The sequence below is a fragment of the Oceanobacillus luteolus genome, from assembly GCF_023715655.1.
GTDB lineage: Bacteria > Bacillota > Bacilli > Bacillales > Amphibacillaceae > Oceanobacillus > Oceanobacillus luteolus.
Window position 1 is genome coordinate 1 of record NZ_JAMBON010000025.1, and the last position, 51,393, is coordinate 51,393.

Sequence of the window (51,393 nt, forward strand, 5' to 3'; positions counted from 1 at the left end):
CTTATCCATGAGATTTGTCCTTTATTTTTGGATTTGGATGGGTTACCACCTGAATAAATCCATTATAAAGGACTTTTTATTTGCATTAAAGTAAATTAGCGAAAATTCGGGGTCTTGTTAATATTTAGTCTTAATTAATGCAACGCTAGTGATTTTGTTTCTATCTATAATCTTAAGAATGTACAATTGTTTCTTTTTTATGAAGTACATTCGAATGACCTGTTGCAAACTTAACCTTATAATTCTCTTCCACCGGTTTTACCAGTTACATCTGTGGAGTAACCAATCTTATCCCAATTCATGATATTCTCCATAATAATGGAAATCGTAGTTCCCATTAGAAGACCATTTGAGAGTAATGGTTGAAGATAATCCGGCAAGCTTCCAAAGGATTCAGGAGGCAATGCCATTAATACTAAACCAATAAATGCCGGCATTGCAGCACGATAAATGTTTGTGTTGTTGAATTTCGTCTGTTTAAACCAATCCATTGCTGAACCGAACAGCGCAACATAGGACACAAAGAGCACCGCACTACCAATACTTAATGGTAGAAGCGTAAAGAAATAACCAACTTGCGGAATGATTCCCAGGATAAAGAACATGACAGAACCAAAGATGAATGGCATTCTTTCATATATTTTCGTTTGTTGGATAAATCCAATGGATGATACAAACGGCGAGTAAGGAACTAATCCAAGTACCCCTGAAAGAATGGTCATCACTCCTGTAATACTGAAGGAGTTTCTGTAATGCTTGGCTGTCGAAGGAGTATCAGTATAAATGATATCCGTCCCTTTGATAGAACCGTATTGCTTCGACAGATTTAGGATTCCTGTAACGATAACAGTAGCGATAATTCCGATGTTCCATGCAATTTCCCCAGTAGGGAATAAGAACACTTTAAGCGTGGATGGAACTTCACCTCCACCTAATTGACTTTCTGCACTAAACAATAATGCAAATAGGGGCCAACCGATGACAATCCCTATTAACATGGAATATTGAGCAATCTTATTAGATCCTTTTATAGTGAGGATCAGCACCAAGGCAGCTATTGCGATCGCCAAGATACTCGGACCGATTTTAATCGATATATCTCCAACTTGTCCTCCGTAAGGAATTCCCAACATCCCTTTTACAAAGTTGATACAGAGGGAAACTCCAAAGAGTAGCATAAACACACCCATAACACTCGGATTAAATAACTTCTCCAAGTAATAACCAAACCCAGTAATACCTACTAGAATAGTTAATACCCCTGTAATGATAACTCCAACCGCAATACTTCCTCCAACTTCAGCGATAGGAATACCTTGGGCTACCGACATGGAAGAAAGAGCAATAATAACTCCCCACCATAATCCTGAAGGTCCGTCCATAATCGGACGTCCATGTCCAATGAACACTTGAAGTAAACAAGCGATTCCTCCTAATATAAAGGAAAATTGCATCGTGCTTACAATTTGTTCCTGACTAAGTTCAAAGGCTGCACCTATTGTGATTGGTACAACTACTGTATTCACGAATATATACATAAGCCATTGAAGTCCACCTAGCCAGTTGTCCATCTTGGTAAGTTCATTCTTCATATAATCACTTCTTCTTTCTATAGAATTTCTTACTTTGCAGTACCTTATTATGTGTTTATTTCGGAATTATAATCTTAGCTATCGCTGCATACAAAACTCCAAATCGCATCATGCTTCTGTAAAGTCTGTTACGTAGCTCTGTGAACATTCGAACAAAGGGAGCCGACAAACCATTTTCTTTTGTGTATATGTATCAAATATTGCATCGTCTAAAGTATGTTTTCTGGTAATTTTGCCTTCAATTAGTCCGTTGAACACGGCAGGAGATTTGGTAGGCGATAGAAAATAAATAACATAATAACCTTCCGCTCTCTATCTTATTAAAAAAAGCTCGAGAAGTCATTGTCCGAAGTGGCTAAATTCATAGTTGTTTTTTGTCTCTTTTGTTATAATTAATTTGAGACCTAACATGTTACACTAACGAAAAGTAAAAGGCGGGATTTAATGAAAACGGTGAAAGACTTATTTGTCCTGGACATCATGAAGCAATGCAAAGTACTTTCAGGACAAAGCGGTTTAACTAGACAAGTTAAAAATGTGAATATATCCGATACTCCAGACATTATTAATTACATTGAAAAAAATCAATTACTACTTACAACTGGATATGGATTTGTTGAAGATACGCAGTCACTTTATGATTTGATTGTCGAAATGGACAAACTAAATTGTGCCGGGATCATTATAAAAATTGATCGCTTCCTTAAGAAATTACCCGAGGAAATCATTGCTCTTTCAGAAGAACTGGCTTTCCCCATCATCCATTCTCCAACCGAGCTCAACTTAGGCAGTATGTCTCGACATATATTGAATTATTTAAACGACGATGAAACCGAGCAACTATATTATGCGCTCCATTTTCAGAAGGAATTCTCTAAAATGATGTTTGAGGACTATTCTGTTGAGGCTTTAGTAGAACAATTAAGCCTGTCCATCGAGCGGCCCGTATTATTATTGAATCATCGAGCAGAAGAGCAAGTAATCAGTAATTTAGCAAAGACCAGGTTAGCTTCAGGGGCTTTGGAGGAAGTAAACCAGATTATTAAGGAGAATATACAGGCAGCAAGAAATGGGTTCTCCTACATTAAACCTTCTAAGCAATATAAACCCTTTACTACATTTTCGATTGTCACGAAGAATACTCATCCGAGCATTCTCGTCATTTTCGATTCGGCCACTTTACCTTATCCTTCCTCACAGCTTGCTATTGAACAGGCAAGTAATGTGATCTCGTTTACAAAGATTAAGGAAGAAGCAGTGGATGAGAATTTGAGAATGTTAAAGAACGATTTCTTTTCCGATTTAATAGAGAACAATAATCTTGCAAGAAAAGATATGATCATTCAAGCCAATTATTATGGACTAGAGATGGAAGCGAACAGTATTTGCATCGCCTGTACAGTCGATATTAAAGAAGATAGTCAAAATGACGGTGCACATCTTTACGAAAAAAGAGTCGGTGCCTTTCATCATCAAATAACGAGCTTGCTGGAAGATGCGATTATTGAACACAATCTAAAAGCAACTCTATTCTCAAAAGGTATTTACTTTGTAATCATCGCTCAATTCTCTTCATATACAGAAGAAGAAGTAAATAAGATAACCGAATTAATTCAAGATGTTCAAAGCTCTATTGACGAATTTACACTTTCCTTCGGTGTAAGCTCGGTCATCCAAGATTTAGATAAGCTTGGCACAGCATATGAAGAAGCGCTAGAAGCACTTATGCAAGGTTATGCAATTTTCCACGAGGAGTTCATCTATTTTTATAAAACAAAAGAGTTGAAAGAGCTTCTTACAGCAATCCCAATAAAAGACCTGCGTGCACTCTACGAAAACACTCTAAAAACTTTAGCTTACCCTGAAGGGGATGATGAAGAGCTTGTAAGGACTATCGAAGTATATTTAGAGCATCAATGTGAAATCACCAGCACCGCACGTGCACTGTATGTACATCGAAATACAGTAAAATACCGAGTGAAAAAAGCAGAAGAAATTCTCGGAGAACCATTAAAAGATCCAACCAACTCCTTAAGAATCCGTGTCGCTTTGATGATTGGACATATATTGAATCATGATGTATAAAATTCTGAGGAATAATAGTATCAATTTCTTAGAAGATGCAGAGACAAGGGATATTAGCTATCAAAAGAGGTAGAAGCTAAACATCATCGTTTACTTCTACCTCTTTTGTGATAATGACTGCTTCAAATTTTTTTCGTATAAAGAAAACCCATGACTGTTCCCAATCTTTTGAAATCCTGCATTATCATAAAATCGATTTAATTTCTCATTATCCCCTATACAATCTAATCGAAGCTTATAGATTTCCTTTTTTCTTAGATCATTTTCCAACCAGCTAAGTATTTGCTGACCCAAACCCTTGCCTGCTTCGTTTGGAGAAATAGCTAACTTATGAAGGTAAACTGCCTCCCCATCACCCTTCCAAAGCATCTTATCCCAGTCGCTAGCGTGAGGATAAATAGTAAAAGTAGCGATGGTAGCATTTTCTTTCTTAACTATGTATGTTTGCTCTTGTTCAATTGCTTTTATTAGTTCATGGTCTTCTTCCCCATTTAATAGAGTTTCCCACTGCTTACTTCCTTTTTCCTTCAAATGATGTGCTACATCCTTAAGCAAGGATAGTACACCTTCTATATCATCCTTTTGCGCCACAGTCACCTTATATCCGATTAAAAAAGACACGATAGATCCACCCTCCTTTCTTATCATGTTTCTATTCTAACAAAATTGATGGGGATAAGTTTATTTTCTTCCTTTCTCGGTAAAATACCTATTGACGATAAATTATATATGTGCTATTATTTCGAAAATAAATAAAAAACAATTACTTTTACTTAATTGTTTATATGGGAGTGAGAAGTTTGTGTAAAGGTGTTGATGAGCATATTCATGTGACTAGGGAAGCCGAAAAAACCCTCTATAGTACAACTTGTACAGAGTGTTTTCATAGATTGTTGACGGACCCGGAAATATATGAACTGCTTGAGGCAAAAAAATGAATGTTGAGGAAAATTTTATGAAGAAGTTAGAAAAGAAAGGGAGGTTTAATGAAAACCTCCCTTTTTAATTTGTCTACTTATTCTGGCTAACACAGTTTCCCTCTTCTATGTAAAAGATTGTTAAAGTTTTATATAGAGATATTGTTATCGATGATTATGGATGATATAGTAAACATTTGCATAACTATATAGAAAGAAGGTGTAATTAGTGAAGCAATCTGGTCAGCTATTAAAAAACTGGTTAGAAATTTTACTTGTTTCTACGAGACTGGGACTTACCTCTTTCGGAGGACCCGTCGCTCATTTAGGTTATTTCCACGAAGAATATGTTCGAAGACGTAAATGGATGGATGAGAAGAGCTACGCAGATCTTGTTGCCCTTTGTCAATTCCTACCAGGGCCCGCGAGTAGCCAAGTAGGTATAGGGATTGGTATTGTGCGTGGCGGTGTTATTGGAGGTATCATATCTTTCCTCGGATTCACACTCCCTTCTGTCCTTGCCCTCATTATTTTTGCTACTTTTTTACATAGTTTCGGTGTAGAGGATGCTGGATGGATAAACGGCTTAAAAATCGTTGCCGTTGCAGTTGTTTTTCACGCGGTGTTAGGAATGGCCAAAAACTTTACTCCCGATATCCAAACGAAGACACTCGCTCTGTTTGCGCTTGTTCTGACACTGCTCATCCCATCTGCATATAGTCAGATAGCTGCAATTTTAATTGCTGGAATCATTGGCTTTATACTGAATCGAAAGGAAAATATGGGTAAGCTGGAACCAACAGTTTCATTTCCGATATCCAAGCGGTTAGGATACATTTGTCTTGGATTATTCTTTGCGATTCTATTTCTACTCCCTATCGTTCGAAATCTGACTTCCAGCAATTGGATTGCTTTATTCGATAGTTTCTATCGTTCAGGTTCACTTGTATTCGGTGGGGGGCATGTTGTTTTACCATTGTTAGAACAAGAATTTGTTCCGACAGGTTGGATTAGTGAGCAGGAATTTCTTGCTGGTTACGGAGCGACACAAGCTGTACCAGGACCACTATTCACTTTCGCAGCATATATCGGTACTGTGATTAATGGTTGGCAAGGCGGTTTATTTGCGACATTTGCAATCTTTTTACCGGCCTTTCTATTAGTTCTTGGTGTTCTTCCATTTTGGGATTCACTTCGACAAAACCCTAAAATCAAAGCTGCTCTCATTGGTGTGAATGCTTCTGTAGTTGGAATCCTTTTATCAGCACTTTATCATCCCATCTGGACCAGCTCTATTATTGAACCAATTGATTTCGCACTCGCCGCAATTCTCTTCAGTATGCTCGCTTTCTTTAAGCTGCCGCCTTGGGTAGTTGTACTGACAGGCGCAATCGGTGGTGTATTGATTAGTTATGTATAACAACGATAGCTATCCCGAAAAATGGGATAGCTTTTTTATATCCTTAACAGGTTTTAAAGTGCTTTTCTCTTTCAAAATGGATAAGTATCCATTAAAGTTAATTAAAATATGCAAATTGGAGGAAATATAATGGAAATCGGAATCACGACCTTTGTAGAAACTACTCCAGATCCGCACACAAGAGAAGTGATTAGTCACGCTGAACGGATACAGAATGTCATAGAAGAGATTGTGCTAGCTGATAAAGTTGGTTTAGATGTTTTCGGAGTCGGTGAGCATCATCGTAAAGATTATGCAGCAAGCGCTCCCGCAGTAATACTTGCTGCAGCTGCAGCAAGGACGAAAAATATTCGACTTACCAGTGCAGTTACTGTACTATCTTCCGATGATCCTGTACGTGTTTATCAGCAGTTCGCAACTGTTGATGCCATTTCAAACGGACGTGCGGAAATTATGGCAGGAAGAGGATCCTTTATTGAGTCGTTTCCGTTATTTGGTTACGATTTAAAGGATTATGATGAATTGTTTGAAGAAAAATTAGCTCTCCTATTAGAACTGCAAAAATCTGAAATGATAAATTGGCAAGGCAAGCATCGACCGTCTATTCCAAATCGCGGCATCTACCCCCGTCCCGTCCAGGATCCATTACCGGTTTGGATTGCTAGTGGGGGTACACCTGAATCTGTAGCTCGTGCTGGTATTTTAGGTTTACCACTTGTATTGGCAATTATCGGTGGTAGTCCACTTCAATTCGCTCCACTGGTTGATTTATATTATCGAGCTGCAAAGCAAAGTGGACATAACCCATCTAAACTAACCGTAGCATCGCATTCCCACGGATTTGTCGCCGAAACAACAGATATCGCAGCAGACAAGTTCTACCCTTCCACAGCACAAGCGATGAATGTTTTAGGAAGAGAGCGGGGATGGCCACCATATACTCGAGAAAGCTTTGATAATGCACGGACATTAGAAGGAGCTTTGTATGTAGGGGATGCCCAAACCGTTGCAGAGAAAATCATCTTCTTGCGTAAAAATGTAGGCGTGACCAGATTTATGCTGCATGTACCTGTTGGGTCTATGCCTCACGAAGACGTGATGAAGGCAATTGAACTATTAGGTAAAGAAGTTGCTCCAATTGTACGTGATGAAGTAGCAAAATGGGAAGCAGCAGAAAGTAATGAGTGATATAAAAACAGGTAGTCCAAAATAGGAATACCTGTTTTTATCGTTGTTTACCAACCAATATATCTAAGTCAATTGTTATTTCAAAACTCTCTTGATTCCATAATTCTTCCTTTGATCGATCATCAATACTCCATGAAAGTGGGGACATCTCCATTAAATTCCTTAATTCTGCTTGTTCAAGTCGCTTCGTATAAGTAATATTTTCAATGTTAACCATAGGAAATTCCTCTTTGAAGAGAGAAACTGTTTCCGCATTAGTATAGGTCTTCTTTTCAGATGATCCGAAGACCGCTTCCCGAAGTTCCTTCAGATAGTTCGGTCCTGGTACAACCTTCAAGATCAGCCCGAAATCTGATAGTACTCTTTTGAACTCCTTATAGTTTGCTGGAGAAAGTATATTTAAAATAACATGGAACGTGCTATCTTTTACGGGTATGTTCGCTAAATCTGCCACTAGCCATATTGCTTGGTGATATTTGCTGGCAGCCATACGAATACCTTCCTTCGATAGGTCAACTCCCACACCTATTAAAGAATCGTTACTTTCATCTATAATTTGCGTTAAATGCGATCCTTCACCTGAACCTGCATCAAGTATAGCGGGATAATCTTTCCGGTGCTTCTCTAAATCATCACCGATTATTTCCATAATCCTCTTATGTAATGGCTCATATAAATGAGTTTTCATAATAATTTCATGTCTGGCAGCGAACAAAGCTTTATCATAGTTACTTTTTACAGACCGAGTTAACATATTTACATATCCTTGTTTTGCAAAATCAAACATATGATTGTTTTTGCATACAATACTTCTCAACTCTACTACGTCCATGTCACTATTACAGATTGGACATGTCATAAGTTCTTTATATTCATTTACTAACTGAGCTGCACTTTCTTTCCGCATGATACGAGTCCCCCTAAAAAAGGTCCATCAAGTCATCCTGATAGACCTCATTTCACCTTTTTCAATTCTATGGAAGTGTATATCCATTGTCAAACTTCGCATCACTGACTATCATCCACATATCGGCCATGGTCTGGAACAGCTAAGTCGTCAAACTCTTTCGCCAGCCTTGCTAATCCTTCCGAAAGTTCGGTCCCTGAAACCGGCATTCCATGACCTGTAACAGCGACAGCAGGATTAAGTGCAGCCAGTTTATTCACAGACTCCCGTGCGGCATTCCAATCGGTGGTTAAGTATCTTGGCGGGCCGTTTATTTCCAATTCCTGAGTCATCACTTTATAAAGGGATTCCTGCTTAACCGCAACAAAAGCATCACCTGCAATAAGGGTGCGATCGTCTGCCCTAAATAACGAGACATGTCCTGGTGAGTGGCCTGGAGTATGCAACCATCTCCAACCTTCCATATAAGGAATGGTTCTGTCTGCTGGCAATGCCTCTATATTGTTTTTTAAATCGATGGCTTCCGTCGGGAACATCGGAGACATTTTTGCCACCAATCCACCTTCCACCGTTCCATCAGGCTTAGGATAGTTTTGTTTTCCAGTTAAAAATGGTAACTCTGCTTCGTGGGCATATACCTTTATCCCCCACTTTTCAACCAAGTCCACGACAGCGCCAACGTGATCAAAGTGTCCATGTGTTAAGATAATAGCTTTTGGTTTGCTGTTTTCCCCAAAACGCTCCTCCACTACCTCTACAATTTTTTCTGCGGATTCCGGCATGCCGGTGTCAACCAATACAAAATCCTCCGCACTGTTGCCAACTAGGCAAATATTCACGATTTGGTTCGTATAACAATACAAGTCTGGCAGTACATCAACACCTATTCCACTTGCTATCGAATACATAGGTAGAAATCTATTCTCCATAGAATCATACATTTCATCAGAATGATAATTGCTCATGAGCTCACCACTTTCTATCTTTTGTTTTTCGGTTCCCTATCTTTAAAAACCCAAACATTTCTATTCTCTGTAGAGTATATAAATTTATGTAAGTGGGTTTGCATTTCATGAGAAAGAGCTGCTCTATATCAAGAGCAGCTCTTATATCTTCCTTTTATATCATTCGACAAATAGTAGATGTTGCATGTCCGCTTTATTCCGGTTATTGTTCTGTCTCTTCCTGCCACACCTGCTCCAGAACTTGTTTAAACTGAGCAACCGGCTGAGCACCTGATACGGCATATTTATTGTTAAACACATAAAAAGGTACACCTTGAACACCAATTTGACTCGCTTCTTGAATGTCTTGGTTTACTTTTTGAGTGTAGCTTTGATTTTGTGTACTTCCTAATGCCGCATATTTATCGATTCCAACCTCTTCAGCTAGGCGTCCAATTGTGTCCGTGTCACTTAATAACTCACCCTCTGTAAAGTGAGCTTTATAGAAACGTTTAAAAAATTCGTTTCCTTTGCCTTGTTCTTTCGCGTATTGGAATACGTGATGAGCTGGTATAGTACTTGCAAATTTAGCCGTATCATAATCGATTACCAAGTCAGCATCCTTCGCCATATTCACGACGTTCTCAAACATTCCTTTCGCTTGATCTACAGGAATCCCTTTCATATCAGCAAATGTCTCATAATAATCTTTCTGTGGATTATGAGCTGCTTCTGGCGATAGCAGGAAACTCTTGTATTCAATTTCAACCTTATCCGCATGTTCAAATTCTTCCAAAGCTTTTTCTAAATGTGCTTCTCCGATATAGCAAAACGGACACATAAAATCAGACCAAATAGTAATTTTCATTAATTTGTCTCCTTCTCTTTATTGACTGGTCCACAAACACCGGTTTCCATATCACAGACGAAAGCATCTGAATCGGATAAGTCCAGGCCTTTTAACTCTTCAATTGGTTTCAATTCAATTGGCTTTAATTCCTTTACTTTATTATCCATAGGAAAACCTCCTTTATTTTTAGATCTATATCTGTAAACTCTTGTAATAGTACCTTCTAAAGTCTATCTTTAGTATAAATGACATATGCTTAAGAAATACAGTAATGCGCTCAACTTCATCGGAAAAGATCGATAACCTGAAAATATTCTTTTAATGTTACTTTTCTTCCGGCTTCATCCCATTTATGGTATTCCTTGAAAACTTGCATAACATCCCCGCTGAATAATGTTTCCACGAGATATTGAATCGTGAGAAAACTCCGGTGATAATCAAACATAATACGTGATAATTTATCCTCATAAGAGCCGCTACCGAACTCCTCCAGGGAATGGCCACCATAATTTTCCTTAAATAGATCGACTATCTCTACTTCTGCTTGTGAAATTTCTCGAAATTCCTCTTGATTTAACGTAAATTTTCTACTTAAATAATCGCACATCCCCTCTTCGAACCAAATACCATCTTCCCGTGCATCACCAAAGTCATCTAGGAACAAATCAGAATGATGGGTCAGTTCGTGGGCCAGGATACTAAATATGTGATTCTCATTCATCGTTTTGAAAAATTGTTCCAATCCCTCATGTCGCTTTCCATCTAACTGTCTTAGAAATAGGTTTCTCCAGGACATCAGATCTGGAGAAAAATAGATGCAATCTTTATTTGTATAAGCTGGAATCGGAACATCGGAAAAAGCCGAAGTTGCCAAATCGGTTGTTGTCCACACAACTGCTTTTGGTAAATCAACCAGTTGAAAGTTTTCCTCCAGTACACGTTGATAGTTCGCGAGCTTTCCAGAGAATTTCATAATTATATCTTCGTACTTCGAATAGTCTTCTTTACTTTCAAATGCATAAATATGTCTCATTTCTTATTCCCCCAAATTAACTTGCTCATATAATATTCATCCATATACGTTCCATCAATAAGTAGGGAACTTCTTTTTGTTCCCTCTATCTCAAATCCAGATTTCTTATATAAACGAGTTCCCGCTTCATTCGTCGTGACCACAGTAAGTTCCATACGATGGATGCCGTTGAATTTCGCCCACTCGTCAAGCGCAGTAAATAGTTTAGTACCGATACCTTTTCCTCGATATTTTTCTAGAATTCCTGTAACGATATATACAGAATGCCTATTTCTCTTCGCATTCCCTCCAATTGCAAACAAATAGCCAACCAAGGAACCTTCCACTTCTGCAACAATGATTGTTGAATTACTTGATTTACTCATTTCCTCAATCATTTTCAACTGCTTCTCAACTGTAACTTGTCTCTCCCCGGTTTCCCATAGCATATATTCAGATGTGGCCTCCACTTCATTGACTAGGTGAGCCAACTCGGCGGCATCTGATCTTTCTATTCCCCTAATGTTCATTCTATTCCCCCTATTCCTACATTACTTTTTCATCATAGCACTAAAAATATAAAAACGTCCTGTCTAAGCAAAAGCTTTAAACAGGACGTTTCGACATTATTTTAATTTGAATTCCGCTTTTTCACCCTTAGAAATATCTTGAGCCTCCTCATTTCGGATCGGACCAATTTCCATTTCAAAGGACTTATCTTTCCATATCTTTTCAAATTGCTCTTTATCTAACAAGAAAACCTGTAAGAGTTCTCCACTGTCTCCAGCAGCTACTACATCACCATAGCGATACGGTAACAGCATTCCTTCATTCAAAGTCCATTGCTTTCCATCATTTAAATGAAGTGTAGATGACATCGATGTTTTTGATATATCTTCATCAAATCCATTATCAATGGTGAATTTAACTGTCAACAAAACGAATTCATCTTCCTGAAAGCGTGGAGCTTCTTCTGCATTAGGAACGAAGTTAGTAAATTGGTATCCGTCTAATGTGATTGTAGCCTCACCAATTTCTTGACTTTCCCCAATCTCCTCTTCTTCTAACATTTCTTTGTCACCCATGTTTTCAGCAGTAACTTTATCATTATAAAAACCTTGCGCTGCTTTATCTGCTTCCTTTTCTGCGCTTTCTGCATCAAGTGGAAGAGTAAAACGCCCAGGTGATCCAATCATAGATGAATAATCGTCCTTGTCTGTTTGTGGTGTCGTTATTTCTACATCAACACTCCCAGCTTCAAGTACTTCTGTTAAGCGATCTTCACCAATCGGATATGCATAATAACCAACGATTTCCTGTCCAGCTTCTAAGAAATAATCATTGGACGGGGAAAGTAGATTTGGTAATTGTTGATCTTCCGGTAAAAGATACTGGTAATTACTCAAATGTTTATCGGCACCAACATAAGACATATAGTAGCTTGTCATATAATGTAAGTCTTCATCTGTATTATTTTTCACCGTATATTGTGCAATTATTACCGCTCCATTATTTTGATCATCAAAAGGAATACTATAATCGCGATGAAAATCTAGTAATTCCACTAATGTGTAAGCATCTAATGTTACTGAGACACCTTCCATTTCATGGGTTTGTGCTTCTTTACTTTCATATAAAACGGTCGCAGTTCCTTCTGTCTCTTCTTCCATAAAAGCAATCAATTCAGAAAAGTCACTTGCAGTTACCGAAGTCTCTTCTGCAGGTTCTTCCTCTTCTTCCGGCTGTTCTTCTTCAACCTCTTCTTCTGGTTCCTCTTCTTTTAAAACTTCCTCTTCATCTGCTGCATCGACCTCAGCTTCTCCCCCATCACTTTCTCCACAAGCAGCAATGATAGTTGCAAAGAAAAACATAACAATAAATAATAACAGTTTTTTACTCATGAAATTTTTACCCCTCCGTTGTATGGAATACAATGGTAATCTTACTACAACGAAGGAAATTGTCTATTCCTTTTCTTAAAAATAATTACTAAGTACTGGAAAATTCTTCGTTATTAACTTTTAATCGTGCCAATTCTCTCATGACTTTCTAACTTAATTCTATCGATACATTTCCATAACGATTTGGCGAGTGTCAAAAACAGGTATCAGAACATCAGCTATCCCCATTTTCAATGAAACGTTTAATCTCTTTTCTCGACGAGAGTATAATGACATTTTTTTCATTAGAAAGCTCTTTCAACATAGCCAAGATAGCTGGCCTTTTGACCTTGGGATAATTCCAAATCCATTTTAGAAATTCCATATCCAGTTTTTCTTTACAATCAGCTGCCATATCTGGTCTCGTCCGGTTACGATATTGAAAACGTCTCTTTATGGCTCGATATAAACAGACGGTTCTTGGTAAATCCAGATAAATAATCGTATCTGCTGCATTCAACCTTATATCCAATGTACTGCCATAATTTCCATCAATAATCCAGCTTTCTCTTGTAATAAGTTCATTTTGGATCATCCGTTGTTCCGTTTTCGAAGTCATCACCCAATTTGGCTTCCAGAGAATTGCATCCAAATGATAAACGGGTATACCTATTTTTTCGCTCAGTTGCCTGGCCAATGTGGATTTTCCAGCTCCACCTGAACCGATGATGGCTACTTTTTTCATGACCATCCTCCTCTGTTCGTTGGTTATATGTTTCCAGAGTCTGACTGTCGTTTCTATTTCTGGTCAGTAAAGTGTCCGATATTACTGAACATACTCGTCTCCTTCGTATTCTTCTTTGCTTTCCTGATTTCTTCTACGTCGCAACCATTGAACCAGCTCGTGTACAATAAGCAGAACAATACCTATTTCAAGTGCATGATCAGCTATATTAAGAATCCCGCTTCCCCGAACAATAAAATCAGTCACTTGCCCAAATATTAACCGGTCCATTCCATTACCAATCGCTCCACCGACCAAGAAGCCCATACTTATATTAATAATGGGCCCGCGCCAAGCCTCGTTTCTCCTTAAATAGAAGACAAACATTACAAATAAGATGGATATGACACCAAATACCCTTGCATAGCCGGGGAAAAATCCACCTGCCATTCCACTGTTTTCAATATAGGTAAGTTCAATCCCCATCCACGTAAACCTCTCGTACATTTCGACATTTAAGCGAACTAAAACCTTTGTGATTTGATCGCTCAAAAGAACAATAACTGCAGTGATGTAAAATAACATGATAACCTTCTTTCCCAAAGGTTGTATAAACCTTTTATTTTCGATAAAGAATATATGCTCTTCTTTCTGCATAAGGAATACATTTATAGCAAACTTTTATTTTCTTTCCATTGTCGTCCCAATAAATTCTCGCTTTCTTAGCCCTTCCGTTACATAGCTTACATTTACTGAATAGCAACAGTACTCTCTCCTTCGCGAGTCAGCTTCCATTCTATCTTTCTACTAACTTCATTATATCGAAAAAGAAAGAAAGTGTAGAACTATTTGGTATTTTTTACATAACTCGTATTGTATCCTTTATATAGAGTCAGCTATAGGTAAAGGTATTCACCCAAATGATTTATTCACATAAGTTGTAACAAGCCTATTTTTTTAAAGGAGCGTTAATCATGAGTCCAATCAATTTTCAAGCTTTCACAGGATTAATTACACATATGGAAGATTACCCCTTCTATCCAACCGATGAAGAGACCGGATGTCATAAGTTCATCACTGTTCAAAATGAAACGGGGATGATTGTTAATTTTATAGCTGGTCCAAATACGTATTTCGTCAATCATGAAATGGTTTCGGTTGGAGACCAGATTACAGGATATTTGGATGGCGACGTACCAGTAATACTAATCTATCCTCCAGAATATTACGCATTGATTATTGTAAAAGAGTCACCTTCCACCCACATCAAGGTAGACTATTTTGATGATGATCTAGTCAGCGGTGATGGCAATTTAAAACTACATGTTAACCCTGACACACCCATTCTTTTAACAAACGGGCAAGCCTTTAATCAAAATCCTGCCCAGAGAAATCTTATTATTACTTATACACATACATCGAAAAGCATACCCGCCCTAACAACTCCAGAAGAAATTATCGTCTATTGTCGTTAATCCTTATTAAAATGCATCCATTTTATTTTAAGATTGACATTCCTTTCGATTCGGTATATTCTATTAATTAACTTAATACAAAACTTTCTTATCCAGAGAGGTGGAGGGACTGGCCCATTGATACCTCGGCAACAGGCTTACATAGTACTGTGCCAATTCCAGTAGCGTAATTCGCTAGAAGATAAGAAGAGAAATTAGACACGGTGCCTAAACCTCTTCTTATCTGAGAAGAGGTTTTTTTATTTAGCAATAACGAGCAGAAATTCCAAATAATTTAAAAAGAGGATGATCAATATGACAAAAACATTAGTAAAGGCTCCATTTAAAGCAGACCATGTAGGAAGTTTCTTACGACCTGAAAACTTGCATCAAGCAAGAAAGGACTTGAAAGAAGGTGAAATTTCTGCATCTGAACTACGCGAAATTGAAACGAAAGAAATAAAGAGAATAGTAGACAAGCAGATTGAAGTTGGATTAAAGGCTGTCACAGACGGTGAGTTTCGTCGTAGTTGGTGGCATTTGGACTTCCTTGAAGGTTTAAATGGAATAGAAGGATATGAAACAGAAAAAGGATACACATTCGATGGAATTGAGACGGACCGTTACCATGTGCGTAATACAGGAAAAATCTCCTTTGATCCGGACCATCCATTCATAAAAGATTTTCTTGAATTTAAGGATATTGTCGGCGACCGCGCAATTCCGAAGCAAACCATTCCAAGTCCTAACCAATTGTTCGAGGTCGGTATTCGTAATCCAGAAATTTATCCAGATCTTGAAACGTATGCTAATGATATCGTCAGCGCATATCGTGATGCTATAAAGGCATTCTATGATGCTGGTGTCCGTTATTTACAGCTGGATGATGTATATATTGCCGGCCTTTCTTCCGAAGATTTTCAGTTAATCGATACAGGAGGATACTCTAAAGCAGAATTAATTGAGCTTGCAGTTCGAATTGTAAATGATGTTATTGCAGATCGACCAGAAGATTTAATCATCACTACCCACCTATGCCGCGGAAATTATCGTTCAAGCTGGGCGTTCAAAGGAAGTTATGCGGATATTGCACCGACTTTATTTGCTAAAGAAAAAGTGGATGGTTTCTTCCTTGAATATGACGATGAGCGTTCCGGTTCATTCGAGCCATTAAAACACGTACCAAAAGGTGGAGCACAAGTTGTAATTGGTGCTGTTACATCTAAAGCTGGTGAACTCGAAGATAAAGAAGTAATCAAGAAAAAAATTGAAAATGCTTCACAATTCGTCCCGTTAGAACAACTTGCTTTGAGCCCGCAATGTGGATTTGCCTCTACCCATCATGGTAACAAGCTTACAGAAGACGAGCAATGGTCAAAGCTGAAGTACATTGTGGATTTATCGAAAGAAATTTGGGGATAAACGGAACACGAGTATCTGATTCATAAAAAGGTGATCGGTTGGTAGAATATTCTCTAACCGATCACCTTTTTATTTTTTTATGGAAATTAATTACCAAAATTATGAAACCAATACTGCTTTCTCTCCGTACAACATGGTAGAAAGAAATGGGAGGGAAAAGAATGCCAGAAATTGCTATGCAATTGACGAATGTAAGTAAGCGGATTGGCAAAAAGGAAATTATCAAAGACTTGTCATTTTCCATTAATAGAGGAGAAGTATTTGGTTTTATTGGTCCAAATGGTGCCGGGAAAACGACGACAATTCGTATGATGGTTGGACTTATGAAAATCACGGAAGGTGACATACATATTCTCGGTAAAAGTATAAAATCTGACTTTAAACAGGCAATTCGCGAAGTAGGCGCTATCGTTGAAAACCCTGAGCTTTATCCATTCTTAACCGGTGCTCAAAATTTGAAACAGTATGCAAGAATGATTCCAGGAGTCACGCAAAAAGATATCGATGAAGCTGTTAGACTCGTAGGTATGGAAAAGGCACTGAACGAAAAAGTTGGTCGATATTCGCTTGGTATGCGGCAACGGATTGGTATTGCCCAAGCCATTTTACACAAGCCTTCTATATTAATCCTAGATGAACCGACAAATGGTCTTGATCCAGCAGGTATCAGGGAAATCAGACAATACATCCGTAAATTGGCGGCCGAAAAGAACGTTGCAGTTATTATATCCAGTCATCTCTTATCCGAGATTGAATTGATGTGTGACCGAATCGGTATTATTAAAAATGGAGAACTTGTTGCTACACAAGATGTCCGAGAGAACACATCTTCAACAACTCAAACATTGCTGCAAGTTGAGATGGAAGCCACACCATTAGATAAAGCTTTAGAAATTATTAATGAGAAAACTACAGCTGCACAAACGAATAATAAGATTACTTTCGAAATTGAAAAAGAACATATTCCGGCTTTAATTTCAAATCTTGTGGAACAAAATATTCTCATTTATGAGGTCAGTGTCACGAAATCAACCTTAGAGGATAAATTCTTTGATTTGATTGGAGAGAATGTCATTGGGTAATTTTATAAATCTCATTCAAAATGAACTGATTAAAATCTATCGATTGAAATCCACTTGGGCGATGTATATTATAGTAGGAATTATTATTGTTGGCCTTGGCATTTTCATCAAATCCTACGGAGAATATATGACGTATGAAGAGGATAGTTGGAGAGAAACTCTTGAAGCCGAGAACCAAAGCTTACTGGATGAGTCTGAAGAATTTCCAGGAATTGCGGAATTCAACCAAAGCCTCATCGAGCAAAATAATTACTATTTGGAAAATGATATTATACCAGTGAGTTATGGCGCATGGCAATTTGTAATGGAAAATGAAATGCTGCTTTCACTAGTCAGCCTATTCACTATTATCGTGGCAGCTGGTATTCTCGCTAATGAATTCCGCTGGGGTACGATAAAGCTGCTCCTTATCCGGCCGATTTCACGAACAAAAATATTGATAGCAAAATACAGCTCTGTACTCCTTTTTTCATTTATTACAGCATTCTTTGTACTGTTCTTTTCATGGATTGTCGGTCTCATTCTATTTGGATTCGATGGAATGAACCCTCATATTGTCCTTGAAAAAAACGAGGGCATCGAGTATGTTTCTGTTATTGGTGAAATTCTTACGGGATATGGATTCAGTCTCATCAACTTACTCATGATGGCCACTTTCGCCTTTATGATCTCTGCCATCTTCAGAAATAGTGCCTTAGCGATTGGACTAGCCATATTCCTCATGCTTGCAGGAAATCAAATTGTCTTTTTCTTCATAGAGCGTGACTGGGCTAAATACATTTTATTTGCAAACACAGACCTTTCCCAATATGTTAATGGAAATACACCATTAATGGAAGGGATGACATTAGGTTTCTCCGTCACCATGTTAGTAATCTATTATGTCATATTCGTCGCACTTTCTTGGGTATTCTTTACGAAACGGGATGTAGCCGGCTATTAATATGCAAACTAAGAAAGGTTCCGATTAAAATGTCGGAACCTTTCTCTATCATATAAGATGCTGCAAAACTTTTCCTTTACCTTCTCTCACTTCAACCTTCGCATAAGCTCCATTCACAAAGGTTATTTGTGGAGGGACATGTCCGCAGTCTATATCATAAATAATCGGTAATTGAAGTTCTTCATATAAATCTTGATAAACATCTTCTATAGTATAATTACCCACAGTGTCGTTTGCCGGACTCCTGCCAAACAGGATACCCGCACAACCTTCAAACCAACCTGCCAATCTCATCTGCACTAAGGTTCTCCTCAAATCAGTTGTATTCAAATAACAGTTTTCAAAATACCAAAGAATTGGTTCCCCTTTGGTGAATTGTTTACGGAAATTTGCTACATCACCATATTCTGTTCCAATTAGATGTCTGATTACATCAATACACCCACCAAGTAATCGACCTTCCACTTGGGCATCCTTTCCTAAGAGGACCTTCCATTCTGTTGGTTCTGTCAGATGATAAATTTGTGGTGTCGGATTGTCATGTTGCCACTCTTTCTGATACTTTTCAGATGAATACTGTAAAATAGAATCCCCTCGCTTTGTAGATAAGACTTTTTCCCACATTGCTGTAGTCTTGTCTGAGTATTCTCCTCTTACATCCACCAAATTTGTACCATGAGCAGTAGCTATTCCCGTCTTTAACGTCGTAGCCAATAATAAAACACTTGTATCCGAATACCCTAGTATCCACTTCGGCTCCATATCATTAAAGTTCATATGCTCCAAAATTTCAATGAGCAGTTCCCCACCCCAAGGGGGAAATATCAACTCAATACCATCATTGGTCAACATTTCATTTAATTCTTTGGCCCTTATTTTTGCAGGGGCAGACTTTGCCTTTTCTTGTGTCCATACAGTATCACCAATCTGGATGTCGTAACCTTTTTCTTTCAATCGTTTCTCTGCTGTATTTATCAAATCATGCAATTCTGGTTGTACTCCCGAAGAAGGTGCTGTTACACCAATTGTTGCTCCTTTTCTTAAAAATGGATATTGAATCATATTATCTTCTCCTTTTAATAGAAAGAGTTAAGATCATCTTCCAAAGTAGAAAGCATCAATTCAAGAAAACGATTAGCTTGTGATTCTTCTGGTAACTGTGAATTAATCCAACCTTTTTCTTCCTTTAACAGATAAATAAGACTAGTAACTGCTGTTTTATGAGACATCGGGTTTCTATTATTTAAAATATGCTGAACCTCTTTCAACTTATTTCGAGGCAGTAAAGACCCAAGAGCTTTCATTCCCAGTTGGGCTCTCTCTGGATAATAACGATGCAACAACACGTACGCGGAATTCACTAACACAAAGTGCAGCATTTCACTCGCCCATATATCATTTCCTCTCTTGAGCGCCTTCCGGTATTGGAATGAATACCAAGCTACATCGTAGACGTGATCAGCGAATTCTTCTTCGGTGAGTCGTAGATTTTGCGTTCTCCGATATTGATCCATCACCCCTCTTGGGTCATACAGCACTTTAAAATAATCCTTTTCCAAGAATGTATCTTCTGTCACTGTATATAAGTCAACATGAAGCAGATTGTCATATACGGCTATGATTTGAGGGGCGATAATGAAGAAGTCCTCATAGAAGAGAACCTTCCTATACTTCTCCAGATGACCTATCCTTTTATTTAGAAAATCACCCTTATCCTCTTCCTTCACTAAACAATATAAATCTATATCCGAAAACTCATCTTCTTCTCCTCTTGCAATAGATCCTTTTACAAATACCGCTTGAACAAGCGGATCCTCCATCAAACTCTCAGAAATTGCTTTAAGTGCTGCTTGTTGCATGATATACTCCCCCCTTTCCGATTATGAATGTGAGGTAAATATTACGATAGAATACCATGCTTTTAAACTAATTACAAGATTAAGATAATTACTCCACTAATTTGTGAAGAACCTCTCAAAAAACTATTGCAACTCCTATGGAAAAGGAGTAGAATTCATATGTTCAGTACTGAATTACATGCAGCTTTAATAAGCTGCTTAGGAGATAAACGTATGAAAAAGAAAGATTGGACTTTAACCATATTACTTTCAAATATATTCTTTGTATTTTTGGGAATCGGCCTAGTCATTCCTGTTTTACCAACGATTATGAATGAGTTGGATATAAGCGGTACTGTGATTGGTTACTTAACGGCTGCCTTTGCACTAGCTCAACTGGTTTTCTCGCCTATTGCCGGAAAAGCAGTTGATAAGTATGGGCGAAAGCGCATGATTGTGATCGGCCTATTTATTTTCAGTTCCTCTGAATTTCTGTTTGGACTTGGAAAAACAATTGAGGTGTTATTCGCCTCCCGTATCTTAGGCGGGATCAGCGGTGCTTTCATCATGCCAGCAGTAACGGCATTTATTGCGGATATCACTACATTACAAACGAGACCTAAAGCATTGGGCTACATGTCAGCGACGATTAGTACCGGGTTTATTATCGGGCCTGGGATTGGCGGATTTTTAGCCGAAGTCGGTACCCGTGTACCATTTTTCTCTGCTGCAGCATGCGGATTAATTGTTGCTTTCCTCTCGATTGTAACGTTACGTGAACCGAAGAAGAAAACAGACGATATGGCTAGCATGTCTGAAGAGCTTGGTAAAAGCGGTTTAAAGAAAGTCTTTATGCCGATGTTTCTAATTGCTTTCATCGTCATTCTCATTTCCTCTTTCGGTCTTGCAGCATTTGATTCTTTCTTTAGCTTATATACAGATCATAAACATGGGTTTACACCGTCGGATATCGCGATTGCAATTACTGGAGGAGCTATAATTGGAGCTATTTTCCAAGTTGCACTTTTTGACCCTTTAACACGTTGGATGGGGGAAATAAATATTATCCGTTGGTCGTTAGTAATCTCTGCTGTTCTAGTTTATGCAATGACTCTTGCCCAATCCTATTGGACAGTCATGGCTGTAACCTTTACCGTATTTATCGGCTTTGATCTTATCCGTCCAGCTGTTACAAACTATTTGTCCAGCATTGCTGGCAATGAGCAAGGCTTTGTAGGTGGGATGAACTCCTTCTTCACTTCACTCGCAAATGTGTTCGGGCCAGTACTAGGCGGGATTTTATACGATGTGAATATTGACTATCCTTTCTATTTCAGTGCAGTTGTAATTGTTATTTGCCTTGGATTGACCTTATTTTGGAAAAGACCTCACATAGAAATGAACCCGAAACCGACAACAACCAATGAGATGTAGAATCTCATTGGTTGTTGTCATTTCTTATGCTGATCTTTCTTGTATGTTAATATAAATTCAAAGGTAATCTTCCTAAATTATTATGATGTTCTCCATACGAATATAACGATTCTTCCGTCCTATAATCTTGTAGATTTCCTTGGAAGACTAACTCTAAATCTTGCACTACCATACTTGGTGTCATTAAAGATAACGGCATGGTAAAATTAATCCGACCACTCTGAATAAGAACCGAAGCAACGAATTGCGAACAGAAAAAAGCATTCTTCCTGGTGACAGGAATACGAAAAGGAATTGCAAATAATCCCAAGAGATTGTATCGATAATTTTCTTGGTTACCCTCGATTTGTTTGATATATCTTTTCATTTTGTCATATTCCGCTGCATCCACAGTTAGCCGATAAATTGCACAGGTCGCCTTTGAAAATAGCTCATCATCCAAATTCTCTCTAACAAAACCGCCAACAAAAGGATTTTGGGGCTGCTTCCTCCCAAAACTATATACTTCCATCAAATCATCATCAAAAGCAATCGATGCATGATTAAATGGTTTCCTAGTGTATAGTTTGATAGCTTTTGTAAATAATGTCCCCGTATCTGTCAGCAGAATATAAACATTTCTTTCCTTCACAATTGTTCTCCCCTTGCATTCCATGAACCTTCTATAAGTATTATAAAACGCTCGGCATGGCATGATAAGGAGCCTAGGTTTTAATTTCGAATAAGACCGGAGACGTATACACCAACAAAAAAGCACAAGAACATGATTGTTCTTATGCTTCCTCTTACTTCCACACAAATGGAAGGAATATCTTATTTTCTAGTTTTCACGTTGTTCTCCAAACTTACCATTAAAAATAAGGCTTTCCAATGGCTGACGACTATTCGGTTGTTCCCGTTCTTGAAGCGCTTTAGGCAGTTTTTCTTTCTCATCTTGATAACCAATAGCGACCAGTGCTTCAATATGATATTCTTCAGGTATTTCCAAGACTTCCCTTGCACGCTCAAAGTCAAAGCCTGTCATTGGATGTGTGATCAGTCCTTTTTTCGCTGCTTGTAAAGCTAGGAAACCCCATGCAGCACCTGTATCAAAGGAATGGGAATAAACAAAATTGTCTTCATTCAATTTTTTAGACAGGATCAACGTTAAAACAGGTGCTGATTTACACCAGGATAAGTTGAATTCATTGATAAACGAATGGAAAGCCGCTCTTTCCTCCGCAGTCTTCGCAACGATAAATCTCCAAGGCTGAAAATTAAAAGCAGACGGGGCCCAATGTGCTGCTTCGAATAAGGCTAACAATGTTTCCTCTGGAACTTGTTTCTCAGAGAACGAACGAGGTGACCAGCGTTTTAAAAAAATCTCATCAATATCGTATGTGGATGTTCTGTCATTTTTAACTTTGATTACGTCCATTATGCATTTCCTCCATACTTCCAACATTTTCAAGAAAGATCACTTTCTCTTCAAAATTTTTGTATTTGTAAGTTATTATACTATGATATAAAGATAAAGTCCGCAAATATCTATTTCTCACGCTGCAACGTGTTAAACGTATCTTCTATCTCCGAATGGAACTCTATAATATCTGCCAATTTTCCCACAAGATGTATGGTTTCCCAGGAATCTTGTTCAGGGTTTTCTTTTGCATCTTCCAAGATTTCCTCTAATACTTCCCTCTGACGTTCTGTCTTATCCACCCATTTTTTAAAATAAAAATTCATGAACGCTCTATATAATTGCGAGTTCGCAACATATAAATCTTTCCGGATTCCTTTCTGCCAAACTTGGGAAACCAGATTGAATTCCGCTAAACTGCGTATGCTTGTACTCATCGCAGTTTTGCTTTTCCCAAGTGCCTCACTCATTTCATCCAGGGTCTTTGGTTCGTCAACCAGGTACAGATAAGCAAACAAGCGTGACTCCAATGTTGATAAACCAAATAGTTCAATCGTTTTTGAAAGCGCTGTTACTAAATCATCTTTTAATGTTTTATCCGTATGCATAGCATCCTCCTAGAAGTACTACCTTTAGGATATATCATTCCACTTAAATTTAAAAACTTAACATTTCAGAGGATTATCGAGCAAATTCGAGGATAAAGCCAAAAACCACCTATGCAGTTTATCAAGTAAAAACTTTACGTTCTAAATGAACAAAAATAACAACTTAGTCGGTTTGAGATAAATTTATTAAATACGTATAGTTGAAAGGTAGTTCATTTTAAAGTTAAACAGCCAGCAACCAGTTGAGGAATAGATTTTATCTGTGAGCTGAAAAGAAAGTTAAAGTAAAGAGGTGAAAGAATGTCGATTATCGAGGTTAAAAACCTGACAAAGATATTCGGTAAAAATACGAAGCAAGCTTTGAAGCTTCTTGACAATGGACATAGTAAAGAAGAAATTTTAAAACAAACGGGCTCGACAGTCGGAGTCAATCGGGCTAATTTCTCTGTAGAAGAAGGAGAAATTTTCGTCATTATGGGACTCTCTGGAAGTGGTAAATCAACCCTTGTCCGTCTAATCAATCGATTGATTGAGCCGACGGGAGGCAACATTTACATTAACGGTGAGGACCTCGCCAAAATGAATAAACAAGAACTAAGAGAAGTTCGTCGTAAAAAATTAAGTATGGTTTTCCAGAAATTTGGGCTTTTCCCTCATCGTACGGTTCTGGAAAATGCTGCATTTGGCCTAGAAATTCAAAAGGTAGAAAAGCAAGAACGCGAGGAAAAAGCGAAAAAAGCATTGGAACTTGTTGGTTTGGGCGGCTATTTAGATCAAAAACCCGGACAGCTATCCGGTGGTATGCAACAACGCGTCGGACTTGCTAGGGCACTTACAAATGACCCATCCGTACTATTGATGGATGAAGCTTTCTCTGCGTTAGATCCCCTTATTCGTAAGGAAATGCAAGATGAGCTCATTCATTTACAATCCAAAATGAAAAAGACCATTCTTTTCATTACCCACGATTTGGATGAAGCACTTCGTCTGGGAGACCGCATTGCATTAATGAGAGATGGAAACATCGTTCAAATTGGTACGCCTGAAGAAATATTGGTCAATCCTGCAAATGATTATGTCGAAAAATTCGTAGAGGATGTCGACAAATCCAAAATATTTACCGCACAGCATATTATGAAACGTCCAGAAACCATTCAAATCGAGAAACATGGACCACGAGTTGCATTGGAAAGAATGCGTGAAGAAGGTATTTCTAGCATTCTAGTGACGGATAAAAATCGTCAACTACAAGGTTACGTCACCGCAGAGGCTGCTTCTCAGGCAGTAAAGAGTCAAAATGGCGACTTGAAAGAAATTATTAAAACAGATATTCCGCAAGTAGACAAGGATACAGCCCTTCAGGATATATTTTCTGTAATCTATGATTCACAGACTCCTGTAGCAGTCGTGGAAGAAGGTAAACTTTTAGGCATCATTGTACGTGGTGCAGTGATTGCAGCACTTGCTGGGGAAGGCGAGGTGGAAAATAATGTTTAATATGATGAGTATCGTTCCCAAAATTCCTGTAGCAGAGGGAGTTACCGATTTTGTCGGCTGGCTTACAGATACATTTTCTTTTCTATTCGACCCGATTAAAGTGCATTTTGGTAATTTAATGGACTTCATCACTGAAAGTGTCCTTATGAATATTCCTCCACTAATTTTCATTTTATTGGTTGCAGTAATTGCATTCTTTTTAACAGGAAAAAAATTAGGGCTTGCCGCCTTTTCTATTGTCGGGCTTTGGTTTATTCATAACCAAGGTTATTGGGAAGAAATGATGAACACTTTAACACTTGTTATTGTGGCCAGTTTATTGTCTGTCATTATTGGTGTGCCAATTGGAATTTTAATGTCTAAAAGTAAAATCACAGAAACGATTTTCACACCGATTCTGGACTTTATGCAGACGATGCCAGCGTTTGTGTACTTGATTCCAGCCGTTGCTTTCTTCGGAATCGGAATGGTCCCTGGTGTCATCGCTTCTTTAATCTTTGCAACACCACCGACAATCCGGTTTACGAACTTAGGTATCAGGCAAGTATCCGGTGAATTAGTAGAAGCCGCAGACGCTTTCGGTAGTACAGGTGCACAAAAGCTATTTAAAGTAGAATTACCAATGGCTAGACCAACAATCATGGCAGGTATCAACCAAACGGTCATGTTATCCCTATCCATGGTAGTTATCGCTTCAATGATCGGTGCTCCTGGACTTGGTAGTGAAGTATTATCTGCTTTACAACGTTCCCAAGTGGGACCTGGATTTGTTTCAGGCGTTGGTATTGTAATCTTAGCGATTGTTATCGATCGCATGACACAGAATTTGAGTAAAGAGAAAAAAGCAAATGGATGATAACTTTTCTACAAGAAAAGTTTCAAATATTACTATTAGAAAAAGGGGAGTTAATACATGAAGTTTAATTGGAAACGTCTCGGACTTGTTTTAGGTCTATCCACTGCATTATTCGCAGCAGGTTGTGGATCCTCAGGAGAAGAAGAAACAGGTGACGACGCTAGCACTACAGGTGGCGAAGTTGAATTAGCATATGTTCAGTGGGATACGGAAATTGCTTCAACCCATGTAATCGGAAAGGTTTTAGAAGACTTAGGTTATGATGTGAAACTGACTGCATTGGATAATGCAATCATGTGGGAAGCTGTTGCTAATGGTGAAGCAGATGCAATGGTCTCTGCTTGGTTACCACTTACTCACGGTTCCCAATTCGATCAGTATGGTGATAAAATGATTGACCTGGGACCAAACTTAGAAGGAGCAAAAATCGGTTTAGTAGTTCCTAGCTATATGGAGGTAGATTCCATTGCTGACCTGACAGATGAAGCTGGTCAAACTATCACAGGAATTGAACCTGGTGCTGGGGTTGTTGCTGCATCGGAAAGATCTTTAGAGGATTATGAGAACATGGAAGATTGGCAAGTTCAAACTTCTTCCAGTGGTGCCATGACAACTGAATTAAGAACTGCTTACGAAAATGAAGAAGAGATTATCGTTACAGGCTGGTCTCCACACTGGAAGTTCCAAGAGTTCGATTTGAAATATTTAGAAGATCCGAATGGTACTTTTGGAGATGCTGAAACAATCAATACTATGGTCCGTGAAGGGCTAGAAGAAGACGACCCAGAGTTATATCAAATTCTTGATAACTTTAATTGGTCAGTCGAGGATATCGAAGCTGTAATGCTCGAGATTGCAAATGGAGCAACTCCTGAAGACGCTGCTGCTGCTTGGGTAGAAGACAACCAAGATAAAGTGGATGAGTGGACAGAAGGAATCGAATAAAAATTAAGGGTTGGCTTTCATAGAAAGTCAGCCCTTTTTTCATATCTATTAAAATTTGACGAAAAATTAAATTCATATAGAACACATGTTCCATTTATGATATAATTGCCTTACCCCCGGGGGAAAGGGGGTGAAGCTTATGGAGGTCATCACAATTATAGCAGCTATGCTTGCTTTCCTGACTGCTTTGGTAAACTTAAAAACTGCTATAATTAACTTCAAAAGAAAAGACCATCGCTCAGGAGCGATAGTCCAGCTATTGTCGGGTAAGGGATAAGCTCCCTTACCCTCCTCCATATTCTATTTTTAATATATCCCATTTATTCATGAATAGCAAGATATTCGAGAGGTAGAAAGAACTATTACTTTATAAAGCGGCAGACCCACCATCTATTGATATAACAGCTCCATGAATATAAGATGCTTCGTCACTCAGAAGGAATGCTACGACATTTGCTACCTCGTGAGGTTGCCCTAATCTACCCATCGGAATGGCTTTTAGCCATCGCCTGAATCGCTTCCGCTGGAAATGCTTTTACCATCGGCGTTTCATTCGTACCTGGAGCAATTGCATTGATTCTGATATTCTCTCTACCGTATTCTCCGGCAATCGTCTTGGTCAACCCGATGATCGCATGCTTCGTTGCTGAATATGCACCGAGCGTTGGCATCCCTACCACTCCACCTAAGGAGGCGGTATTGACGATCGAACCTCCGCCAGTCTTCAACATCTCATTAGCAACATATTTCAAACCGTAAAATGCACCTTTTAAATTGACATCAACGATCTGCTCGAATTCATCCTCGGAACATTCCAACGTGCGAACGCCGGAACCAGATACACCTGCATTGTTAAAAAATAAATCTATCTTACCAAAGTATTCTAAAGTTCTGGTTACATAATTTTTTACATCTTCCAGTTTACTCACATCAGCTTCAACAAAAATAGCATCTGTACCTTTATCTTTGCATAGCTTTACCGTTTATTCACCATTTTCTTTTGAAAGATCGACAATTGAAATATGTGCACCACGTTCTGCTAATTTCAAAGCAGTCTCCCTTCCAAATCCACTGCCGCCACCTGTGATAATCGCTGTTTTACCTTGCAATTAGAACACCCCAATCCAATGATTGTTATTTGTGAAATGGTTAACATACTTTATTTATCTAAAATAGGGAATGATATCCCAAAGATATCATTATTATTCCCTCTCTAAGATCGTCCATTCACAAATAATCACCAACTCGTTTTGCACTAATTCAGCTGTAATACTTCCATTCATCTTCTCCATCAAACTTTTTACAATTGCTAAACCAAGACCTGTACTTTTTCCAGAGCGTGCACGGTCTCCTGTATAAAAGCGGTCAAACATCCGCTCGACATCCAGTTTTGTCAGATTCTCAGCAGTATTTTTTATGATTAATCGTACATATTTCCCCTCTTGTTCCATCCGGATGACAATATTACCATCCGAATGTGTGATTGCATTGATAATTAAATTCTCAATGACTCTTGAGATTGCTGACTTATCTGCCAGAATCATCATTTCAGCGTCAGGCAACTCAATAGTGGGTTCCATATTATTTTCATGAAAACGATCATAAAAGCTCATTAAAACTTCAATAATCAATTGCTTTAACTGGATATTTTCCAATTTTAACTGATGTTCTGCAGATTCTATAATACTTAACTCAAAGAAATCCTTTAACAAAACTTCTAATCGTTCAGCTCTTTCTTTTGCAATACGTAACATTTCTTGCTTCTCCTCAGGAGATGTTTCTTCCTCTTCCGCTAATTGAATATAACCTAAGATAGAGGTTAGTGGTGTTCTAAGGTCATGCGATATACTAGCAATTGCTCTTTTTTGTTCTTTTTCAAAAGTAATTCGTTTCTTATTCTGAACGATATATCGATCAATCAAACGATTAATTTCTACACCTAAACCTTCTATTTCTTTATCTAACAGTGCAACATCGATTTTCTTGTTTGTCTTGCCATCGTTGTAAGTTTCAAGTTGCATGCGCATTTTTTGAACTTCCTTTTTAAAAGCATGGAAGCGGGTGGTTACAAAGACAAATAGTATTACTATTGCAATAAAAAATAAAATCAATCCACTCACCCGCTTTCATTTCTTATTTAATTTCTTTTCTATTAAAGAGGAACATGCCGCAAACGGTAATGACAAATATTGTCCACAATCCAATTACTATTGCTTTTATCTGCTCTCTACCCAACATCATAGGAGTAAATACGTCTGAAAATTGCTGGAAAATGGAGTAGTTGTAAATGACACCAACGATTGACTCCGATGGGAATTGTTGCATTCCAATCATGACGATGTTCAACAGAATGGAGAAAAGAATTGTTTTACCACTTTCTTCAGTAATTATCGAAAGTAACATGATTATCGCAGTATATCCTAGAAACTGTATAGTAAACAAACTGTACGCCCTACTTAAAAACTGTAAATTTTCCACACTCCATATTTCTGCATACCCAAACGCAGATACTATGATTAAAGCAGTAATTAACGGAATAAGAATCGTAATCATCAACGATCCAAAAGAAAAAATAAGATACTTCGCCAAGTAAATCTTTGACCTATTATGACCACTCATCATTTGTGTGCGTATGATGCCATTATTGGAGAATTCACCGGAAATAAAAAAGCCAGCGAGTGATGCGACAATCAAGTTAAAAATAAACGGTACCGTGAAAACACCTAAACCATTCAATTCTCCCAAACCAGCGGCATCAAACGGGGTGCCACTCATCATCCACCATTCCGTAATAATTAAACAATGAAATAGAACACTTAAAGCCGAAACGGTTAACGTGATGACCCAAAATGATTTATTTCGCTGTAATTTATACCATTCAACTTTCAGCAGATTATTCATGCTCTCCCTCCTCTATCACCTTTGAAAAGTAACTTTCAAGGCTATCACCATTTTGAGAGAGATGCTCCATGATTAGACCCTTTTGGGTAAGTGCAAGTGAAACTGTACGAATATCGTCGAGATAATCATAAAGTTTAATCGTACCATCTTGCATTATTTCAAAGTCTGAAGTTGCCAACTCTTGCTCCAATACCGTGGAAGCGATTGCTGGCCGATCCACTTTAATTTGCAGATACTGTCTACACTTCTCATCCAACTCTTTTGCTGTTAATTCCTCCATCAACTTTCCTTTATGAATAATCCCGAAACTGGTTGCAAGCAAATGAAGTTCACTCAAAATATGACTCGAAATCAAAACAGTTATTCCTTTTTCATGATTAATATTTTTAATTAGTTCTCTTAATTCAACAATTCCTGTGGGATCAAGTCCATTTATCGGTTCATCGAGTAATAAAAATTCCGGGTCACTTAGTAATGCAATACCAATCCCCAGCCTTTGTTTCATCCCCATTGAAAAGTTTTTCACTTTCTTATTTTTCGTATCCATGAGCCCAACTAGTTGTAATATATTATCAATGGACTCTCTACCCGGTATACCTCTCTGTATCCGTTGTATCTCCAAGTTTTCAAAAGCACTCATATTCGGAAATAGCGCGGGACTTTCTATGAGAGCACCCATCCTTTTTTGTGCATTTGTTAATCCTTTTGGATCGTCGTTTCCAAACCATTCGATAGTGCCTTCGGTTGGAAAAGCAAGCCCCGTAATTAGACGTAAAAGTGTAGATTTCCCTGCTCCATTTTGACCGATAAATCCATATATTTCACCTTGCTTGATGTTAAGATTCACATTTTCCAGGGCATAATTATGTTTATATTTTTTCGTTAAGTTCTTGGTTCGTAGTATATATTCACTCATTTTATGACCTCCCTTAGTGACTAACATCATTATGACCGGTGAAACATAAGAAAGACTTAAGATACCCCTTAAGAAAACCTTAAGATTTCATTCGATAGCCCATGCCCCAAATCGTCTCTATATATTCTTCTGCCGGATTGGCGTTCGCGAGTTTATTCCGTAAGTTGCTCATATGAACATTTACAGTATTATCATCTCCGTGAAAAGGCTCGCCCCATACACTTTCAAAAACATTCGCTTTGGAGAATACCTTTTGAGGCGATTCCATCAGCAAAGATAAAATTTTATATTCCCGTCCAGTCAATGTGAGCATAGAACCGTTAACAGTTACTTTCATTGCTTCCAAATCCAATTGAATGTCCTTATGAGTGAGCATTGCTTTAGGTTGCTCACTTGTATACTTATACCGTCGCAAAAGGGAGTCTATTCGTGCAGACACCTCCTCTACATCAAATGGTTTGGAAATAAAATCATCTGCTCCTTTACGCAATGTGCCAATACGTGTTTCTGTTTCATTCTTAGCAGAAATGATGATGACCGGAATCGATCCTTTTAACCGGATTTTATGAAGCACATCCTCACCGGACAATCCCGGAATCATCAAATCCAACAAAATTAAATCCCAAGATTGGTTATCTAAGTGAAGTAAAGCTTCTGTTCCAGAATAGGCAGACTTTGCCTTATAGCCGCTTTTCTTAATTATTCTACACAACAGTTGATTGATGTCGTTGTCATCTTCAACCACTAAGATATTAATTGCTTGATGCAACACTGATCACTCCCTTTTATATAAACAGATAAGTTGGATTAAACTTCTGCCGCTACAAACGAACTGAAACCAAAACGTTCTGTTTCTTCATTCCTATGATATCCTCTCAGTGCTCCCTCATAAACAAGACCTAATTCAACACATTCCTGAATATCACCTGGTGAAATTAATCCCGGCTGTTTCTTTATATCAACTACATTTCCTTCTTTAAGAACAGTTGCAACAAATTGTGAACAGAAGAAAGCATTTTTCCTTTCAATCGGTTTGTTAAACAAGAAGCCGAATAGACCTATGAAATTATAATGATACTTGTCTTGCTGCAATTCCATCTTTTTTATAAACCTTTCCACTCTTTCAAATTGCTCCTCTGATACGCTTACCGAATAAATTGCACAACTAGCATGTTTGAACAATCCTGACTTGGTATTTTCTTGAACAAATCCACCTCTGAAAGGATTGTACATTCTCTTTCTCCCAAAACTATAGACTTTTTTCAATTCTCCATCAAGGGAAATAGAGACATGGTTATATGTTTTTTTCGTATAAAGTTTAATCATTTTAGTTAGCAGTGATCCTGTATCTGACAATAAAATATATAACTTTTTATTTTTCACATCTGTCACCTCTGTTTGTAACTATACAGAGTAAAACATAAGGAATACTTAATTCATTTCTTAAGAAATAATTAAGTTATTAAACAACTAAAAAGACTACCACTTATGGAAGTGATAGTCTCTTTCATTTATTAATTTAGATGCAATTCCATCGGCTCATTCCCTTTCTTATTCATGAGCCTGATACCGATTGGCTGAATTTCCAACAAGGTATAGTTTGGATCTTCTGGTCCATCAAAATACAATTTCATATCATCATTCCACAACTCTTTTTTTAATTCCTCCGAATGATTAAACGTTACTTTCCCTTGATACTCGACAAATTCATCACCAAAACCGTCACCTTCATACCCAATGATTATGTGAGTATATGGGTTTGCTTCTAGTTCATCTGTTTTCTCCGCATGCTTATCAGTTGGGGTAAACAGAGTCAAATCCCGATGAAAAAAAGTCATATATCTAGAGTGGGGCTTATTATTTTTTATCGTCGCCATCGTTCCAATATGACTTTCATTAAGTATTTTCTCAATTTGCTGTCTGACTTCCTCTTGATTCAATGACATGCACTCCTTGTAGATTTAGTCATGCTATTGTTTGTTAAATTGGTAAAAAATATACGATTCATTCTCAGTTGTCACTCCTTTCCAGCCTTTTCATAATCTATAGGCAGGAGGGGAATACGAGGATGAGTTTCAGTATATTTCTTCAAGAGATGCTTGTATTGTATATCATTGGACTGATTGGTTTCTTTGCTCGAAAGAAAGACATATTGAACCAACATGCAACTCAAGTGCTGACACAACTGATATTGAATTTGACCCTCCCCTTTTTAATTCTTTACGCGATGGGTCAACCATATGTTTCCGGAGTGACGGGTAAAGTTTTTTGGTTAATTCCTATTTCTTTTCTTATTTTGAGTTCAGCAATCATATTAACCTTTCTTTTAAGAAAAGTGCTTCAGCTACCCGACGACAGGAGAAGGGTATTAGAAGGATTGGTCATCTTTGGAAATCAAGGATTTATTGGATTCGCATTATTATCCAGCCTTTTTCCTGAACACGGTCCACTATTTGTGAGTATTTTTAATTTGCCTTATCTCTTATTGATTTGGACATATGGGGTATATTTATTCGTCGGCAATAAGGGAAACATTCCATGGAGGAAGATATTTCTTAACCCTGGAATTCTTGCAACGCTGATTGGAATCCTCATTTTTATGCTGCCAATCCATTGGCCAGTTATGTTATCCGCCCTATTCAACATAGTCGGAAATACCACCATTCCGCTGTCTATGTTGCTTATCGGAGCATTACTTGCCAACATGCAGCTGAAACAATCCCTTGTTCTGTTAAAAGATAAAACGATGTGGCTGGTTACGGGATTACGATTAATCATACTACCGCTTTTACTGTTACCTATTATATTCTTTTCCTTGCCTTTTCCACTTGCAGCAACCGCCATCCTCGTTACAGCAACACCAGCAGCCCCTACAATCGCCCTCTACTCCCAAACGTACGGTGGGGATACGGATTATGCTGCTTTCGGTTCAGCATGGACGACTCTATTATCAGCCTTCACCATACCAATGCTATATATTCTATTGTTGACCTGTTACCATATAATTCACTGATTTAATAAGGTATACGGTACACGTCAGGATGGAATAACCATTTCACAATATTCACCAGAAGAAGGATGGAGAGGCGACCCTCACAAACAACTAGAGCGTACTTTCATGTGAAAGAAAACTTCTCACTAGATAGTTATTAAATGTAAAAACCTGCGATCTCCAAGTTTTCATTTACAGTAACTTGAAACATGATATCCGCATCATTAAATACTCCATGAATCAAAATAACTTGATAACCACCATCAATTGTTTCTGTTTTGTTGTATTCGTAATCAATGAATTCACCCATTTGAACTTCAAGGCTTTCCCATAATTCCTGTAATTCTGCTGCTCCAAGCTGCTCACTCATCGTTTGATCAAACTTATCTGTAGCTTCTTCATATTGTCCCTGACTCAACTGTTCAATAAAATTTTCTGCTAGAGCGATTGACTCTTCGTCCTCCTGGTTTTCTTTTTCTCCACTTTCTTCTTCAACCTGCTGCTCAGTGGAGTCTGTCTCATCTTCTGCAGTGTCTTCAGCTTGATTACACGCCGCCAATGAAAAGATAGCTAAAATCAGGATAGCTCCTTTTAAAAATTTACTCATTAATGATCCCACTCCTTATTTTTCTTGTTTTAGTATCCATTCTCCTATATCTTGGATTACTTTGTCATCCACTTGGCCTGGAACTTTGTATTCTGCTAGAGTTCCTTTATGCGGCCCTTCGTAGGCTACGAAAGAATGATTTAACCCCGGATAGCTGATTAAAGTTGCCTGTTCCTTACCAGAAAGCAATTCCTGCCATAGGGTAAAGTCTTTATCATAATATACTTGAAAGTCATCTTCTCCTTGTAAAATGAGAATGGGCTTTTCCATCTCATCAATCCAAGCTCGAGTATTGAATTTATCCATATCTTTAAGATAATACCCGTTCATCCCAAACACAGTCATATCTTGTGCTGCTTCATCCCCTATCTCTTCCAAACTTTTTGCCTTTTCATATTCTTCTTCAGCTAATTTCATCTGTTTTTCTTTCTCATCTTCATCCTTTATCTGACTTTGGATAGCAGCACGATTTTGATCATACGCCACTTCCCATGAAGGTCTTGGGGTACCGGCAAGAATGACTAAACCCGCATAATCTCCCCCTTCAACATCAATTCGAGGAGCCAACATTCCACCAAGGCTATGTCCCACGATAAAAACACGTTCTTCATCGATCCTCGGATCTGCTTTTGCCAATTCAGTAGCACGTATTGCATCTTCCACCGTTTCTTCAAATACAGTTAAACGATTACCGAAATCCTTTATGAGTTCATCCGCATGGGTAAAGGTGCGTTTATCATAGCGGATGACTGCAATCCCCTGTTCTGCCAATCCCCACGCGATATCACGGAATGGTTTATAGGCAAAGACCGCCTCATCCCGATCACTCGGTCCGGAACCATGGACAAGAACGACTGCAGGTACGGTGTCATCCATCTCCACAGGAAGAGTAAGCAGTCCTTCCAATTCATATTTTGTTCCTTCACCAACAGATATCTCTTCTTCAAGAATAGAGTCCGGCAATTCAACATTCATCATACCTTCAGATAGATGGAAGCCTACCAATCGCCTATCTTGATTGAAAATCATCCGCACATCAAATTGAAAAGTCGTGTATTCCAATGTAGCCTCTACAATATCCAACGATTCTGTACGATTTTCAGTTTGGAAAGAACGTGTAGCAATAAATTCACCACCCGCGGTCCTCTCTTCCCAATCCCCCGCTAAGTCGTCTACTGATACAGAATTCTGAAGTTCTTCCACAAACCACCTTTCACTTATTTTTTGGTATTCCTCATTCTGGAGGAGCGTAATCACTTCTTGAGCAGCTTCTTCAATTGTCATTACCTCTTCCTTCATACAACCCACTAATAACAGCAACATCACCAAGAAACAACACCGCTTACATCTTTTCATATACATAGGATTCCTCCGTTTTATTCTCCTTTGTATTACGAATACCATCTAAAAAAAGTTTCGGTTTTCCATTCCTTTCACGGATAGTATTTGAATTAATAGTAACGAATTAAAATATCTAAAGACTAGTAAATTATTACATTCATCCAGTAATTTCCGTCATTTTCTCTTTAAACACTGGAAAATTTTCCGCATAAAATGTATATTTCAAATCTAATATACAAAGTTTATTAGATGTTGGGAAAATTTACTCTATACTAGTATTGTCATTTTATATTATCTATAATAAAGTCAGGTGAGGAGGGGATTTCATCGAGAAATGATATAGGATATAGAATAAAATACTATAGAGAAAGAAGAAACATGACACAAAGTGAACTATCAGAAGGAATCATATCAGTCTCATATTTATCTAAAATTGAGAATGGAATAGCTAAGGCTCCAGAAGAAGTCATTTGGTTTTTATGTAAAAAGTTAAATATTGAACTTCATTCAATTGACCATAAAAAAATAGAAAATATCTGTAAAGATTGGTTTATGGCCTTATTTAACCAAGAACAAGAAAGTACTCATACACTATTTAAAGAAATTGAAAAGAATAGGCAATCTATACCAAGTAACAGTCTACTCAATCTGGTAGAAATACATACTTTAAGATATTACTTATTACATAAAAAACAAAATGAGGCTAATGAACAATACAAAAAATTGAAAAGAATATCAAAACAATTTGATGATAAAGAGAGATACTATTGGTTAAAGTTCAATGGCTATTACTGGTTCAGACTTTCTTCCTATAATAAAGCGCTTAGTTATTTTCAGAAAGCTGAGAGGTACCTACATGTTACATTTTACGAGATAGATGAAGAGGAATATAGCCTTTACTATATGATCGCCTTATCAGCAAGCTACGCTAAAAATGCTCGTATTGTATATGAATATGCAAGCAAATCTTTACAATACTATGAACGTAAAGTTAAATTGAAACAAGCAGCAGATTGTCATCTATTACTTGGAATTACATTTGTACGCACAAAAGATTTTGAGAATGCAATGGAGAGTTTTTCTCTTGCGCAAAGAATTGCTGATACTATAGAAGATAAGAGTATTCTTGCCACATCACTACAAAATATAGGCAACCTTTACTCTATCTTAAATGAACCAAAAAAGGCCATAACTTATTTCAAACAAAGCTATGACTTAAGAGATAACACTCATAGTAAAATAATCCCAATAAACAGTTTAATGATAGAGTATTATAAAACACAAGAATTCCAAAAAGCTAACTATTGGTTAAAAACTGGTTTAAATTTGCTAAGTGAGGATAAAACACCATCGATTTATAAATATGAATTAAAAGTTTATAATCAATTAATTAACGGTATTGTCGAAAAGCAATTTGAAAGATTAGTGTTGAACGAAATTATACCTTTTCTTGATAAAAGAGAACAACACCATGAAAAAGTGCCTTTTTTAGAAGTGTTGGCTAATTATTACTTTGAAAATAGGAAATACAAGTTAGCAGCAACTTATTATAACCAGGCACTCCAAATAAAAACCAATCTATGAAGGAGAATAATCAAATGAAGAAAATACTTAGTCTTTTTCTTGCTTTAACCATTATTTTTACAACAGGATATAGTTCTAATGATAATCTAGTACTTGATGAGCCACTTGAACCATTTCACGAAGAACATCCAAAAGGGAATTAATTTACTACATAGGGTTACATATTAAATCAGATCAGAATATTTGTACGCAGTTTTAAATAGATATAAAGATTAAGATATTAAAATAATAAGTTTTTCAGCAAGCAAGAGAGTCATTGTTTAATTTGCTTGCTCTTTTTATATCAATTTTAAAGATTACCGTGTTCAAAACAGTTAAGAACAGAATTGGTATAATCAGAAAAATCTTACGTGGATATACCATTTTAAATGCTAGCGAGCCTCCTAGGTAATATACTTTTACTAATTTATGAATCGGTAATGGATAGAATTTTAGCTTAGCACAAATACATAGATAATTGGTGAAGTTCGTATGGGAGAAGTAACATTACTACTAGCGTTTGGAGCAGGATTATTATCATTCATTTCACCTTGTTCGCTTCATCTTTACCCTGCGTTTCTTTCCTATATCACAGGGATGACAGTGGACGAATTAAAGACAGAACGAGGAATTTTAAGAAGAAATGCTTTCATACATACGCTTCTTTTTTATTAGGGTTTTCGATCATCTTTTTGGCAATCGGATTAGGGACCACATTCATAGGAGAATTCTTTCAAGCTAATAAGGATCTATTACGACAGCTTGGTGCAATAGTATTGGTACTCTTCGGTCTTGTCCTTACAGGTATTTTAAGTACTGATTTCTTACTTAAGGATAGGAAGATCCATTTTCAAAAAAGACCTGCCGGCTATCTAGGTTCCATCCTGATTGGAATCGGTTTCACTGCTGGTTGGACCCCCTTGTACAGGACCCATTCTTGGTGGAGTGATTGCAATGGGAGTGGCAAATCCAGAAGGGGATTATTTTACATGTCTTTTTATATCTTGGTTTTTCCATCCCCTTTTTAGTGATGACATTCATCCTGGATAGGATGACGTTTCTTAAAAAGCATGCAAATCGTTTCATGGTCATCGGTGGTTATTTAATGATTATAATGTGGATCGTTTTATTTTTTGATTGGATGACAGCAATTATTGAATTATTAATTCCTGTGTTTGGTGGATTTACTGGATTCTAGATAATAAAGAAGAGTAATAGATAAGGCATAAAAGGAATTATCACTCATGTACTTCAATAAAAAACATAGATAAAACAAGCAAGATAGAGACTATAAAAAACGTAGAGAATATAATATATAACTCTACGTTTTTGGCATTCAGAGAAGATTGCGTTAGATTGTTATAAAATGCAATCTTACATAATTCCTAAATTTAACAGTGGGGGCTACACCCTAGATTCATCAATTCATTAACTCTACCTGGTTCCCTGAACTGTCATAGGCTTTTAATTCTTCCCTAATTATATTTTGCTCACTGATAATCACCCAAAAATTTACATCATTATACTTAATGTTCTTAGCGTATTGATCATTGAACTCCACTTTCTCTACATCGGGATTATTACTGCTAAAATATGCTATATAATACGGGATAGTGTCTTCCTTTTCAAAAGTTACAAAATCTCCATCCATTAAAATACTTCCACCCTTACTAATATTGTTCACTGCTGATGGAGTGTATTCTAGTACATTGTGAGAGATATCATTTTCATCCCCAGTATAAAAAACAAATATTAAATCATCTTTTATCTCATAATAAACAATCTCTCCATATTTTCTTACATCATTATCTAGGCCGCTTTTCAGTTGTTCCTCAAGGCTTAATTGTTCTGAATTCGAACAAGAAGCCAACAATAAAAAAATACATAGCGTAAAAAAGACTTTGTTTATTTTCATTAGTAACCTCCATGTTTTAATTATAATTATAATTATATTTAAATTGTTCATGAAACTATTATTATAATCTAACACACTTTAAATTAAAATAACACTTCTTCAAGTGTCCAAACACTCTTTTTTCATCTAAGTAAATATATTATAATACTGTTTTTACTCGCCTTCCAACAATAAAATACACGAAATAATTGTTGATTATTTTCGTTCCAAAAAATATACAGCGATTATAAAGATTAAAACAGAAATTTTTCCAAAATATCATTACAGAACAAATATAAACTCTTAAAAAAATCAGTATTTTCCCAATTTACACAGGTGCATAATACTGATAATCTTTAAGTATCAACTAGATTCACAAAAAAATAAAATAGGAGGTTAGATTATGAAGAAGAGAGTTTTGTTTATTTTCACCTTATTAGCAGCAATTATATTTGGCGGCAATGCTGTAGGAGCAGCAGAGGCAGACAGTAAGTACCTTACAACAAATGAGGTACTAGAATTAAATGTTGAATTAGACGAATTAATTAATGAAGTAAATGAACAACTAGAGAATGGGAAAACAAATGTAGAAGTCTCAACAGAAAATGTTACTGTCGGTTTTAAAGTGTATGATATTCCAAGTGAAGTAAGTGCTAATAATAACTTTATCGGCCTATCAGCTATTGGATCTAAGGGATATCAAGCATATGTTGCTAATACTAAAGGATGGAACTTTACACACGCTATGAGCGGCACATTTTCATGGGATGGTTCGAAATTAACGGGGTTAACAGCTTCACATGATGTCACAGGAGTATTTTATAGTAAGTCTGCTAACACGTACACAGAAGGTGTGGATGGAAGAATAGGTAGTACTGCAAAAATTGGTAAAGCAACAAGTAAGGGCACGTTCACAGCACTTAAATATCTACCTATATCTTATCATACAACTTTAATCGTTGATGTTCATGCCCCTACAAAGGATTACAGAATTGTCAGGGCAGATATTAACAGCTAAAAAACTAATTGAAGAGGTGATTTTGTGAAGAAAAGTATTATGAATTTGTTATCACTATTAATGATAGTGACATTAGTAATTGCAATATTTCCTAATATGTCATCTGCTGCTTCAGAAATACATATTACAAATATTAGCGGTACTACTACACCTTCAACAACTAGTAAACCAAAGGATTATCTACATTTTTATTCATCGAAGGATACTGTTAAGGTAAATATAAAAGTCGATCAATGGATTAAAACTAAAAGCAATAAAACACTTCATGTTGAATTGCAAAAAAGTAATGGAATTTGGTGGTCTAAAAAAGCGTCAAGAACATTAAAAAATACATCTCCAATTACTTTTACTCATAACGGGGGACCAGGAGATTACAGGTTAGTAATTTATGATGCACATGAAAGAACAATGTACGATAAACCACCATTATACTATGCAAAATCTACTAAATACTCTGGAAAAGTCACAGGGTATTAATAAGAGGCGGGTGTTCCCGCCTCTTATTTAATTTATTCTCTGTAAAAACTATTTGTAGCTTTTATGATTATAGCATTCTATTTGGATAGGCTATCAAAAACATAGAGAGGCTCATCTCTAAGTCTTTACATAACTGTTATCAATCAAACAATACTGATTGGTTACTCTCCATCAATAGTTTAAATAAAACGCTTTATTTTTCCACTTTCCTACATAAAATGAAAAAAATAATCGAATTTCCCCTGTTCAAACGATTGTTTGAACCACTTTCTTAAACTTTTAAAACCATTCGGATTGTCTTTAAAACATGTCCATCAAAGTTATCATCAAACTCACGGATAGGCTTAAACCCTTTAGCCTGATAAAACATTTTCCCAATCTCGTTATCTCTTTCTACGTTAATATAAATCTCTTTTACTTCATCCAATAATATAATACCTTCATTTAATAAAGCTGTACCGACACCTGCACCCTGATTTTCAGGATAAATATAAATTGCTCCGAGCTCCACCTCTCCCTTCTCATTGACAGGTGAAAAGTTAGCAAAACCAACGACCTTCCCCTTTATTTCAGCAACCAGTAACAAGGAATGATTCATGCGATATTCCATGTTTTCGTCACTATAGGCAGCAGTAAGGAAGTTTTCTTGTACTTCGCCAGGTATTATTCCTGCATATGTTGCTTTCCAAGTTTTACTCGCCACATGTTGGACGTCTTTGATGTCTTCAGGGAGCATTTTTCTAATTTCTACATTCATTTTTTCTCCTCCTTTATAAAAAAAGAAAACCTCATCTCTTTGAAGAGACGAGGTTTTCCCGTGGTACCACTCTTTTGGCATCATCAGCCATTCTTAGTTAATGATAACGAAATTTCTCCGTTGTATCCTACTAGTGTTCAGACACAATTCTCCGAGGTGCGTTTGATTCAATAAGAGCTTTTAGGCTTTCACCATCCCTAAATCGCTATAAACTCTCCCTTGAACTACTCTCCTCATCATCGATTTATTTCAGTATTTATTACATTATACAGATTATACGGAAAATTACAAGTCCTCTTTAAGCTTAACAATTAATTCTGAGAATGGTAAACTGCAGGTAATTAGTATACGGAGGGTTCTCATATGGACATCAATCATCTTCAACAGTTCAAAGCATCATTTCCACTAATCGAAGATTTAATTTCATTAAAGGAAACCCTATGGTTTAATCCAAAACTATCAGCTTATCAAACGGGTATAGAGCTCGCTCCATTGTCTCGCGCTAATGTAATAGATGCAGAAGATAGGCTGAATCGGTTTGCCTCTTATATAGCCAATGTTTATCCAGAGACAAAGGAGGCGGGTGGAATCATCGAATCCCCCCTCGTAACAATCCCAAAAATGAAGCAAAAACTAGAGAAGGATTATTCACAACCCATTTTTGGTGAGTTATTACTAAAATGTGATAGTCACCTCCCTATTTCTGGATCGATTAAAGCAAGAGGTGGAATATACGAAGTACTGAAACATGCAGAGCAGTTAGCTATAGAAAAGGGACTACTCACAACCGACGACGATTACTCCATTTTAGCTAATGAGAAGTTCCGTACGTTTTTCTCCAACTATTCTATTGCTGTCGGCTCAACAGGGAATTTAGGACTCAGCATTGGCATCATGAGCGCCAAGTTAGGTTTCCAAGTCACTGTTCATATGTCCCGTGATGCAAAACAATGGAAAAAGGACTTACTACGCAGTAAAAACGTTAAAGTGGTGGAATACGAAGCAGATTTCAGTAAAGCCGTAGAAGAGGGGAGAATACAAGCCGAAAAAGATCCGACATGTCACTTTGTCGATGATGAGAATTCAACGGATTTATTTTTAGGTTATGCAGTTGCCGCTTCCAGACTGAAAAAACAATTGGATGATTTAAATATAACCGTTGATGAGGAACATCCATTGTTCGTCTACTTGCCTTGTGGAGTTGGTGGTGGGCCCGGAGGAGTAGCCTTTGGCTTAAAACTTGCTTTTGGAGATCATGTTCATTGTTTCTTTGCGGAACCGACACATTCACCAGCCATAATGTTAGGAATGATGACCGCGCTTCATGACGAGATTTCCGTTCAGGATATCGGACTTGATAACCAAACTGCAGCAGATGGTTTAGCAGTTGGCCGGCCCTCTGGTTTCGTCGGTAAAGTGATGGAACCATTTTTAAGCGGATGTTTTACGGTGAGGGATGAAAAGATGTATAGCTTATTAAAGGATTTGGCAGACACAGAAGAGATATTGTTGGAGCCCTCTGCATTAGCAGGCATGATTGGTCCAACGAAATTATTCCAAGAGGGGAAAAGTTATTTTGAAAACTACAATCTAACTGGGAAAATGGAAAACGCCACGCACATCGTATGGGCGACGGGGGGAAGTATGGTCCCTGAGGATGTTATGGCTAATTATTACGCAGAGGGAAAAAATTAAATCGATAACTTTATTAATTGAGTAAAGAGTGTATGCTCAACGATTTAGTTGAAGTCATACACTCTTTTCTAAATTTTAGTTTCTTCCCGCTCGTTTGTTTTTCTTTTGATGCAGATTCAGAAACTCCGTATCCTCTGCAATTTCCACATCTCGCTTTGGCCGTGTATCATATTTTCTTACATTCCTCTGTTTACCTTTATCTTTTTCTCTGTTCTTATTCTCTTCAGACATGAATCAGACCTCCTAGTGAAAGATATCAGTCTTATCATGTCCTAGTTTATCCATTCCTATTTCATTTTTATGTGTATTGAAAGTTAGTTTTTGTTCAGACTATCCTTTAAAAGGAGTGAATCACATGAGCAAAGGTAAAAAGAAAAAGAACAAAAGCAAAGAGGAATTAAATGACATGAAAGACGATAAAAAGTACCGTCAAAATCGTCCTCCTAGATAAGTTACAGAAGTCGAAGGAAACTATAATTTCCTTCGACTCACTCACATCTTAAGTATAGGATCGGTTCATTAATACGATTCGCCAGCCATCCGGATCCTCAATGGTAACTCCCTGTTCTTTCCAATAATCGTTCTCTGGCTTCACTTCCGGGAAGCCCATTTTATTCAACCGATCAACTACAACATTAATTTCTTCTTTATTCGTTATATAAAATACCAATAGATTGTCTTTAGAGGGAGCAGGGCAGGGGCTTCCGTCAACATGACGGGTAAATTCCAAGTGATAGTCGACATCTGGTAATCCGATTATCACACCCTCATATCCTCGATGACCTTCGAATCGTTGTATCTCCTGCAGCCCTAATCCATTGACGTAAAAATCAATCACTTCTTCAAACTGATCGGTTGGCCTCGCAATTCTTACTTGAGCAGCAGTAAAATCTTTAAACTTCATTTTCTCAGCCCTTTCTTCCATTAATACTTTCCTGGGTTACTCTCCATTATCCGATCTTTATCTTGCTTTCCAATCTCTTTAACGTACCCAAAATACTCATTGCTGCCAAATAACTCGTTTTTGGATTGGATGGGAGCGGATTGTTTTTTATTGTAAAAGTTGCATCCCCAAATTCACCTTTCATTTCAACTTGATGGATATTTTTCTCGATATGTGGATCTGCGATCATTCTTACAGTTGTATGATGTATCCCTAAACTTGCTAGAGACAAAACGATGGAAACATTTATGTTTTTTGGAAATTGAATAATCGCATCTGCTGCTTTTCCTTCAAAAATAATTTTTTCTTCCGTTAGCGGTTCATCGATAAGTGAATGAGCAGGTTTTCTTGTTGTTATTGATACACTTGTCACCGTACCAAGTGCATGAGCATTCTGCAGTAAATCTAATCCGCCTATTGCACCTGATGGCAAATGAATAAAATGATTATGCTTTTCAGCTAATTGTTCAACTTCCAATAGTAATGCATTATCCACAAGGGCACCAACACTAATTAACACTACATCTTTTTTCTTGATGCACTCAGGAATAAGTGTCTTTACTGCCTCTACATTCGCCGCTTCTACAACTATATCAATCTCTGAATCCAAGAAAGCATGAAGATCTGTATATAGTTTAACTCCGAATTCAGATTCCAATGCCTCATATTTTTCTTTATTACGTACATAAACACTTTTGACTGAGATCGTATCTTTTTGAGATAGATTAATTTCTTTTAATAAAAAGTTAGCAATAGCTCCTGCCCCAATCAAGCCGACATTCATGAAATTCCTCCTCGATTTTTACTTCGTGACTTTGATCATTGTCACGCTTTCTTTTTCTTATTTTTACGGTAGACAAAATAAATGATACTAGCAATGATAAGTGTAAATATAACGATTGTAATTGTTATATAGACAGGGTCTTCATTAATATGCTCCGGTGTGAAACGTAGTGCTAACGGTCCCCAAGACAGGAAGAACGGAACTATGATTGTGATCCATGATTTCGAATAAAATGCCCATGTAATAAATACAATGATGCATCCTATAACAATCAAGTTATTTTGCATTGGAGAAGCTATAAAAAATGGGTCTTGTTCCAAAAAGTGCACAGCTAGGAAAATTCCAGTTGTAATGATATATGCCGCTCCAACTATAACGAAGAACCATTTGGAATGAAAAAATTTTGGCAAGACACGGACGAGTAAGAACCCGTAAAGTACAAAGGACAGAGCACTTACAGTCCCTAGTCCCCAAATCCCCACTTTAGATAAGCTAAATTCACCCATGAGGGCAGGAGTAAAGCACGAGAATGCTACTACCAACAATACTGTCATGGGGGCCAGCGTCATAAACTGCCTTGCATCAAATCCCATTTCCTTGCCAATACTTTTCATATATTCCCTTGGTGAACTTCCTATAATATCTTTAATTCCTTTTCCCTCTGCTTCCGCAACAAGCAAATGGTCTTCCAGCTCAGCGGTAATTTCAGCAATTTCTTCTTCTTTCTTACCCTTCGATAAAAGATACATTCTAAGTTCTATAATGAATTGATCTGCTTCCTTAGATAACATCATCCCCATCCCCTTCTTCAAGCAATGAATAGACCCCGGCTGATAGCTTCTCCCAGTGCTCCTTAAACCTTTCCAGCTCTTCTAATCCTACTTCCGTAATAGAATAATACTTCCTCTTCGGTCCAGCCGGAGATTTTCTCATGACAGAAGTAACCAGTTTGTTTTTTTGAAGACGCAAGAGAACCGGATAGATACTTCCTTCACTTACCACAGCAAAATTATGTTCTTTCAACTTCTCTGTAATCTCATAGCCATACGTTTCCCCTTTTGCAATCAGAGCAAGTAAACTCCCCTCCAATAACCCTTTTAGCATTTGTGTTGTTGTCGACAAGGTATTCACCTCAGTTAATTTGTTATCACTATCTTACATTACAATATAGTGCATTGCAAGATAGATTAGTTTATTTTATCTCTGTACCATAAAATCAACACATAAAAAAAGAGCAGGTTAACAAACCTACTCCCTTCACATCTTATTCTTTGTGGGTTTTTATACCCTGAGTAATCCTCGGAATCCTCGAGAAGCGTAATAAGAATCTGCTCCATTATGATACATGAACACTTGCCCATACCGGTAATCGCAGAAAATCGCTCCACCCAATTCTCGAATCGAGTCTGGTGTTTTCACCCAAGTTGATGTTTTCTGATCAAAAACTTCTAACTTTTGTAAATCACGATACTGTTCTTCTGTTAAGAGCTCAATTCCCATTTCATTCGCCACATCCATTACACTATTTTTAGGCGGATGTTTTTTCCTCGATTCCAAAGCCTCCCGATCATAGCACAGGCTTCTTCGTCCTTTTGGGCTTTCCTTGGAACAATCACAGAAAATGTATGATCCCGTACCTTCCTCAAAGCCAACTACATCTGGCTCACCTTCTGTTCTTTCCATTTCATGTAGTGACCATAATTTATCAGGGTTAGACTCCAGCTTTGCTTCAACATCTGTCCACTGAAGCCCTTCATGGCGGTGCATGTTTTCTTCAAAACGTTTTTTCAGAACACTGAGTAATTCTTGATGTTGTTCTTCAGTCAATACTTTGCCCATTAGAGACATCTTCACTCCTTATTTGATTTGTAATTATTATTTCATTCCCTTTGTCCTCATTATACCTAAAATTAGTTTTCAATAGGGAAAAGCTAAAAATCTGCTTCCATTCTAAGCAATCATAGATTCTTTTTGCTGCTTGTTTACGATGTATTTTCTTCATAACATATCTAGCTATAGGTTGGGCAAGTGCTATTTCAATCCAAAATGCTATCCCAAAATTCCTAAACCAGCTGAGAAAGAGATTTGAATAGGCTCTATACTTATTTCTCTCGCACCAACCCAGGAGCCGACAATAGTGAGGATAATCGATAAGACAGTTACATTAAAAAAAGTATTCATTAGAATGCGTGCATTAAATCCATCCGTTTTTTCAATGAATTTCGGTAGGATCTTCCCTTCTAACGGTCCTGCTACAAATCGTACTAGAATAATTACAATACCCCACATAAGTGGAACAATCTTTAACGTGTCTAAATAAACCTCTATACTGAAACCTCTTTCCATTCCCATGATTATCGGTGCAATTGTATTCACCGAGATCAAGGAAATAATCAACATAAATAATATGCCTTCCTTTGCATTTTGTGGCAATCTTTCTTCCTTATGCATCGTTACCCTCCGAAAAATTTTATTTTCAGATGGTAGACGTATCAAAATGACATATATTTTTGGTTACTTAAGTTACCAATATCTCTACACACTGATTTTTTCATTATACCATCTCTAAAGGAGGAACTGCATAGTAACATGATTAACCAGTCTTCAAAAGGTTTCATTTAATGGACTTTAACCAGCGGTTATCGTTAAGATGATAGTAATTGACACAGACAAAGGAGGCCCATCTATGGGATGGACATATGTATTATTTGCTGCAATTATTGAAGTTGTTTGGGTGCTTGGATTGAAGTATTCCGATAACTTCTGGATGTGGTCGGGGACAATAATCGCTCTTATTTTAAGCTTTTACTTCATCATTAAAGCATGTGAAGTCCTCCCATCCGGCTCCGTGTATGCCACATTTACCGGATCAGGAGCTGCAGCGATTGCAATCATTGATTTCGCCTTTTTAGGAGAAACATTTACAATTGCAAAAGGACTTTTTATCCTGCTGATTATTATTGGTGTAGTAGGTATTCAATTGACGACAGGTGAAAAAGATAAATCACAGGATTCAGTATCGTTAAAGGAAGGTGATGCGTAATGGCCTGGTTTTATTTATTCCTCGCAAGCTTTGGAGAAATCTTCGGGGTTGCCAGCATCAATATGTATTTGAAAAAACGGTCATGGAAATGGCTTCTTACATTAGTTGTTGTCTTTGGACTTGGCTTTTATTTCCTTGCATTGGCGATGCGTGATATTCCTCTTGGAACTGCGTATGCAATTTGGACGGGACTAGGAGCAACCGGAGCGGTAATTATGGGGGTCGTTTTCTTTAAGGAAAAGATGAGTATTCTACGTATCATCTTCTTAACTTTTATCATTTCTGGAGCGGTAGGATTAAGGTTGGCTTCCTAGAAAGACGCGAGACCGCGATATTACTTGTAATCAGGCGTTAAATTTGACCATATAAGAAATGGTTTCGTCCGAACTAAATAGCGACTACTTTATAAGAACACGAACATGAACGGATTCTTTTCGTTCGTGTTCTTACACGGCTTCTAAGTGCATGAACATAAACAATTTCTTGTCATTCGTGTTCTTATACGGCTTCTATGAGCACGAACATAAGCAATTTCTTTTCGTTCGTGCTCTTACAAGGCTTCTAAGTGCATGAACATAAACAATTTCTTGTCATTCGTGTTCTTATATAGCTTCTAAGAACATGAACATTAAAAAAATCTTTTCGTTCGTGTTCTTACACGGCTTCTAAGTGCATGAACACAAACAATTTCTTGTCATTCGTGTTCTTATACGACTACTAAGTGCATGAACATAAATAAAATCTTCTCGTTCGTGTTCTTACACGGCTTCTAAGAGCACAAACATAAGCAATCTCTTTTCATTCGTGTTCTTATCACGCTTGTAAGGACTTAAATATATGCAAGTTCTTTTCATTGATGTTACCAAAATACCCTCCTAAATTATAAACTTCTTCGAGCACTCACACCTCATTAAGTTTCTATTTAGAAACAACTTTATTAAAAGCCGAGATACTAATCTTTTTCCAAATCCAGCCATACAATAATGCAAATCCGAATACCCCTAAAATAATTAGACTACTAAAATGAGAAGTTATCGATGGTCCCAATACGGCAAATCTGAATCCATATAATAAAATACTGATCCCCGAGGTCAGACATGTTGCCGAAAATACGCTAACCAATATGCTTCTCTTTAAATACCTAATCCCAGTTCCTAAACTTAGTCCTAATAATCCTGTTGTAAAGAGAAATATTAATAGCTCGCTTGGTTGTAATATTGCCAGTAATAATCCAGTTAAGCTGTACGTCATCACTCCAATTCTCAGTGACAGTAGACCCGCAAGCGCCAGTGGAAGAGTGGTCATCGTACTGAACAGATAACCGATCCCAGTGAATATTCCTGCTGATTGTAAAATAACTGCAATCGCGCCTAACAGCGCACCGACCACTAGATGCATCGCCCCTGAACGAATATCAATTATCGGAACAAGCTCCTTGCCCCAAGCTTTCATGAAAACTCTCTTAACAAAATTCCGCATTTGGCACCTCCATTATAGGTAAATGCCTTAATAACGTATTTTATGCTTGGAATGTTCAATCTGAGATTTTCTATAAAACAAGCTGCCAGCACACAGATGTGCTCGTACTGACGCTATTTACCTCCTGTTAATTAGATAGAAGTTACTATTTGGTACTATGGCAGCTGCATTGACCATAATCTTATAAGAGAGAAGAGAGGAAGGGGTAATATTAGTTGATAAAAGTTAATATTCAATTACGTCCGATTGTGACTAAGTTAAACTTGCCAACTGTTCTAAAGACAGCGGTCCTGCCAGGTGACTCGATGGAAAGATTGTTCATCGCAACTCAGGTCGGGGAAATCTTTTTCATTGGAGATGGAGATGTAAGGCTTTTTCTGGATATTCGCTCTCAAATTATAAAACTAGAAGATTATGATGAACGGGGATTAATAGGATTAGCATTTCATCCGCAATTTTATTATAACGGTCTTTTTTACATCCATTATTCAGTTGCTGACACCCAAGGTCCAGGTGCATTAGCTGAGCCTTTTAAACCTGATCCTTGCGATCCTGCTACGTTGAACCTCAAATGGACCAATAGAGAAACCCAATACGATCATATTGATACCGTTGAAGAATGGATGATACAGACAAACAGTGCCCCGATAAAAAGACGCACGTTACTTAACTTACGAAGGCCATTTGCTAATCATAACGGTGTTAACAGTTTGAACTTCTCTCCCGAAACCGGAAGACTTGTTTTGACAACTGGAGATGGCGGCTCAGGTTATGACCCATTTAATTTAAGTCAGGATGATATGGAAATAGCCGGTAAAATAATTGAAATTGATGTTGATACGAATACATTTATGAATAACCCTCCAGTAGTTACTCGTTTTAATGAACTACCAACAAGCATTCAGTCCATACTTACAATAATGGCAAAGGGGGTCCGCAACATACCAGGGATTGCATTTCAAAGGAGTAATAATCAATATATTAAATATGCAGGAAATGTCGGACAAGATTTAGTGGAATCCATTTTCTCATTCATCAATTACCGAACGATACCAGTTACACGATTAGTTCAGACTTCTCCAAATCAATCTGAACTTGATCGAGCCGGATTGATTAACTTCGGATGGCGAGGATGGGAGGGGGCCTTTCCCACTTCCATACCAAGAGAATGTTCCACAAATACAAGTCGCGATGAGAAAACAATTGCTTATTATCAAGAAGCAGTGGAAGCTTCAGCAAAGCGCCTTTTACCTTTAACTAGTTATTTTCATGATGATAGCAGAACCGATAAGTTTGAAGGTACTGCCCTTACAGGTGTGCAAGTCTATATGGGAAACTCACTTTCCGATTTGACTGGCAGTGTTATCTTTACCGACATTGCGAGGAAAGGTAATCCAGGAGCTCCGATAAGAGGGGCACTAGCTTATACGAAATTAGAGAAAAATTATAAACCCAGTGATTTCAGTGTTATAAATGTAGATTACGATTTTGGGTCTGAATCAGCTTATTATGTCAGTTTGGGAACAAACCTTGATCAAACTCGTCTATATTTGGGAGTTTATAGTTCTATGCAAGTAGCGAAATTAAACCAGGGTACCGTATTTTAAATTGAAACACCTAACTAATCTCTTACTTATCCATAACTGTAAACCCGTAATCAAACAACGCATACAAAAATGAAGCACCTCTTGCTAAGATAGAAATATCAATTGAAGGAGGTGCTTTTCTATGCCACATGAAGAACTAATCATCGTGCCCGTAACACTCCATCCTGAAAAAGAAGAACCTATGTTAGCGACCCCACCAGTTTCCTCGGCAACTCCTGTTTTTACGATGAAATCAGGCAGCCTTGAACTTTCCTTCTTTAACGGTGTGGATGAGCATATCATTCAAACCGTCATAAGGGAGTTGAGAAATGAATGAGGCAAGATTATACAGACGTCAAGAACATTTATATTGTTTGTGGAAAGACGGATATGAGAAAGG

Annotated in this window: 56 protein-coding genes, 2 pseudogenes, 1 riboswitch and 1 other annotated feature; of the genes and pseudogenes, 23 read left to right on the forward strand and 35 right to left on the reverse strand. The window is 37.5% G+C overall.

The window, feature by feature from the left end; all coding sequences use genetic code 11:
- Positions 1 to 236: 236 nt before the first annotated feature.
- Positions 237 to 1,592 (reverse strand): uracil/xanthine transporter, encoded by a 1,356-nt coding sequence (locus M3210_RS13485; protein ID WP_251515419.1) that lies wholly within the window; start codon positions 1,590 to 1,592, stop codon positions 237 to 239.
- A gap of 444 nt (positions 1,593 to 2,036) precedes the next feature.
- Here M3210_RS13485 and M3210_RS13490 point away from each other — a divergent pair, with 444 nt between their 5' ends.
- The gene (locus tag M3210_RS13490) at positions 2,037 to 3,677 is read left to right on the forward strand and encodes a PucR family transcriptional regulator (RefSeq protein WP_251515422.1); all 1,641 of its coding nucleotides are present in this window, start codon (positions 2,037 to 2,039) and stop codon (positions 3,675 to 3,677) included.
- 96 nt (positions 3,678 to 3,773) lie between these two features.
- Here the strand turns inward: M3210_RS13490 and M3210_RS13495 are convergent, their stop codons facing one another.
- Positions 3,774 to 4,298 carry a GNAT family N-acetyltransferase gene (locus M3210_RS13495; RefSeq protein ID WP_251515425.1) on the reverse strand — a complete coding sequence of 175 codons (525 nt, stop codon included), beginning with the start codon at positions 4,296 to 4,298 and terminating at the stop codon, positions 3,774 to 3,776.
- A 525-nt stretch (positions 4,299 to 4,823) separates the two neighbouring features.
- Here M3210_RS13495 and chrA point away from each other — a divergent pair.
- Together chrA and M3210_RS13505 are read left to right on the forward strand one after the other, a co-directional pair.
- Positions 4,824 to 6,014: a chromate efflux transporter gene (gene chrA / locus M3210_RS13500; RefSeq protein ID WP_251515429.1), complete on the forward strand. Its 1,191-nt coding sequence runs from the start codon at positions 4,824 to 4,826 to the stop codon at positions 6,012 to 6,014.
- 129 nt (positions 6,015 to 6,143) lie between these two features.
- Entirely contained in the window at positions 6,144 to 7,202 is a 1,059-nt protein-coding gene (locus M3210_RS13505) for an LLM class flavin-dependent oxidoreductase (RefSeq protein ID WP_251515432.1), read from the forward strand.
- Positions 7,203 to 7,239: 37 nt separating this feature from the next.
- Here the strand turns inward: M3210_RS13505 and M3210_RS13510 are convergent, their stop codons facing one another.
- The 9 genes from M3210_RS13510 to lspA all read right to left on the reverse strand — a co-directional run bounded on the left by M3210_RS13510 (position 7,240) and on the right by lspA (position 14,104).
- Entirely contained in the window at positions 7,240 to 8,109 is an 870-nt protein-coding gene (locus tag M3210_RS13510) for a putative RNA methyltransferase (protein WP_251515435.1), read from the reverse strand.
- A 101-nt stretch (positions 8,110 to 8,210) separates the two neighbouring features.
- Positions 8,211 to 9,074 carry an MBL fold metallo-hydrolase gene (locus M3210_RS13515; protein WP_251515437.1) on the reverse strand — a complete coding sequence of 288 codons (864 nt, stop codon included), beginning with the start codon at positions 9,072 to 9,074 and terminating at the stop codon, positions 8,211 to 8,213.
- Between the two features lie 202 nt (positions 9,075 to 9,276).
- Positions 9,277 to 9,921: a DsbA family oxidoreductase gene (locus M3210_RS13520; RefSeq protein ID WP_251515439.1), complete on the reverse strand. Its 645-nt coding sequence runs from the start codon at positions 9,919 to 9,921 to the stop codon at positions 9,277 to 9,279.
- A complete protein-coding gene (locus M3210_RS13525) occupies positions 9,921 to 10,070 on the reverse strand; it encodes a hypothetical protein (RefSeq protein ID WP_251515441.1) in 150 nt (49 codons plus the stop codon). Before M3210_RS13525 ends, M3210_RS13520 begins: the two co-directional genes overlap by 1 nt.
- Before the next feature lie 116 nt (positions 10,071 to 10,186).
- Positions 10,187 to 10,936, reverse strand: coding sequence for a collagenase (locus M3210_RS13530; protein WP_251515443.1), 750 nt, complete (start codon positions 10,934 to 10,936; stop codon positions 10,187 to 10,189).
- Positions 10,933 to 11,445: a GNAT family N-acetyltransferase gene (locus tag M3210_RS13535; RefSeq protein ID WP_251515445.1), complete on the reverse strand. Its 513-nt coding sequence runs from the start codon at positions 11,443 to 11,445 to the stop codon at positions 10,933 to 10,935. Before M3210_RS13535 ends, M3210_RS13530 begins: the two co-directional genes overlap by 4 nt.
- Before the next feature lie 96 nt (positions 11,446 to 11,541).
- A complete protein-coding gene (locus tag M3210_RS13540) occupies positions 11,542 to 12,816 on the reverse strand; it encodes a DUF5068 domain-containing protein (RefSeq protein WP_251515447.1) in 1,275 nt (424 codons plus the stop codon).
- 214 nt (positions 12,817 to 13,030) lie between these two features.
- Entirely contained in the window at positions 13,031 to 13,540 is a 510-nt protein-coding gene (locus M3210_RS13545) for a DNA topology modulation protein (protein ID WP_251515449.1), read from the reverse strand.
- Positions 13,541 to 13,621: 81 nt separating this feature from the next.
- Positions 13,622 to 14,104: a signal peptidase II gene (gene lspA / locus M3210_RS13550; protein ID WP_251515451.1), complete on the reverse strand. Its 483-nt coding sequence runs from the start codon at positions 14,102 to 14,104 to the stop codon at positions 13,622 to 13,624.
- 389 nt (positions 14,105 to 14,493) lie between these two features.
- On the opposite strand from lspA, the gene M3210_RS13555 reads away from it, so the two are divergent.
- The 4 genes from M3210_RS13555 (at position 14,494) to M3210_RS13570 (ending at position 18,420) form a co-directional block, all read left to right on the forward strand.
- Positions 14,494 to 14,994, forward strand: a complete 501-nt coding sequence (locus M3210_RS13555) for a hypothetical protein (protein WP_251515453.1) — start codon at positions 14,494 to 14,496, stop codon at positions 14,992 to 14,994.
- 85 nt (positions 14,995 to 15,079) lie between these two features.
- A riboswitch (SAM riboswitch) is annotated at positions 15,080 to 15,182 on the forward strand.
- Positions 15,183 to 15,288: 106 nt separating this feature from the next.
- Positions 15,289 to 16,395, forward strand: coding sequence for a 5-methyltetrahydropteroyltriglutamate--homocysteine S-methyltransferase (locus M3210_RS13560; RefSeq protein ID WP_251515455.1), 1,107 nt, complete (start codon positions 15,289 to 15,291; stop codon positions 16,393 to 16,395).
- Between the two features lie 161 nt (positions 16,396 to 16,556).
- Positions 16,557 to 17,477, forward strand: coding sequence for an ABC transporter ATP-binding protein (locus tag M3210_RS13565; protein ID WP_251515457.1), 921 nt, complete (start codon positions 16,557 to 16,559; stop codon positions 17,475 to 17,477).
- The gene (locus M3210_RS13570; protein WP_349774361.1) at positions 17,464 to 18,420 is read left to right on the forward strand and encodes an ABC transporter permease; all 957 of its coding nucleotides are present in this window, start codon (positions 17,464 to 17,466) and stop codon (positions 18,418 to 18,420) included. Before M3210_RS13565 ends, M3210_RS13570 begins: the two co-directional genes overlap by 14 nt.
- 48 nt (positions 18,421 to 18,468) lie before the next feature.
- Here M3210_RS13570 and M3210_RS13575 read toward each other — a convergent pair whose 3' ends face one another.
- Positions 18,469 to 19,482, reverse strand: a complete 1,014-nt coding sequence (locus M3210_RS13575; protein ID WP_251515462.1) for a S66 family peptidase — start codon at positions 19,480 to 19,482, stop codon at positions 18,469 to 18,471.
- A 14-nt stretch (positions 19,483 to 19,496) separates the two neighbouring features.
- Positions 19,497 to 20,279: a nucleotidyltransferase domain-containing protein gene (locus M3210_RS13580; protein ID WP_285853783.1), complete on the reverse strand. Its 783-nt coding sequence runs from the start codon at positions 20,277 to 20,279 to the stop codon at positions 19,497 to 19,499.
- Positions 20,280 to 20,492: 213 nt separating this feature from the next.
- Here M3210_RS13580 and norA point away from each other — a divergent pair, with 213 nt between their 5' ends.
- The gene (norA, locus tag M3210_RS13585; RefSeq protein WP_251515464.1) at positions 20,493 to 21,692 is read left to right on the forward strand and encodes a multidrug efflux MFS transporter NorA; all 1,200 of its coding nucleotides are present in this window, start codon (positions 20,493 to 20,495) and stop codon (positions 21,690 to 21,692) included.
- A 46-nt stretch (positions 21,693 to 21,738) separates the two neighbouring features.
- On the opposite strand, the gene M3210_RS13590 is transcribed toward norA, so the two are convergent.
- The 3 genes from M3210_RS13590 to M3210_RS13600 all read right to left on the reverse strand — a co-directional run bounded on the left by M3210_RS13590 (position 21,739) and on the right by M3210_RS13600 (position 23,699).
- On the reverse strand, positions 21,739 to 22,323 hold the full coding sequence (locus tag M3210_RS13590; RefSeq protein WP_251515466.1) for a hypothetical protein: 585 nt from the start codon (positions 22,321 to 22,323) through the stop codon (positions 21,739 to 21,741).
- A 189-nt stretch (positions 22,324 to 22,512) separates the two neighbouring features.
- Complete coding sequence (locus M3210_RS13595; protein WP_251515467.1) at positions 22,513 to 23,109, reverse strand: nitroreductase family protein; 597 nt, start codon at positions 23,107 to 23,109, stop codon at positions 22,513 to 22,515.
- A 110-nt stretch (positions 23,110 to 23,219) separates the two neighbouring features.
- Entirely contained in the window at positions 23,220 to 23,699 is a 480-nt protein-coding gene (locus M3210_RS13600) for a GbsR/MarR family transcriptional regulator (RefSeq protein WP_251515468.1), read from the reverse strand.
- Between the two features lie 300 nt (positions 23,700 to 23,999).
- Between M3210_RS13600 and M3210_RS13605 the strand changes: the two genes are divergently transcribed.
- From M3210_RS13605 to M3210_RS13620, 4 genes are all read left to right on the forward strand, one after another.
- Entirely contained in the window at positions 24,000 to 25,196 is a 1,197-nt protein-coding gene (locus tag M3210_RS13605; RefSeq protein WP_251515470.1) for a quaternary amine ABC transporter ATP-binding protein, read from the forward strand.
- Positions 25,189 to 26,052, forward strand: coding sequence for an ABC transporter permease (locus M3210_RS13610; RefSeq protein WP_285853784.1), 864 nt, complete (start codon positions 25,189 to 25,191; stop codon positions 26,050 to 26,052). Before M3210_RS13605 ends, M3210_RS13610 begins: the two co-directional genes overlap by 8 nt.
- Before the next feature lie 57 nt (positions 26,053 to 26,109).
- Positions 26,110 to 26,997, forward strand: coding sequence for a glycine betaine ABC transporter substrate-binding protein (locus M3210_RS13615; RefSeq protein ID WP_251515472.1), 888 nt, complete (start codon positions 26,110 to 26,112; stop codon positions 26,995 to 26,997).
- Positions 26,998 to 27,136: 139 nt separating this feature from the next.
- The gene (locus M3210_RS13620; RefSeq protein WP_251515474.1) at positions 27,137 to 27,274 is read left to right on the forward strand and encodes a hypothetical protein; all 138 of its coding nucleotides are present in this window, start codon (positions 27,137 to 27,139) and stop codon (positions 27,272 to 27,274) included.
- Between the two features lie 90 nt (positions 27,275 to 27,364).
- Here the strand turns inward: M3210_RS13620 and M3210_RS13625 are convergent.
- From M3210_RS13625 to M3210_RS13655, 7 genes and pseudogenes are all read right to left on the reverse strand, one after another.
- Positions 27,365 to 28,106 (reverse strand): annotated as a pseudogene (locus M3210_RS13625) (SDR family NAD(P)-dependent oxidoreductase).
- Between the two features lie 93 nt (positions 28,107 to 28,199).
- Entirely contained in the window at positions 28,200 to 29,024 is an 825-nt protein-coding gene (locus M3210_RS13630) for a sensor histidine kinase (RefSeq protein WP_251515476.1), read from the reverse strand.
- Positions 29,025 to 29,130: 106 nt separating this feature from the next.
- Positions 29,131 to 29,898 (reverse strand): ABC transporter permease, encoded by a 768-nt coding sequence (locus tag M3210_RS13635; RefSeq protein WP_251515478.1) that lies wholly within the window; start codon positions 29,896 to 29,898, stop codon positions 29,131 to 29,133.
- Complete coding sequence (locus M3210_RS13640) at positions 29,891 to 30,814, reverse strand: ATP-binding cassette domain-containing protein (RefSeq protein ID WP_251515480.1); 924 nt, start codon at positions 30,812 to 30,814, stop codon at positions 29,891 to 29,893. The genes M3210_RS13635 and M3210_RS13640 overlap by 8 nt, the downstream gene beginning before the upstream one ends.
- A 79-nt stretch (positions 30,815 to 30,893) precedes the next feature.
- A complete protein-coding gene (locus tag M3210_RS13645) occupies positions 30,894 to 31,583 on the reverse strand; it encodes a response regulator transcription factor (RefSeq protein ID WP_251515482.1) in 690 nt (229 codons plus the stop codon).
- A 38-nt stretch (positions 31,584 to 31,621) separates the two neighbouring features.
- Entirely contained in the window at positions 31,622 to 32,197 is a 576-nt protein-coding gene (locus tag M3210_RS13650; protein ID WP_251515484.1) for a hypothetical protein, read from the reverse strand.
- Between the two features lie 131 nt (positions 32,198 to 32,328).
- Positions 32,329 to 32,754 carry a pyridoxamine 5'-phosphate oxidase family protein gene (locus tag M3210_RS13655; protein ID WP_251515486.1) on the reverse strand — a complete coding sequence of 142 codons (426 nt, stop codon included), beginning with the start codon at positions 32,752 to 32,754 and terminating at the stop codon, positions 32,329 to 32,331.
- A gap of 128 nt (positions 32,755 to 32,882) precedes the next feature.
- Here M3210_RS13655 and M3210_RS13660 point away from each other — a divergent pair, with 128 nt between their 5' ends.
- Entirely contained in the window at positions 32,883 to 33,827 is a 945-nt protein-coding gene (locus tag M3210_RS13660; protein WP_251515488.1) for an AEC family transporter, read from the forward strand.
- Positions 33,828 to 33,963: 136 nt separating this feature from the next.
- On the opposite strand, the gene M3210_RS13665 is transcribed toward M3210_RS13660, so the two are convergent.
- Both M3210_RS13665 and M3210_RS13670 read right to left on the reverse strand, forming a co-directional pair.
- Positions 33,964 to 34,413 carry a DUF3887 domain-containing protein gene (locus tag M3210_RS13665; protein ID WP_251515490.1) on the reverse strand — a complete coding sequence of 150 codons (450 nt, stop codon included), beginning with the start codon at positions 34,411 to 34,413 and terminating at the stop codon, positions 33,964 to 33,966.
- Positions 34,414 to 34,428: 15 nt separating this feature from the next.
- Positions 34,429 to 35,697, reverse strand: a complete 1,269-nt coding sequence (locus tag M3210_RS13670; protein ID WP_251515491.1) for an alpha/beta hydrolase — start codon at positions 35,695 to 35,697, stop codon at positions 34,429 to 34,431.
- 408 nt (positions 35,698 to 36,105) lie between these two features.
- Between M3210_RS13670 and M3210_RS20610 the strand changes: the two genes are divergently transcribed.
- The 3 genes and pseudogenes from M3210_RS20610 (at position 36,106) to M3210_RS13680 (ending at position 38,515) form a co-directional block, all read left to right on the forward strand.
- The gene (locus tag M3210_RS20610) at positions 36,106 to 37,338 is read left to right on the forward strand and encodes a tetratricopeptide repeat protein (protein WP_349774364.1); all 1,233 of its coding nucleotides are present in this window, start codon (positions 36,106 to 36,108) and stop codon (positions 37,336 to 37,338) included.
- Positions 37,339 to 37,352: 14 nt separating this feature from the next.
- Positions 37,353 to 37,481 carry a hypothetical protein gene (locus M3210_RS20470; protein WP_285853786.1) on the forward strand — a complete coding sequence of 43 codons (129 nt, stop codon included), beginning with the start codon at positions 37,353 to 37,355 and terminating at the stop codon, positions 37,479 to 37,481.
- A 328-nt stretch (positions 37,482 to 37,809) separates the two neighbouring features.
- Positions 37,810 to 38,515: pseudogene (locus tag M3210_RS13680) on the forward strand (cytochrome c biogenesis CcdA family protein).
- A gap of 222 nt (positions 38,516 to 38,737) precedes the next feature.
- Here the strand turns inward: M3210_RS13680 and M3210_RS13685 are convergent.
- On the reverse strand, positions 38,738 to 39,232 hold the full coding sequence (locus tag M3210_RS13685; protein WP_251515493.1) for a hypothetical protein: 495 nt from the start codon (positions 39,230 to 39,232) through the stop codon (positions 38,738 to 38,740).
- A 382-nt stretch (positions 39,233 to 39,614) separates the two neighbouring features.
- On the opposite strand from M3210_RS13685, the gene M3210_RS13690 reads away from it, so the two are divergent.
- Together M3210_RS13690 and M3210_RS13695 are read left to right on the forward strand one after the other, a co-directional pair.
- On the forward strand, positions 39,615 to 40,229 hold the full coding sequence (locus M3210_RS13690) for a hypothetical protein (RefSeq protein ID WP_251515494.1): 615 nt from the start codon (positions 39,615 to 39,617) through the stop codon (positions 40,227 to 40,229).
- Positions 40,230 to 40,253: 24 nt separating this feature from the next.
- The gene (locus tag M3210_RS13695; RefSeq protein WP_251515495.1) at positions 40,254 to 40,706 is read left to right on the forward strand and encodes a hypothetical protein; all 453 of its coding nucleotides are present in this window, start codon (positions 40,254 to 40,256) and stop codon (positions 40,704 to 40,706) included.
- 271 nt (positions 40,707 to 40,977) lie between these two features.
- Here the strand turns inward: M3210_RS13695 and M3210_RS13700 are convergent, their stop codons facing one another.
- Entirely contained in the window at positions 40,978 to 41,463 is a 486-nt protein-coding gene (locus M3210_RS13700; RefSeq protein WP_251515497.1) for a GNAT family N-acetyltransferase, read from the reverse strand.
- A gap of 40 nt (positions 41,464 to 41,503) precedes the next feature.
- Positions 41,504 to 41,712, reverse strand: a binding site (T-box leader).
- Positions 41,713 to 41,832: 120 nt separating this feature from the next.
- On the opposite strand from M3210_RS13700, the gene dsdA reads away from it, so the two are divergent.
- On the forward strand, positions 41,833 to 43,158 hold the full coding sequence (dsdA, locus tag M3210_RS13705; protein ID WP_251515532.1) for a D-serine ammonia-lyase: 1,326 nt from the start codon (positions 41,833 to 41,835) through the stop codon (positions 43,156 to 43,158).
- 75 nt (positions 43,159 to 43,233) lie between these two features.
- Here the strand turns inward: dsdA and M3210_RS13710 are convergent, their stop codons facing one another.
- From M3210_RS13710 to M3210_RS13740, 7 genes are all read right to left on the reverse strand, one after another.
- Positions 43,234 to 43,389, reverse strand: a complete 156-nt coding sequence (locus M3210_RS13710; protein ID WP_251515499.1) for a hypothetical protein — start codon at positions 43,387 to 43,389, stop codon at positions 43,234 to 43,236.
- A 268-nt stretch (positions 43,390 to 43,657) separates the two neighbouring features.
- Positions 43,658 to 44,083, reverse strand: a complete 426-nt coding sequence (locus M3210_RS13715; RefSeq protein ID WP_251515502.1) for a VOC family protein — start codon at positions 44,081 to 44,083, stop codon at positions 43,658 to 43,660.
- A gap of 25 nt (positions 44,084 to 44,108) precedes the next feature.
- On the reverse strand, positions 44,109 to 44,885 hold the full coding sequence (nadX, locus tag M3210_RS13720) for an aspartate dehydrogenase (protein ID WP_251515504.1): 777 nt from the start codon (positions 44,883 to 44,885) through the stop codon (positions 44,109 to 44,111).
- Between the two features lie 41 nt (positions 44,886 to 44,926).
- Complete coding sequence (locus tag M3210_RS13725; protein ID WP_251515506.1) at positions 44,927 to 45,676, reverse strand: hypothetical protein; 750 nt, start codon at positions 45,674 to 45,676, stop codon at positions 44,927 to 44,929.
- Complete coding sequence (locus M3210_RS13730; protein ID WP_251515538.1) at positions 45,666 to 45,989, reverse strand: PadR family transcriptional regulator; 324 nt, start codon at positions 45,987 to 45,989, stop codon at positions 45,666 to 45,668. Before M3210_RS13730 ends, M3210_RS13725 begins: the two co-directional genes overlap by 11 nt.
- A gap of 177 nt (positions 45,990 to 46,166) precedes the next feature.
- Positions 46,167 to 46,724 carry a DUF4256 domain-containing protein gene (locus tag M3210_RS13735; protein ID WP_432806991.1) on the reverse strand — a complete coding sequence of 186 codons (558 nt, stop codon included), beginning with the start codon at positions 46,722 to 46,724 and terminating at the stop codon, positions 46,167 to 46,169.
- A gap of 210 nt (positions 46,725 to 46,934) precedes the next feature.
- A complete protein-coding gene (locus M3210_RS13740) occupies positions 46,935 to 47,336 on the reverse strand; it encodes a hypothetical protein (RefSeq protein WP_349774363.1) in 402 nt (133 codons plus the stop codon).
- Between the two features lie 235 nt (positions 47,337 to 47,571).
- On the opposite strand from M3210_RS13740, the gene M3210_RS13745 reads away from it, so the two are divergent.
- A complete protein-coding gene (locus tag M3210_RS13745) occupies positions 47,572 to 47,928 on the forward strand; it encodes a DMT family transporter (protein WP_251515510.1) in 357 nt (118 codons plus the stop codon).
- Positions 47,928 to 48,242 (forward strand): DMT family transporter, encoded by a 315-nt coding sequence (locus tag M3210_RS13750; protein WP_251515512.1) that lies wholly within the window; start codon positions 47,928 to 47,930, stop codon positions 48,240 to 48,242. The genes M3210_RS13745 and M3210_RS13750 overlap by 1 nt, the downstream gene beginning before the upstream one ends.
- Positions 48,243 to 48,846: 604 nt before the next feature.
- Here M3210_RS13750 and M3210_RS13755 read toward each other — a convergent pair.
- Positions 48,847 to 49,407, reverse strand: coding sequence for a hypothetical protein (locus M3210_RS13755; protein ID WP_251515515.1), 561 nt, complete (start codon positions 49,405 to 49,407; stop codon positions 48,847 to 48,849).
- A 215-nt stretch (positions 49,408 to 49,622) separates the two neighbouring features.
- On the opposite strand from M3210_RS13755, the gene M3210_RS13760 reads away from it, so the two are divergent.
- Together M3210_RS13760 and M3210_RS13765 are read left to right on the forward strand one after the other, a co-directional pair.
- Complete coding sequence (locus M3210_RS13760; RefSeq protein ID WP_251515524.1) at positions 49,623 to 51,014, forward strand: PQQ-dependent sugar dehydrogenase; 1,392 nt, start codon at positions 49,623 to 49,625, stop codon at positions 51,012 to 51,014.
- A gap of 121 nt (positions 51,015 to 51,135) precedes the next feature.
- Complete coding sequence (locus tag M3210_RS13765; RefSeq protein WP_251515526.1) at positions 51,136 to 51,330, forward strand: hypothetical protein; 195 nt, start codon at positions 51,136 to 51,138, stop codon at positions 51,328 to 51,330.
- Positions 51,331 to 51,393: the final 63 nt, after the last annotated feature.

Excerpts from the sequence above, each read along its gene's own strand:
- M3210_RS13510 (WP_251515435.1), bottom strand. The coding sequence starts at position 8,109 with ATGCGGAAAGAAAGTGCAGCTCAGTTAGTAAATGAATATAAAGAACTT.
- M3210_RS13560 (WP_251515455.1), top strand. The coding sequence starts at position 15,289 with ATGACAAAAACATTAGTAAAGGCTCCATTTAAAGCAGACCATGTAGGA.
- M3210_RS13740 (WP_349774363.1), bottom strand. The coding sequence starts at position 47,336 with ATGCATAAGGAAGAAAGATTGCCACAAAATGCAAAGGAAGGCATATTA.
- M3210_RS13540 (WP_251515447.1), bottom strand. The coding sequence starts at position 12,816 with ATGAGTAAAAAACTGTTATTATTTATTGTTATGTTTTTCTTTGCAACT.
- M3210_RS13640 (WP_251515480.1), bottom strand. The coding sequence starts at position 30,814 with ATGAGTGAATATATACTACGAACCAAGAACTTAACGAAAAAATATAAA.
- M3210_RS13530 (WP_251515443.1), bottom strand. The coding sequence starts at position 10,936 with ATGAGACATATTTATGCATTTGAAAGTAAAGAAGACTATTCGAAGTAC.
- M3210_RS13660 (WP_251515488.1), top strand. The coding sequence starts at position 32,883 with ATGAGTTTCAGTATATTTCTTCAAGAGATGCTTGTATTGTATATCATT.
- M3210_RS13610 (WP_285853784.1), top strand. The coding sequence starts at position 25,189 with ATGTTTAATATGATGAGTATCGTTCCCAAAATTCCTGTAGCAGAGGGA.
- M3210_RS13535 (WP_251515445.1), bottom strand. The coding sequence starts at position 11,445 with ATGAACATTAGGGGAATAGAAAGATCAGATGCCGCCGAGTTGGCTCAC.
- M3210_RS13580 (WP_285853783.1), bottom strand. The coding sequence starts at position 20,279 with ATGCAACAAGCAGCACTTAAAGCAATTTCTGAGAGTTTGATGGAGGAT.
- M3210_RS13595 (WP_251515467.1), bottom strand. The coding sequence starts at position 23,109 with ATGGACGTAATCAAAGTTAAAAATGACAGAACATCCACATACGATATT.
- M3210_RS13730 (WP_251515538.1), bottom strand. The coding sequence starts at position 45,989 with ATGCTAAAAGGGTTATTGGAGGGGAGTTTACTTGCTCTGATTGCAAAA.
- M3210_RS13710 (WP_251515499.1), bottom strand. The coding sequence starts at position 43,389 with ATGTCTGAAGAGAATAAGAACAGAGAAAAAGATAAAGGTAAACAGAGG.
- M3210_RS13565 (WP_251515457.1), top strand. The coding sequence starts at position 16,557 with ATGCCAGAAATTGCTATGCAATTGACGAATGTAAGTAAGCGGATTGGC.
- M3210_RS13525 (WP_251515441.1), bottom strand. The coding sequence starts at position 10,070 with ATGGATAATAAAGTAAAGGAATTAAAGCCAATTGAATTGAAACCAATT.
- M3210_RS13685 (WP_251515493.1), bottom strand. The coding sequence starts at position 39,232 with ATGAAAATAAACAAAGTCTTTTTTACGCTATGTATTTTTTTATTGTTG.
- M3210_RS13630 (WP_251515476.1), bottom strand. The coding sequence starts at position 29,024 with ATGCGCATGCAACTTGAAACTTACAACGATGGCAAGACAAACAAGAAA.
- M3210_RS13620 (WP_251515474.1), top strand. The coding sequence starts at position 27,137 with ATGGAGGTCATCACAATTATAGCAGCTATGCTTGCTTTCCTGACTGCT.
- M3210_RS13700 (WP_251515497.1), bottom strand. The coding sequence starts at position 41,463 with ATGAATGTAGAAATTAGAAAAATGCTCCCTGAAGACATCAAAGACGTC.
- M3210_RS13735 (WP_432806991.1), bottom strand. The coding sequence starts at position 46,724 with ATGGGCAAAGTATTGACTGAAGAACAACATCAAGAATTACTCAGTGTT.
- M3210_RS13485 (WP_251515419.1), bottom strand. The coding sequence starts at position 1,592 with ATGAAGAATGAACTTACCAAGATGGACAACTGGCTAGGTGGACTTCAA.
- M3210_RS13750 (WP_251515512.1), top strand. The coding sequence starts at position 47,928 with ATGGCCTGGTTTTATTTATTCCTCGCAAGCTTTGGAGAAATCTTCGGG.
- M3210_RS13605 (WP_251515470.1), top strand. The coding sequence starts at position 24,000 with ATGTCGATTATCGAGGTTAAAAACCTGACAAAGATATTCGGTAAAAAT.
- M3210_RS13670 (WP_251515491.1), bottom strand. The coding sequence starts at position 35,697 with ATGACAATTGAAGAAGCTGCTCAAGAAGTGATTACGCTCCTCCAGAAT.
- M3210_RS13520 (WP_251515439.1), bottom strand. The coding sequence starts at position 9,921 with ATGAAAATTACTATTTGGTCTGATTTTATGTGTCCGTTTTGCTATATC.
- M3210_RS13570 (WP_349774361.1), top strand. The coding sequence starts at position 17,464 with ATGTCATTGGGTAATTTTATAAATCTCATTCAAAATGAACTGATTAAA.
- M3210_RS13745 (WP_251515510.1), top strand. The coding sequence starts at position 47,572 with ATGGGATGGACATATGTATTATTTGCTGCAATTATTGAAGTTGTTTGG.
- M3210_RS13690 (WP_251515494.1), top strand. The coding sequence starts at position 39,615 with ATGAAGAAGAGAGTTTTGTTTATTTTCACCTTATTAGCAGCAATTATA.
- norA (WP_251515464.1), top strand. The coding sequence starts at position 20,493 with ATGAAAAAGAAAGATTGGACTTTAACCATATTACTTTCAAATATATTC.
- M3210_RS13505 (WP_251515432.1), top strand. The coding sequence starts at position 6,144 with ATGGAAATCGGAATCACGACCTTTGTAGAAACTACTCCAGATCCGCAC.
- M3210_RS13575 (WP_251515462.1), bottom strand. The coding sequence starts at position 19,482 with ATGATTCAATATCCATTTTTAAGAAAAGGAGCAACAATTGGTGTAACA.
- M3210_RS13615 (WP_251515472.1), top strand. The coding sequence starts at position 26,110 with ATGAAGTTTAATTGGAAACGTCTCGGACTTGTTTTAGGTCTATCCACT.
- M3210_RS13715 (WP_251515502.1), bottom strand. The coding sequence starts at position 44,083 with ATGGAAGAAAGGGCTGAGAAAATGAAGTTTAAAGATTTTACTGCTGCT.
- M3210_RS13490 (WP_251515422.1), top strand. The coding sequence starts at position 2,037 with ATGAAAACGGTGAAAGACTTATTTGTCCTGGACATCATGAAGCAATGC.
- M3210_RS13600 (WP_251515468.1), bottom strand. The coding sequence starts at position 23,699 with ATGCATACGGATAAAACATTAAAAGATGATTTAGTAACAGCGCTTTCA.
- M3210_RS13725 (WP_251515506.1), bottom strand. The coding sequence starts at position 45,676 with ATGTTATCTAAGGAAGCAGATCAATTCATTATAGAACTTAGAATGTAT.
- lspA (WP_251515451.1), bottom strand. The coding sequence starts at position 14,104 with ATGTTATTTTACATCACTGCAGTTATTGTTCTTTTGAGCGATCAAATC.
- M3210_RS13515 (WP_251515437.1), bottom strand. The coding sequence starts at position 9,074 with ATGAGCAATTATCATTCTGATGAAATGTATGATTCTATGGAGAATAGA.
- M3210_RS13555 (WP_251515453.1), top strand. The coding sequence starts at position 14,494 with ATGAGTCCAATCAATTTTCAAGCTTTCACAGGATTAATTACACATATG.
- M3210_RS13765 (WP_251515526.1), top strand. The coding sequence starts at position 51,136 with ATGCCACATGAAGAACTAATCATCGTGCCCGTAACACTCCATCCTGAA.
- nadX (WP_251515504.1), bottom strand. The coding sequence starts at position 44,885 with ATGAATGTCGGCTTGATTGGGGCAGGAGCTATTGCTAACTTTTTATTA.
- M3210_RS13635 (WP_251515478.1), bottom strand. The coding sequence starts at position 29,898 with ATGAATAATCTGCTGAAAGTTGAATGGTATAAATTACAGCGAAATAAA.
- M3210_RS13665 (WP_251515490.1), bottom strand. The coding sequence starts at position 34,413 with ATGAGTAAATTTTTAAAAGGAGCTATCCTGATTTTAGCTATCTTTTCA.
- M3210_RS20470 (WP_285853786.1), top strand. The coding sequence starts at position 37,353 with ATGAAGAAAATACTTAGTCTTTTTCTTGCTTTAACCATTATTTTTACA.
- M3210_RS13545 (WP_251515449.1), bottom strand. The coding sequence starts at position 13,540 with ATGAAAAAAGTAGCCATCATCGGTTCAGGTGGAGCTGGAAAATCCACA.
- M3210_RS13755 (WP_251515515.1), bottom strand. The coding sequence starts at position 49,407 with ATGCGGAATTTTGTTAAGAGAGTTTTCATGAAAGCTTGGGGCAAGGAG.